The organism is Streptomyces sp. 8N706 (genome assembly GCF_052245415.1).
Lineage (GTDB): Bacteria > Actinomycetota > Actinomycetes > Streptomycetales > Streptomycetaceae > Streptomyces.
In genome coordinates this window covers 1-57,304 of the sequence record NZ_JBQQBW010000032.1, presented here as the reverse complement: position 1 = coordinate 57,304, position 57,304 = coordinate 1, and the positions used below count along the sequence as shown (strand labels likewise).

The 57,304-nt window shown below is 72.3% G+C and carries 47 protein-coding genes and 1 pseudogene; 24 read left to right on the top strand and 24 right to left on the bottom strand.

The genetic code is table 11. The annotated features are described in order from the left end of the window. Positions 1-374 precede the first annotated feature (374 nt). Genes ACTWQE_RS14775 through ACTWQE_RS14765 form a run of 3 tightly spaced genes read right to left on the bottom strand, consistent with a single transcriptional unit; the run spans position 375 to position 3,214 of the window. Complete coding sequence (locus tag ACTWQE_RS14775; RefSeq protein ID WP_443329380.1) at positions 375-1,538, bottom strand: bifunctional RNase H/acid phosphatase; 1,164 nt, start codon at positions 1,536-1,538, stop codon at positions 375-377. A 3-nt stretch (positions 1,539-1,541) separates the two neighbouring features. Beyond that, entirely contained in the window at positions 1,542-2,285 is a 744-nt protein-coding gene (locus ACTWQE_RS14770) for a zinc ribbon domain-containing protein (protein ID WP_443329395.1), read from the bottom strand. Then, on the bottom strand, positions 2,282-3,214 hold the full coding sequence (locus tag ACTWQE_RS14765) for a Nif3-like dinuclear metal center hexameric protein (protein ID WP_443329379.1): 933 nt from the start codon (positions 3,212-3,214) through the stop codon (positions 2,282-2,284). The genes ACTWQE_RS14770 and ACTWQE_RS14765 overlap by 4 nt, the downstream gene beginning before the upstream one ends. 213 nt (positions 3,215-3,427) lie before the next feature. Between ACTWQE_RS14765 and ACTWQE_RS14760 the strand changes: the two genes are divergently transcribed. Together ACTWQE_RS14760 and ACTWQE_RS14755 are read left to right on the top strand one after the other, a co-directional pair. Further along, entirely contained in the window at positions 3,428-5,722 is a 2,295-nt protein-coding gene (locus ACTWQE_RS14760) for a hypothetical protein (RefSeq protein WP_443329378.1), read from the top strand. Positions 5,723-5,892: 170 nt separating this feature from the next. Continuing rightward, a complete protein-coding gene (locus ACTWQE_RS14755; protein WP_443329377.1) occupies positions 5,893-6,054 on the top strand; it encodes a hypothetical protein in 162 nt (53 codons plus the stop codon). 361 nt (positions 6,055-6,415) lie between these two features. On the opposite strand, the gene ACTWQE_RS14750 is transcribed toward ACTWQE_RS14755, so the two are convergent. Then, positions 6,416-7,357 (bottom strand): SDR family NAD(P)-dependent oxidoreductase, encoded by a 942-nt coding sequence (locus ACTWQE_RS14750; protein WP_443329376.1) that lies wholly within the window; start codon positions 7,355-7,357, stop codon positions 6,416-6,418. A gap of 180 nt (positions 7,358-7,537) precedes the next feature. Between ACTWQE_RS14750 and ACTWQE_RS14745 the strand changes: the two genes are divergently transcribed. From ACTWQE_RS14745 to ACTWQE_RS14735, 3 genes are all read left to right on the top strand, one after another. After that, positions 7,538-8,182, top strand: coding sequence for a class I SAM-dependent methyltransferase (locus ACTWQE_RS14745; RefSeq protein ID WP_443329375.1), 645 nt, complete (start codon positions 7,538-7,540; stop codon positions 8,180-8,182). A 22-nt stretch (positions 8,183-8,204) separates the two neighbouring features. Next, positions 8,205-9,224 carry an N-acetylmuramoyl-L-alanine amidase gene (locus ACTWQE_RS14740; RefSeq protein WP_443329374.1) on the top strand — a complete coding sequence of 340 codons (1,020 nt, stop codon included), beginning with the start codon at positions 8,205-8,207 and terminating at the stop codon, positions 9,222-9,224. A gap of 181 nt (positions 9,225-9,405) precedes the next feature. Continuing rightward, the gene (locus ACTWQE_RS14735; RefSeq protein ID WP_443329394.1) at positions 9,406-10,236 is read left to right on the top strand and encodes a hypothetical protein; all 831 of its coding nucleotides are present in this window, start codon (positions 9,406-9,408) and stop codon (positions 10,234-10,236) included. A 245-nt stretch (positions 10,237-10,481) separates the two neighbouring features. Here ACTWQE_RS14735 and ACTWQE_RS14730 read toward each other — a convergent pair whose 3' ends face one another. Next, entirely contained in the window at positions 10,482-11,270 is a 789-nt protein-coding gene (locus ACTWQE_RS14730; protein ID WP_443329373.1) for a maleylpyruvate isomerase family mycothiol-dependent enzyme, read from the bottom strand. A gap of 55 nt (positions 11,271-11,325) precedes the next feature. On the opposite strand from ACTWQE_RS14730, the gene ACTWQE_RS14725 reads away from it, so the two are divergent. Next, positions 11,326-11,619 carry a hypothetical protein gene (locus tag ACTWQE_RS14725; RefSeq protein ID WP_443329372.1) on the top strand — a complete coding sequence of 98 codons (294 nt, stop codon included), beginning with the start codon at positions 11,326-11,328 and terminating at the stop codon, positions 11,617-11,619. A gap of 65 nt (positions 11,620-11,684) precedes the next feature. Here the strand turns inward: ACTWQE_RS14725 and ACTWQE_RS14720 are convergent, their stop codons facing one another. From ACTWQE_RS14720 to ACTWQE_RS14710, 3 genes are all read right to left on the bottom strand, one after another. Then, positions 11,685-12,764: a prenyltransferase gene (locus tag ACTWQE_RS14720; RefSeq protein ID WP_443329371.1), complete on the bottom strand. Its 1,080-nt coding sequence runs from the start codon at positions 12,762-12,764 to the stop codon at positions 11,685-11,687. Further along, entirely contained in the window at positions 12,761-13,519 is a 759-nt protein-coding gene (locus ACTWQE_RS14715; RefSeq protein ID WP_443329370.1) for a methyltransferase domain-containing protein, read from the bottom strand. Before ACTWQE_RS14715 ends, ACTWQE_RS14720 begins: the two co-directional genes overlap by 4 nt. A 91-nt stretch (positions 13,520-13,610) precedes the next feature. Next, positions 13,611-14,942, bottom strand: coding sequence for a glycosyltransferase family 4 protein (locus ACTWQE_RS14710; RefSeq protein WP_443329369.1), 1,332 nt, complete (start codon positions 14,940-14,942; stop codon positions 13,611-13,613). 275 nt (positions 14,943-15,217) lie between these two features. On the opposite strand from ACTWQE_RS14710, the gene ACTWQE_RS14705 reads away from it, so the two are divergent. Together ACTWQE_RS14705 and ACTWQE_RS14700 are read left to right on the top strand one after the other, a co-directional pair. Then, positions 15,218-15,823: a TetR family transcriptional regulator gene (locus ACTWQE_RS14705; protein ID WP_443329368.1), complete on the top strand. Its 606-nt coding sequence runs from the start codon at positions 15,218-15,220 to the stop codon at positions 15,821-15,823. Between the two features lie 187 nt (positions 15,824-16,010). Continuing rightward, positions 16,011-16,616 (top strand): LuxR C-terminal-related transcriptional regulator, encoded by a 606-nt coding sequence (locus ACTWQE_RS14700; RefSeq protein WP_443329367.1) that lies wholly within the window; start codon positions 16,011-16,013, stop codon positions 16,614-16,616. Between the two features lie 417 nt (positions 16,617-17,033). Here the strand turns inward: ACTWQE_RS14700 and ACTWQE_RS14695 are convergent, their stop codons facing one another. From ACTWQE_RS14695 to lanKC, 4 genes are all read right to left on the bottom strand, one after another. Beyond that, positions 17,034-18,794 carry an ATP-binding cassette domain-containing protein gene (locus ACTWQE_RS14695; protein WP_443329393.1) on the bottom strand — a complete coding sequence of 587 codons (1,761 nt, stop codon included), beginning with the start codon at positions 18,792-18,794 and terminating at the stop codon, positions 17,034-17,036. A 407-nt stretch (positions 18,795-19,201) separates the two neighbouring features. Then, the gene (locus ACTWQE_RS14690; RefSeq protein WP_443329366.1) at positions 19,202-21,178 is read right to left on the bottom strand and encodes an ABC transporter ATP-binding protein; all 1,977 of its coding nucleotides are present in this window, start codon (positions 21,176-21,178) and stop codon (positions 19,202-19,204) included. Positions 21,179-21,531: 353 nt separating this feature from the next. Beyond that, entirely contained in the window at positions 21,532-21,666 is a 135-nt protein-coding gene (locus tag ACTWQE_RS14685; RefSeq protein ID WP_443329365.1) for a SapB/AmfS family lanthipeptide, read from the bottom strand. A gap of 18 nt (positions 21,667-21,684) precedes the next feature. Beyond that, entirely contained in the window at positions 21,685-24,510 is a 2,826-nt protein-coding gene (lanKC, locus tag ACTWQE_RS14680) for a class III lanthionine synthetase LanKC (RefSeq protein WP_443329364.1), read from the bottom strand. Between the two features lie 476 nt (positions 24,511-24,986). Here lanKC and ACTWQE_RS14675 point away from each other — a divergent pair, with 476 nt between their 5' ends. The 6 genes and pseudogenes from ACTWQE_RS14675 to ACTWQE_RS14650 all read left to right on the top strand — a co-directional run bounded on the left by ACTWQE_RS14675 (position 24,987) and on the right by ACTWQE_RS14650 (position 32,396). After that, positions 24,987-25,544 carry a GNAT family N-acetyltransferase gene (locus ACTWQE_RS14675; RefSeq protein WP_443329363.1) on the top strand — a complete coding sequence of 186 codons (558 nt, stop codon included), beginning with the start codon at positions 24,987-24,989 and terminating at the stop codon, positions 25,542-25,544. A gap of 505 nt (positions 25,545-26,049) precedes the next feature. Beyond that, entirely contained in the window at positions 26,050-27,465 is a 1,416-nt protein-coding gene (locus ACTWQE_RS14670) for a prenyltransferase/squalene oxidase repeat-containing protein (protein ID WP_443329362.1), read from the top strand. Continuing rightward, the gene (locus ACTWQE_RS14665) at positions 27,462-28,205 is read left to right on the top strand and encodes an SCO2322 family protein (RefSeq protein ID WP_443329361.1); all 744 of its coding nucleotides are present in this window, start codon (positions 27,462-27,464) and stop codon (positions 28,203-28,205) included. Before ACTWQE_RS14670 ends, ACTWQE_RS14665 begins: the two co-directional genes overlap by 4 nt. Continuing rightward, positions 28,178-29,440 carry a CbiQ family ECF transporter T component gene (locus ACTWQE_RS14660; RefSeq protein WP_443329360.1) on the top strand — a complete coding sequence of 421 codons (1,263 nt, stop codon included), beginning with the start codon at positions 28,178-28,180 and terminating at the stop codon, positions 29,438-29,440. Before ACTWQE_RS14665 ends, ACTWQE_RS14660 begins: the two co-directional genes overlap by 28 nt. Further along, positions 29,437-31,038 (top strand): annotated as a pseudogene (locus ACTWQE_RS14655) (ABC transporter ATP-binding protein); the annotation flags it as partial. The gene ACTWQE_RS14660 and the pseudogene ACTWQE_RS14655, both read left to right, overlap by 4 nt. Before the next feature lie 401 nt (positions 31,039-31,439). Next, entirely contained in the window at positions 31,440-32,396 is a 957-nt protein-coding gene (locus ACTWQE_RS14650; protein ID WP_443329359.1) for an ECF transporter S component, read from the top strand. 299 nt (positions 32,397-32,695) lie between these two features. Here the strand turns inward: ACTWQE_RS14650 and ACTWQE_RS14645 are convergent, their stop codons facing one another. The 5 genes from ACTWQE_RS14645 to ACTWQE_RS14625 all read right to left on the bottom strand — a co-directional run bounded on the left by ACTWQE_RS14645 (position 32,696) and on the right by ACTWQE_RS14625 (position 37,560). Then, a complete protein-coding gene (locus tag ACTWQE_RS14645; protein WP_443329358.1) occupies positions 32,696-33,124 on the bottom strand; it encodes a VOC family protein in 429 nt (142 codons plus the stop codon). 387 nt (positions 33,125-33,511) lie between these two features. Continuing rightward, entirely contained in the window at positions 33,512-34,681 is a 1,170-nt protein-coding gene (locus ACTWQE_RS14640; RefSeq protein WP_443329357.1) for a steroid 3-ketoacyl-CoA thiolase, read from the bottom strand. A gap of 403 nt (positions 34,682-35,084) precedes the next feature. Beyond that, positions 35,085-36,383 (bottom strand): MFS transporter, encoded by a 1,299-nt coding sequence (locus ACTWQE_RS14635; protein WP_443329356.1) that lies wholly within the window; start codon positions 36,381-36,383, stop codon positions 35,085-35,087. 6 nt (positions 36,384-36,389) lie between these two features. Further along, positions 36,390-36,752, bottom strand: coding sequence for a DUF397 domain-containing protein (locus ACTWQE_RS14630; RefSeq protein ID WP_443329355.1), 363 nt, complete (start codon positions 36,750-36,752; stop codon positions 36,390-36,392). After that, the gene (locus tag ACTWQE_RS14625) at positions 36,733-37,560 is read right to left on the bottom strand and encodes a helix-turn-helix domain-containing protein (RefSeq protein WP_443329354.1); all 828 of its coding nucleotides are present in this window, start codon (positions 37,558-37,560) and stop codon (positions 36,733-36,735) included. The genes ACTWQE_RS14630 and ACTWQE_RS14625 overlap by 20 nt, the downstream gene beginning before the upstream one ends. 86 nt (positions 37,561-37,646) lie before the next feature. Between ACTWQE_RS14625 and ACTWQE_RS14620 the strand changes: the two genes are divergently transcribed. Next, a complete protein-coding gene (locus ACTWQE_RS14620) occupies positions 37,647-38,072 on the top strand; it encodes an ATP-binding protein (protein WP_443329353.1) in 426 nt (141 codons plus the stop codon). A 344-nt stretch (positions 38,073-38,416) separates the two neighbouring features. Here ACTWQE_RS14620 and ACTWQE_RS14615 read toward each other — a convergent pair whose 3' ends face one another. Next, entirely contained in the window at positions 38,417-40,444 is a 2,028-nt protein-coding gene (locus tag ACTWQE_RS14615; protein ID WP_443329352.1) for a bifunctional glycosyltransferase 87/phosphatase PAP2 family protein, read from the bottom strand. A 522-nt stretch (positions 40,445-40,966) separates the two neighbouring features. Between ACTWQE_RS14615 and ACTWQE_RS14610 the strand changes: the two genes are divergently transcribed. Further along, complete coding sequence (locus ACTWQE_RS14610) at positions 40,967-41,293, top strand: antibiotic biosynthesis monooxygenase family protein (RefSeq protein ID WP_443329351.1); 327 nt, start codon at positions 40,967-40,969, stop codon at positions 41,291-41,293. A gap of 236 nt (positions 41,294-41,529) precedes the next feature. On the opposite strand, the gene ACTWQE_RS14605 is transcribed toward ACTWQE_RS14610, so the two are convergent. Then, positions 41,530-42,642 (bottom strand): hypothetical protein, encoded by a 1,113-nt coding sequence (locus ACTWQE_RS14605; RefSeq protein WP_443329350.1) that lies wholly within the window; start codon positions 42,640-42,642, stop codon positions 41,530-41,532. 914 nt (positions 42,643-43,556) lie between these two features. On the opposite strand from ACTWQE_RS14605, the gene ACTWQE_RS14600 reads away from it, so the two are divergent. Continuing rightward, positions 43,557-44,060, top strand: a complete 504-nt coding sequence (locus tag ACTWQE_RS14600; protein ID WP_443329349.1) for a hypothetical protein — start codon at positions 43,557-43,559, stop codon at positions 44,058-44,060. Between the two features lie 45 nt (positions 44,061-44,105). On the opposite strand, the gene ACTWQE_RS14595 is transcribed toward ACTWQE_RS14600, so the two are convergent. From ACTWQE_RS14595 to ACTWQE_RS14585, 3 genes are all read right to left on the bottom strand, one after another. Then, the gene (locus ACTWQE_RS14595) at positions 44,106-44,252 is read right to left on the bottom strand and encodes a hypothetical protein (protein WP_443329348.1); all 147 of its coding nucleotides are present in this window, start codon (positions 44,250-44,252) and stop codon (positions 44,106-44,108) included. 174 nt (positions 44,253-44,426) lie between these two features. Further along, a complete protein-coding gene (locus tag ACTWQE_RS14590; RefSeq protein ID WP_443329347.1) occupies positions 44,427-45,230 on the bottom strand; it encodes a hypothetical protein in 804 nt (267 codons plus the stop codon). Next, positions 45,230-45,913 carry a hypothetical protein gene (locus ACTWQE_RS14585; RefSeq protein WP_443329346.1) on the bottom strand — a complete coding sequence of 228 codons (684 nt, stop codon included), beginning with the start codon at positions 45,911-45,913 and terminating at the stop codon, positions 45,230-45,232. Before ACTWQE_RS14585 ends, ACTWQE_RS14590 begins: the two co-directional genes overlap by 1 nt. Before the next feature lie 1,037 nt (positions 45,914-46,950). Here ACTWQE_RS14585 and ACTWQE_RS14580 point away from each other — a divergent pair. Both ACTWQE_RS14580 and ACTWQE_RS14575 read left to right on the top strand, forming a co-directional pair. Next, entirely contained in the window at positions 46,951-47,505 is a 555-nt protein-coding gene (locus ACTWQE_RS14580) for a peptidoglycan-binding domain-containing protein (RefSeq protein ID WP_443329345.1), read from the top strand. A 192-nt stretch (positions 47,506-47,697) separates the two neighbouring features. Further along, positions 47,698-48,357: an HAD-IA family hydrolase gene (locus ACTWQE_RS14575; RefSeq protein WP_443329344.1), complete on the top strand. Its 660-nt coding sequence runs from the start codon at positions 47,698-47,700 to the stop codon at positions 48,355-48,357. Between the two features lie 352 nt (positions 48,358-48,709). Here the strand turns inward: ACTWQE_RS14575 and ACTWQE_RS14570 are convergent, their stop codons facing one another. Beyond that, positions 48,710-49,294 carry a TMEM165/GDT1 family protein gene (locus ACTWQE_RS14570; RefSeq protein ID WP_443329343.1) on the bottom strand — a complete coding sequence of 195 codons (585 nt, stop codon included), beginning with the start codon at positions 49,292-49,294 and terminating at the stop codon, positions 48,710-48,712. A 256-nt stretch (positions 49,295-49,550) separates the two neighbouring features. Further along, complete coding sequence (locus ACTWQE_RS14565) at positions 49,551-50,378, bottom strand: ABC transporter permease (RefSeq protein WP_443329342.1); 828 nt, start codon at positions 50,376-50,378, stop codon at positions 49,551-49,553. Positions 50,379-50,850: 472 nt separating this feature from the next. Between ACTWQE_RS14565 and ACTWQE_RS14560 the strand changes: the two genes are divergently transcribed. From ACTWQE_RS14560 to ACTWQE_RS14540, 5 genes are all read left to right on the top strand, one after another. Further along, positions 50,851-51,522, top strand: coding sequence for an HNH endonuclease family protein (locus ACTWQE_RS14560; protein ID WP_443329341.1), 672 nt, complete (start codon positions 50,851-50,853; stop codon positions 51,520-51,522). A gap of 88 nt (positions 51,523-51,610) precedes the next feature. Continuing rightward, the gene (locus ACTWQE_RS14555; protein WP_443329340.1) at positions 51,611-53,437 is read left to right on the top strand and encodes an alkaline phosphatase D family protein; all 1,827 of its coding nucleotides are present in this window, start codon (positions 51,611-51,613) and stop codon (positions 53,435-53,437) included. Positions 53,438-53,667: 230 nt separating this feature from the next. Then, positions 53,668-55,833, top strand: coding sequence for an FAD/NAD(P)-binding protein (locus ACTWQE_RS14550; RefSeq protein WP_443329339.1), 2,166 nt, complete (start codon positions 53,668-53,670; stop codon positions 55,831-55,833). 47 nt (positions 55,834-55,880) lie between these two features. After that, the gene (locus tag ACTWQE_RS14545; protein WP_443329338.1) at positions 55,881-56,351 is read left to right on the top strand and encodes a DoxX family protein; all 471 of its coding nucleotides are present in this window, start codon (positions 55,881-55,883) and stop codon (positions 56,349-56,351) included. A gap of 456 nt (positions 56,352-56,807) precedes the next feature. Further along, positions 56,808-57,304: DedA family protein (locus ACTWQE_RS14540; RefSeq protein WP_443329337.1), on the top strand; the 497-nt coding region annotated here is incomplete at its 3' end.

The following is a 57,304-nucleotide window of genomic DNA, read 5'->3' as shown; positions in this document are numbered from 1 at the left end:
ACCGACCGTAAGCGCTTGCCCCCCGAGCGTCGGGTGCGGGGCCCCGTACGCGGCTGGGAACCGCCGCCGTCGCCGCCGTGGCGGGCGAACGGCTCGGCGGCGACGGTCCGCCCGGCGCAGCACGACCTCAAGCCGTACGCGGCTCAGCGCCGTGCGGCCGGGCAGTCCGCGGCCCGTACGCCTGGCCAGGACAAGGGCGGCCTGTGCTCCCAGGACGACCGTGGATTCCCCCGGGGCCGGTTCGGCGGCTGCCGGTTACCTGCTCGCAGCCGGGAAGCGGTTGGGCCTCCGAAGGGAGGCGAACGGAAAGCCGTGGGCCCCCGGTCTCAGAGTCTCAGAGCCGGGGGCCCGACCGCCGTCACGTGCCTGCCGGGTCAGCGCAGGTGGCTTGTGTCGTTGAGGAGTCTCAGCGACGCGTTGCCGTCCGCGTAGTAGGCCACCGCCGAGAGGGACGCGGCCGCCAGTTCCATGCGGAAGAGAGATTCCGGTGGGGCGCCGAGGGCCAGGCGGGCGAGGGTCTTGACCGGGGTGACATGGGTGACCAGCAGGACCGTGCGGCCCGCGTGGCGGGCGATCAGTTTGTCGCGGGACAGGGCGACCCGGCGGCTCACCTGCGCGAAGCTCTCGCCACCCGTGGGCGCCGCCTTCGCCGAGGCGAGCCAGGCGTCGAGGTCCTCCGGGAAGCGCTCCCGTACCTCCGCGAAGGTCAGGCCCTCCCATGCACCGAAGTCGGTCTCCCGCAGTCCTGCGTCGATACGGACGTCGAGCCCGAGGCGGGCCGCGACCGTCTCCGCCGTCTCGCGGCATCGCCGCAGCGGTGAGCTGACGACCGCCTCGATCGTGCCGCGCGCGGCGAGCACCGAGGCGACCTGTTCGGCCTGGCGGCGGCCCGCGGGCGAGAGCTCGGGGTCGGAGCCGCCGCTGCCGGAGAAGCGCTTCTCCGGTGTCAGCGCGGTCTCCCCGTGCCGGAGCAGCACGAAGGTGGTGGGGACGCCGAGGTCCGCCGGGGCGGCCCAACCGGGAGGGGTGACCGGGGGCTCGGCGAGCGGCTCCGGTTCCGTGGTGAAGGCAGGGCGCGGGCCGCTCTCCAGAGCCGCCGTCGACCGGGACGGCTCCCACTGTTCACCCCGCTTGCCCGCGTCCATCGCCTCGTTCGCGAGCCGGTCCGCGAGCTTGTTCCGCTCGCGCGGGATCCACTCGTACGACACCCGGCCGGGCGGAAAGATCGTCTTCGCCTCCGCGGCCAGCGGGCGCATGTCCGGGTGCTTGATCTTCCAGCGGCCCGCCATCTGCTCGACGACGAGCTTGGAGTCCATGCGGACCTGGACCCTGGCCTCCGGGTCGAGGGCGTGGGCGGCGCGCAGACCGGCGATCAGACCCCGGTACTCGGCGACGTTGTTCGTGGCCGTACCGATGTACTCCGCGGTCTCGGCGAGCGGCTCGCCCGTGGTCGGGTCGAGGACCACCGCGCCGTAGCCCGCCGGCCCCGGGTTGCCCCGGGAGCCGCCGTCCGCCTCGACGACAAAAAACCGGTCCACGGGCTACAGCCCGGAGTCGGACGTACGGACCAGGATGCGGCGGCAGTTCTCGCACCGCACGACCTCGTCCGGGGCCGCGGCCCGTACCTCGTTCAGCTCGGTGATGTTGAGCTCCAGACGGCAGCCCTCGCAGCGCCGCTGGTAGAGCCGGGCCGCACCCACGCCGCCCTGCTGCACGCGCAGCTTCTCGTAGAGCTTCAGCAGGTCGGCCGGGACGGAGGCGGCCATGACCTCGCGCTCCTTGGTGACGGCGGCGATCTCGCTGTCGAACTCCTGCAGCGCCGCGTCCCTCCGGGCCACCGCGTCCGCGACCCTGGCCCGGACGGACTCCACACGCTCGGTGAGCTCGCCGGCCCGCTCCTGCGCCGACTCACGGCGCTCCATCACCTCGAGGACGATGTCCTCGAGGTCGCCCTGACGCTTGGCGAGGGAGGCGATCTCGTGCTGGAGGTTCTCCAGGTCCTTCGGGGAGGTCACCGCGCCGGAGTCGAGGCGCTGCTGGTCGCGGGCGGCGCGCTGGCGCACCTGGTCCACGTCCTGCTCCGCCTTCGTCTGCTCGCGGGCGGTGTCGCTCTCCTCGGTCTGGGCGGCGACCAGCAGGTCTCGCAGCTGCGCGAGGTCGGCGTTCTGGGTCTCGATCTCCGCGTGCTCCGGCAGCGTCTTGCGCTTGTGCGCGAGCTGCGAGAGACGGACGTCGAGGGACTGGACGTCGAGCAGTCGGATCTGGTCTGCGGGCGCGGCGTTCAGCTTGGGGCTCCTGGGGTGTGGGTGGGGACATCCGGACGGGAGCCCGAGGCGCCCGCCGGAGGGGTGGTGTCGGTGGCGTTCCCCATGCCGGAGGCCAGGGAAGGGCGGGACGACGCGTGAGCGGTCCAGGGATCGGTGACCGTACGGGAGATATGCGTACGCAGGTTCCAGCCGTGCCGGTCGGAGATCTCGTCGAGCTGGGCGGCGGCCTGCTCGGTCCAGGGCCACTCGGTGGCCCAGTGCGCGGCGTCCAGCAGCGCAAGCGGGCTCTGCTCCTGTGCCTCGGACGCCGGGTGGTGGCGCAGGTCGGCCGTGAGGTAGGCGTCCGCGCCCGCACGCCGCACATCGTCGAAGAGGCTGTCGCCCGAGCCGCCGCAGACCACGACGGTCCGTACCGTACGGGCCGGGTCGCCCGCGATACGGATGCCCTGCGCCGTGGCCGGGAGCCGGGCCGCGACCCGCTCGCCGAAGGCCTCCAGCGTCATCGGCTCGTCGAGCTCGCAGATGCGGCCGAGGCCCCGGCGGCCCTCCACGTCCGTCGGGTCCGGTACCAGCGGGCCGGTGATCCGCAGATCGAGCGCTCCGGCGAGGGCGTCGGAGACGCCCGGGTCGGCACGGTCGGCGTTGGTGTGCACCACGTGCAGCGCGACGTCGTTCTTGATGAGGGTGTGCACCACACGGCCCTTGAAGGTGGAGGCCGCGACCGTCGTCGTACCGCGCAGATAGAGCGGGTGGTGAGTGACGACCAGATCGGCACCGAGTTTCACGGCCTCGTCGGCGACCTTCTGAACGGGGTCGACGGCGAAGAGGACACGGGTGACCTCGGCATCGGGATCTCCGCAGACCGTCCCGACGGCGTCCCACTGCTCGGCCCGCTCGGGGGGCCAGAGGGCGTCGAGCGCGGCGATGACTTCAGACAGTGCGGGCACGGGTCAGAGGTTACCTCTCACCCGTGCCCTGAGGCGCTTCCACTGTGACCAGCCATCCCTCCCGCACCACCCCGGAGCCGCCGCAGACAGCACAGCCGACACCTCCGCCTCAGCGGAATCGGACAGGAGACACCCTTATGTGTGAAGCGGTGGAACGGGCACTGTTCGGCCGGAACGGCCAAAACTAGGTTCAGGCGCCGGAGGTGACCCCTGATGACGGCCTGCGCCCCTGCCCTGGAGACCACCGCTGACGGCGGCCCTGTACGACCGGCCGGACCACTGGCCGTAGGACCGGCCGGACCACCGGCTGAAGGACCCGCTGGACCACCGGCAGAGCGGCCGGCTGGGCCACCGCCTGGAACACCGGCTGAACGAGCGTCCGGTCCACCGGCCGTACGGCCCGCGCCGCTGACGATCTCCGCGGACGGCTCGTACGCGGCGCGGCTGGCGGCGGCCCCGGAGACCGGAAGCTGGTTCCCCGAGCGCTGGACGCTCGACGGCCCGGAGCCGTACGCCGTACCGCTGCCGGGCAGCCAGCCCGAGGAGCCGGGCAGCGCGCTGCTGCCGCTCACCGACGGGCGGGTGCTGATCTGCCGCCGTGTCGCGGACCGGTACGCGCTCTCCCTGCTCTACCCCACCGGCCCCGGCACCGGCGAACTGCCGCTCGGCAGCGTCGAATGCGAGCACCTCACCCTGCTGCCACCCTCTCCCGACGGGTCGTCCGCGTACGCGCTCGCCCCCGGTGAGCGCTCGACCCTGCTCTGGCAGGTCCACGACGGGCTGCCCCGTCAGGTGGGCCGGGGGGCCCTGCGGCCCCGGCTCGTCGCCGAACTGGCGGGCCGCTGTACGGGCGGCGCGTGGCTGGACCGTACGGGGCGCATGCTCGCGCTCGACCAGGAGGCAGGCGGCCGGGTGAAGGCCGTGGCCGTGGACCTCGGCCGGGACGGCGAGACCAGTCCCCTGCTCCAGATCACCGAGGAGAGCAACGACCGTCTGCTGCTGGCCGATCCGGACAGCGGACTGCTCCTCGTACGGTCGGACGCGCCCGGTCACGACCGGCTCGGCTGGGGGGTGCTCGGCAGCACACGACCGGTGCGCTTCCCCGAGGCGCTGCGGCTGCCGGACGCGGCGGTGACGCCCTTCGCCGTACAGCCGGGGCAGGTGCTGACGCCCGAGCACTGTGCGGTGGCCCTGCGCATCGACGGGGCGGCGGGCAGCTGGGTGGGTCTGTGGCGGCCGTCCGCACGGGAGTTGCGGCAGCTCTCGCCGCCGGCGGGGTGGCTGGCCGGGGCGGGCCTGTGGACGCCCGGGGGCGAACTGCGCCTGCCGTACGCGACGGTGGACGTGCCGTGCGGGCTGGCCCGGCTGACCGCGTCGGCGCTCCTGCCGGAGGGCCCCCGTCCGGCCTCCCGGCCGGTGACCCGGCCCCCACGCATTGCGGCGCCCTCGCCGGTCCAGGAGCCCTCGCCGGTCCAGGAGCCCCGGCCGGTCCAGGAGCCCTCGCCGATCCAGGAGCCCTCGCCGGTCCAGGAGTTCCCCGCGGCAACGGAGCCCCTGCGGGTTCCCGCTCCCCGGCCGGTCCAGCAGCCCCTCTCGAGTACGGAGGCCCTGCGGGTCCCGGCCCCCAGGCCGGTCCGGGGGTCCCATGGGGGCACGGAGTCCTTGCGGGCTCCGCAGTCGCCGCCGGTTCCGCTGGTTCCGCCGCCCTTGCACGTTCCCGCCCCCCGCCCGGGCCAGGAGCCCCATGCGGGCAGGGAGCCCTTGCGGGCTCCGCAGTTTCGGCCGGTTCCACCGCCCCCGCCGACGACGCAATCTCCGTCGGTTACGCAGCCCCGGCCGGTTCCACAGCCCCTGGCGGTTCCGGAATCTCCACCGGTTGCGGGGTCCTCGCCCGACCTGGAGGTGCTCTCGGTCCCCGAGGCACGGTCCGTCCGACAGAATCCACCGACTCCGACTCCGACTCCGACTCCTGTGCCGCGGCCTGGCCGCAGGCCCCTTTTCGCGCCGGTCTCCCCCGCGGGCACGGGGCCCGCGCCGGTCCCGGAGGCCCTGTCGGCCCCACGGTCCGCACCGAAGCCCGTGTCCAGGCCGGGCCGGAGGGCCCTCTCGCTGCCCGTGTCGCTGCCGGGGCCGGAGTCCCTCTCGGTCCCGGTGTCACTGCCGCGCCATGGGTCACCGTCGGCCCCGCCGTCGGTGTCGGGCCCGCCGTCGGTGTCAAGCCCGGCCGTGGCACCGGGCCCGGAGGCACTGCCGGGCCATGTGTCACGGCCGGGCCGGGGGTCACCGGCGGATACGGAGTCCCCGGAGCCTCTGTCGGTCCCGGATGTGCGACCGGGCGCCGAGAGGGGTCACGACGGACCCGCCCCGGCGGCCACGGCCGACTTCCTGTGCGAGACCGGGCCTTGGCAGGAGCCGGAATCAGCCACGGCCCATCCGCCCAGACCCGTACCCCTTCAGCAGGCTCCGATGGCGAAACCCCGGTGGCTGCACGATCATCGGCCTGGTTAGAATTCTCCGGGGGCTACGTAGCTGAACGGGCCGGACACCGACGGTTACTCACCGGTCATGGGTAGGGCTGATTGACGCTCGTCGCCGGTCGGCTCGGCCGGTGCACCGCGCGCTGCTGCGGCAACCCCCTTGCGCACAGCACGGAGCGATTCGACGGGGTGACTTCCCACATGTCCGAAGCACGAAGCAACACCACCGAGGCGCGCCCGCAGGGGGCTGCCGGCGAGACGGCCTCCAGCCACGGCAAGCACCGGGGTCCGGCCGCGTCCGAGGACGCCCAGGGCCCCGCCCAGGGCCGCCACCGCCGTCCGGCGCAGGACCAGAGGTCCTGAGTCTGCCGTGCGGACCACGGGGCCCCGGCGGGACACCTCCCGCCGGGGCTCAGCCATCTCCGCAGCGTCGGGCGTTTTTACCCTCGCTTGAGGCCGAGGACCTCCGGCGCCGCGAAGGTCTCCTCCGGTGGGCGGTGCGAAGGCTGGACGGTGGTGCCGCGGACGGGGATCGGGCGGGTGCAGCTCGATCCGCTGGCCGCCGTGCAGGTCGGAAACGCAGCCCCTCCCCATGGGGAAGACCATTCACCAGGCGACTGACGCTTCGTCAAGAACCGCTCCGGAAACTCCTCTCCCGGCCATCGCCGGGAGGCCCCCCAGCCTGGGGCGACCGCCGCCGGTCCGGGCACCCGGCCGGCTCACCTCACGTCCGGAGATACGACGCACCATTGACGTCGAGAACCGTTCCCGAGCTCCACTGTGCTTCCGGTGACGCCAGCCACAGCACCGCCGCCGCGACCTCCTCGGGGCGGGCGACCCTGCCGAACGGGCTCTGCACCCGGATCTCCTCGCCCTCCGGGCCGGTCAGCCGGTGGGCGACCCGCTCGGTCTCGATGAAGCCGGGGGCCACCGACGCGACCGCGATCCCGTACGGGGCGAGAGCCACCGCCAGGGACTGGCCCAGGGCGTGCACCGCCGCCTTCGTCGCCGCGTACGCGGGGTGGTCGGGTTCGCCCCGGAAGGCGCCGCGCGAGCCGATGTTGACGATACGGCCGCCCGCGCTCTGGGCGATCATGCGGTGCGCCGCGAGGTGGCTGACGTTCGCGGTGCCGACCACATTGACGGCCGTGTGCCGCTGCCAGGCCGTCGACCACTCGGCGTAGAGCGTGGCGGCCGGCGGATGCGGCGTCATGACCGCGGCGTTGTTCACCAGCACGTCGATGCCGCCGAGGGCTCGCGCCGCGGCGTCCACGAACGCCTCCGTCTCCCCCGGGTCCGCGAGGTCACCGCTGACCAGGGCGTGACCCGTACCCGGGAGGCTCGCGAGGGTGGCCTCGGCCTCCTCGCGGCTGGTGCCGTAGTGGACGGCGACCTGGTCGCCGTTCGCGGCGAAGGCCAGGGCCACGGCCCGCCCCAGCCCGCGAGCCGCGCCGGTGACCAGTACGCGGCGCCCGCTGCCCGGGAAGTCGGGGAGGACAGGGGCCGGCTCCGGCTCGGGCACCACCAGGTCCGGCTCCGGAAGCGGCAGGGTGGAGCCGGGCTCGGGAACGGTCTCCGCAACGGCGGCCGGTACGGCTTGCGGTGCATGTTCCGGGACGGTCCCCGGGACAGAACCCGGCTCGGCACCCGGCTCGGACTGGGTCATGACGACTCTCCCCTTCTTCGTCCTGCGCTCGCTTCGGCCCCTTCCAGCCTAGGAGCCGCCTCCCCAACCCCTGCCCGTACACCCGTACGCCCGCAGACCCGTACGCCGACCCGCCCTCGTCCCCTCCGGAGGCGATCCGGCAGCATGGGCGGTCGGAGCCGTACGAGCAGGAGGACACCCATGAGCCCGGGCCCCAAGCCGGAGACACGTGCCGCGTTCGAGGCGGCCAAGGGCTTCATGCCGCTCGACGAGGGTCTCGCCCTGCATGCCGCGGCCACCGACGCCGCCGCCCTCGGCCTGCCCCTCCTGGAGGTCGGCACCTACTGCGGCCGTTCCACGATCCTCCTCGCCGACGCCGCGCGGGAGGCCGGGACCGTCGTCGTCACCGTCGACCACCACCGCGGCTCCGAGGAGCAGCAGCCGGGCTGGGAATACCACGACACCTCCGTCGTCGACCCGGAGGTCGGCAGGATGGACACACTCCCCACCTTCCGCCGCACCCTCCACCGCGCGGGCCTGGAGGACGACGTCATCGCGGTGGTCGGCCGGTCTCCGCGAGTCGCGGCCGTGTGGGGCAGGCCGCTCGGCCTGGTCTTCATCGACGGCGGGCACACCGACGAGCACGCTACGGCCGACTACGAGGGCTGGGCCCCGCATGTCGCCCCCGAGGGGCTTCTCGTCATCCACGATGTGTTCGCGGACCCGGCGGACGGCGGCCAGGCGCCGTACCGGGTCTACCGCCGCGCCCTCGCCTCCGGTGCGTTCACCGAGGTCTCCGTCACCCGCTCCCTCCACGTCCTCCGCCGTACGGGCGCGGGCATCTGAGCGGCCCCGATAGCATCGCGGAGTGTCCTATGGCAGCCCTCCCCCCGGCCCGCGCCGCGTGCGCCTGCGCACCCTGCTCCTCGTTACGGCCTCGCTCGTCCCGGCGTGCCTGGTGGGCTGGCCGGTGGTGCAGTCGGTGAGCGGTTCCGACGACGACGGCGCGAAGGGGGCCTCGGCGCGGCCGACGGCCTCGGACCGGTCCGCGAGCCCTCCCTCGGGGGGACAGCCGGGAGCAGCGTCCGGGACGCCTTCCTCCCCTGCCGCCTCGACGTCGGCCGGCGGCGACGGGCCGGGCGGCAAGGACGGCGGGAAGGACGAGCCCCGCGAGGGCGAGGACGGGGGCACGGGCGGCGGCCGAGCGCCCACCGGACCCCTCTCCGGGAAGGCGGTCGTCATCGACCCCGGCCACAATCCGCGCAATCGCGAGCACACCCGGGAAATCGCCCGCCTGGTGGATATCGGGACCAACCGCAAGGAGTGCGACACCACCGGCGCCGCCACCGACTCCGGTTACAGCGAGGCCCGCTTCACCCTCGACGTCTCCCGCCGGATCCGTACGCTCCTCGCCTCCCAGGGCGCGACGGTGAAGTTCACCCAGGACGACGACCGCGCGTACGGGCCGTGCGTGGACGAGCGGGCCAGGGTCGGGAACGAGGCGAAGGCGGACGCCGTGGTGTCCGTCCACGCCGACGGCTCGGCCGTCGGAAACCGCGGCTTCCATGTCATCCTCCCCGCGGCCGTGAAGGGCGGCGAGGCCGACACCTCGAAGATCGTCGGCCCGTCCCGGGAGCTCGGCGAGCGGATCGCCGGCAACTTCGTCCGCGAGACCGGCAGCGTCCCCTCCAACTACATCGGCGGCGGCACCGGCTTGGACGTCCGCTCCGACCTCGGCGGACTCAATCTGTCCACCGTCCCCAAGGTGTTCATCGAGTGCGGCAACATGCGGGACCCGAAGGACGCCGAGCGACTGACGAGCGCGAAGTGGCGCCAGAGCGCGGCGCGGGGCATCGCCGAGGGCGTCACGTCGTTCCTCGAGCCGTAGAGACTCCGTTCCGCCCGGAGTTCGGCGGGGTAAAGGCGGAAATAGCAGACCTCTGTGACCCGACGGACACCCCGCGCGACCACCCGCTACATTCATCCGTACGATGGGGGCCACCCCCGCGCCGCGCACCGCACGTACCGCCGGCGACAGCGACACCGACGAGACCGACGAAGGACTTCACGTGAACATCCGCTCCCTCACTCGAGGCGACGGCGTGGTGATCGGAGCAGCGGTGTTGCTGTTCATCGCCTCGTTCCTCGACTTCTACTCCGTTGACTGCAGCGGTGAGTTCTGCAACGACAGCGGGGTCCCCAGCGCGTGGGACTCCAAGCTCTTCCCCGTCCTTCCGTCGATCTTCCTCGCCGGCTTCATCGCCGCGGGCCTGATCGTCGGCGCCCGCTTCCAGCCCGCGGCGCGCAAACTGGCCGGGCTCGGGCTCGACCAGTGGGGCGTCGCGCTGGCCGTATTCGCCGCGTGGACGGCGCTGTGGACGCTCATCGGGGGCCTGGACGTCGACAAGGGGGTCGGCCAGATCCTCGGTGTGGTCGGGGCCCTCGCGCTCGCGGCGGGGGCCGTGCTGAGCACCCGTATCCCGGCCCTCCAGGTCCCGTTGCTGGGCGCCCCGCGCCCGCAGGCCCCCTCCCCCTACGGAGCCCAGCCGAACCAGGGCTACGGCTACCCCGGCCAGCAGGGCGCCCCGTCGCCGTACGGTGCGCAGCCCGGACAGCCCGGTGGCCAGCAGCCGTTCGGCGGCCAGCCGCAGCCCGGTCCCGCCGCGGGGCCGCACGGCGGCCAGCCGGGTCCGGCCGGCGGCGACTTCGCACCCTTCTGGTTCGCGGTGCCCGTTGCCCGCCCGCTGTACTCCGAGGACGGCTCGCCGTCGCCGATCGCCGAACTGGCGCCCGGCACCTGGTACCTCGCGGTCGACCAGCGCGGTCCGGCGCTCATCGCGCAGACCCAGGACGGCCGCCGCGGTGTGCTCCAGGACACGACCGGCATCCAGCGCGGCTGAACCGGCTCCCAGCGGTACGCCCCGGCCCCTCGCCCTCGTGGGCGGGGGGCCGTTGCCGTCTCCGCGGCAGGCCCGTACGGTCAGCAAAGTGACCAGGCGTCAGCCATACGCGGTCGCCGCACTCCTCGCCCCTCCCCGACGACGCTCAGGGTGCCGGCCGAGCTGAAGGGGTGAGCGGCGCACCTCGTTGAAGAGCCCGCAGCCGGAGCTGGACCCGGTGGCCGGACGAACGTCGACGGGAGCCCTCAGCCGAAGCTGACCCGCTCCAGCCAGAAGTCCAACACCTCCGGCTCGCCGAGGACCTCCACCCGGTCGCTGTCCGCCGGGAGCCGCCGGTAGAACACCCGCAGGACGTCGGCCATCGGCCCGCGTACCGCCACGGTGGCCTTCGCGTGGGCGCGCCGCCAGCTGAAGCCGTTCTCCCCGAGCGTGATCAGCCATTCGGCGTTCAGCGTCGCGGGGGTGTCCGTGGCGTGCAGATGGATGGACCGGCCCGAGCCGCGGAGATCCGCGAGCCGGGGCGAGAACGCGGCTGCCTCGGGAGTGGCCAGGATCTCCAGCCACTCATCGACCGTATCGGCCGCGATCACCGGGTCGACGGTGAACTCCTGACCCACCGTCATCTGCGCATCCGCCCGGTGGATCACCGTCTCATGGGTCATCCGCCGGGCCCAGAAGGCCGACGTCGGCTTCAGCGCCCAGGTCCATACGTCGGTGTCGGGTCCGGCCTCGCGCAGGGTGGCCGCGAGTCGTTCGGCGCCCGCCGCCAGCCATGCGTCGAGCCCCGCGGGGCCGGCGGCCTCCGGGGTGGTGTCCGCGAGCTGGTCGTGCGGGAGGTACGCCGTCGCCCTGTCCCGTACGAGGGCCTCGGCCCAGCGGTGGGCCCGGCCGACGTGGAGGGCGAGGTCACGCAGGGCCCAGTCGGGACAGGTGGGGACGGTCGCCGACAGATCGGCACCGGCCAGCGCGCTCCGCAAGAGGCCGGTCTGGGCGACGATTTCATTGCAGTACTGGTCGTGCGCGACAGGGGTCATGCTCCACAACCTACGGCACGGGTTTCCTGCCACGGGAAGCGGCAAGACGTTCGCCATGTCCAGACTTTATAGCTCAGGGAGCAACACCGCTGCCACGATCCTCGCCGCCGTCGCGGACATCGCCGCCGTCATCCTCGGCCTGTGGATCGTCATGTACTGGCTCGACGCCAACCGGGCGAACGACCTGGTGGACTTCGTCCAGGACGCCGCGCGCTGGCTGGCCGGCTGGTCCCACGACCTGTTCACCGTGGACCCGGACTGGCTGCGCGTCCTCCTCAACTACGGCCTGCCCGCCGTGGTGTACCTCTTCATCGGGCACGCCGTCGCGGGCCGTATGCGCCGCGTCTGAGGCCGGCGGCAGGAGTTCGGCGCCGAGGTCGGCGCCCCTGCGGAGCTGAGGAGTTTTTTCCGCCCTCAGCAGCAGTCCGGATCCAGACCGGACGGCAGCCGCTCGCCTCCGAAGACCGCGATGGTCGCCTCGTCCCCGCCGAGCGCGGCTACGGCCAGCAGCAGCGAGCCTGCGGTCCAGGCGGTGAGTTCCTCCGGCCACACCGCGTCGTCCTCGAAGACATAACCGGTCCAGTACATGCCGTTGTCGGCGCGCAGATGCTGGATCCACTGGAGGATCCGCACCGCGCTGTCGGACTCGCCCATGGCCCAGAGCGCGAGCGCCAGTTCGGCGCTCTCGCCGCCCGTCACCCACGGACGGTCGGAGACGCAGCGTACTCCGAGGCCGGGGACGACGAAGCGGTCCCAGTCCGCCTCGATGCGTTCCTTGGCCTGTGCTCCGGTGACGGCTCCGCCGAGGACCGGGTAGTACCAGTCCATGGAGTAGCGGCCCTTGTCGAGGAAGCGCTCGGGGTGGTGCCGGATCGCATGGCCGAGCCAGCCCGCCGCCAACTCCCAGTCGGGCTGCGGCTCGCCGCGCTGCTCCGCGATCGCCAGGGCGCAGCGGAGCGCCTGGTGGATGGAGGACGATCCGGTGAGCAGGGCGTCGCGCACCGCCGTACCGTCGTCCTCGCGCTTCCAGCCGATCTGTCCGCCGGGCTGTTGGAGACCGAGAACGTATTCCACGGCGGCGTGGACGGTGGGCCAGAGCCGGTCGAGGAAGGTGTCGTCGCCGGTGGAGAGGTAGTGGTGCCAGGCGCCGACGGCCACATAGGCGATGAAGTTGGTCTCGCGGCCGGGGTCGCCGGGTTCGTCGGCGGCGACGCCGGCGGGGCGGTCGGGGTAGGCCGCGTACCAGGAGCCGTCGGGGTTCTGGTGGTCGGCGAGCCAGCGGTAGGCGGCCTCGGCCCGCTCGTGTTCCCCGGCCGCGTCGAGCGCCATGGCGGCCTCGACATGGTCCCAGGGGTCGAGGTGGTGCCCCCGGAACCACGGGATGGCGCCGTCCGCGCGCTGTACGGCGAGGATGCCCGCGACCGTCTGCGCGGCCTCCGCGGCGGTCAGCACTCCCGGCAGGACGAGGTGTTCGGTGCGGCCCGGACTCGTCACGCCGTACCCTCCGACCGGTCCGGGGCGGTCAGGCCCGCGGGGGTGTGGGGCTTGGTCGCGTAGGCCACGAAACTCTTGCCGATCAGCGGGTTCAGCGCCCGCTCCGCGACCCGCGTGGCCAGCGGCCTCTTCATGATGTCCCAGACCAGCAGCTTGTGGTACGCCTTCACCGGCAGCGCCTGGTCGTTGTCCACACCGAAGGCGCACTTGAGCCACCAGTAGGGCGAGTGCAGCCCGTGGGCGTGGTGCGTGCCGTACGGGCGGAGCCCCGCCTCGCGCATCTTCCGCAGCAGTTCGTCGGCGCGGTAGATCCGGATGTGGCCGCCCTCGACCTCGTGGTACGCGTCGGAGAGCGCCCAGCAGACCTTCTCGGGCCCGTAGCGGGGCACCGTCACCGCGATCCGCCCGCCGGGCCTGAGGACGCGGACCATTTCGGCGAGTACGCCCTTGTCGTCCGGGATGTGTTCCATCACCTCGGAGATGATCACGACGTCGAAGCTGTCGTCGGGGAAGGGCAGGGCGAGCGCGTCGCCTTCCATGGCGGTGGCCGTGGCGCCCGCCGGGACCTCGCCGGCCTCCTTCATGGCGGCGAACCAGGTGGCGACTTCGCGGATCTCCTCACCGTTGCGGTCGAGGGCGACGACCTGCGCTCCGCGCCGGTAGCACTCGAAGGCATGGCGCCCGGCGCCGCAGCCCAGGTCGAGCACGCGGTCGCCTGCGGCGAGCGGGAAACGGGTGAAGTCGACGGTCAGCACTGGCGTCTGCTTTCGTCCGGGCGGGTGGGTCGTGGCGGTGTCGGGGCGCTGGAAGCTCGGGGCGCCGGCGGGGCTCGGGCGGTGGTGGGGCTCAGGCGGTGGGTACGGTACGGGCCTGCCGCACCATGGCTTCGCGGTAGTGCTCGGCCGTGCCCCGGGCCGCCTGCTCCCAGGTGAAGCGGCGCAGGACGCGTTCCCGCCCGGCTGTCCCGAGTCTGCGCCGCAGTTCGGCGTCGTCCAGGACACGGCCGAGGGCGGCCGCCAGCGCTCCCGCGTCCCCGGGAGGCACGGCCAGGCAGGTCTCGCCGTCGGGTCCGGCGACCTCGGGGATGGCCCCTCCGGTGGTGGCGACGAGCGGGGTGCCGGTGGCCATGGCCTCGGCGGCAGGCAGCGAGAAGCCTTCGTAGAGCGAGGGCACACAGGCGACCTGGGCACCGCGCACCAGGTCGGCCAGCTCCTCGTCGGTGATGCCCTTGACGAACTCCACGGCGCCCTCGAGGCCGTAGCGCTCGATGGCGGCGGCGACCGGGCCGTCCTCGGCGCGCTTGCCGACCACGACCAGATGGGCGCGGGGGTTCTCCGTACGGAGTTTGGCGAGCGCTTCGACGAGATGGACCAGGCCCTTGAGGGGGACGTCGGCGCTGGAGGTGGTGACGATCCGGCCGGGAATCTCGGCCACGGCCGGGTCGGGCGAGAAGAGCCGGGTGTCCGCGCCGATGTGCACCACGTGAATACGGTCCCCGGGCACCCCGAGGTGGTCGACGATCTCCTGCCGCGACGAGCCGGAGACGGTGAGGACGGACGGCAGCCGGCGGGCGACGCGCTTCTGCATCCGGGTGAACCCGTACCAGCGGCGGACCGAGACGCGGCGCCTCCAGCCGGCCGCGGCGTCGAGGTCCAACTGCCGGTCGACGGTTATCGGGTGGTGGATGGTGGTGATGAGCGGGAAGCCGATACGGCCGGTGCCGAGCAGACCGTAGCCCAGGGTCTGGTTGTCGTGGACGACGTCGAACTCGCCCCGTCGGCCGGCGAGGTGGCGGCGGGCGCGGAGACTGAAGGTCAGCGGCTCCGGGAAGCCGCCGGTCCACATGGCGGCCACTTCGAGGGCGTCGATCCAGTCGCGGTACTCACCGGGCCGGGGAGTGCGGAACGGGTCGGGCTGCCGGTAGAGGTCCAGGCTGGGCAGCTCGGTGAGGGTCACGCCGGCGTCGAGCACCGGGTACGGCTGGGCGCCGATGACCTCGACGCTGTGGCCGAGCCGGGCGAGCTCACGGGAGAGGTGGCGTACGTAGACGCCCTGGCCCCCGCAGAACGGGTTCCCCTTGTAGGTGAGCAGTGCGATGCGCAGCGGACGGTCGCCGTCGGTTGCGGGCTCCCCGCCAGGGGGGCGGCGCGCGGCTGCCTGTACGGCCTCAGCGGTCACTCTCGGCCCCCTCCTCACTGCAGTTCTGCCGGAGCGTAACCGCTCGCGCTAATCTAGAACAAGTTACAGACTTGATCGTTCAAGGAGCATCGAATCTACCGGCAGGTAGCGCACCCGGAAGGCCTGGAACAGGTGATTCCCGCCACGGCACGGCCCCTGCCATGTTGTGCGGATCTTGCCGAGCAGCCCCTGAACCGCAGGCCAGAGGCCCCGTCGGGAGCCCCGGCCCCTCCGCAGCTTTCGACGAAAAACACGGATGTCACGGAATGGGAAACATGACGACAGAACCCACGACGTCCTCCACGCCCCTGACTGAGCGTCAGGAAGCGCGGCGCCGTCGGATCCTGCTCGCGAGCGCACAGCTGGCCGGCCGCGGGGGGTTCGACGCCGTCCAGATGCGCGAGGTGGCCGAGCTCTCGAACGTGGCGCTCGGCACCCTCTACCGCTACTTCCCGTCCAAGGTGCATCTGCTCGTGGCGACCATGCAGGACCAGCTCCAACACCTGCACGAGACCCTGCGCAAGCGCCCGCCCACCGAGGAGGAGCCCGCGGCCCGGGTCGCGCAGACCCTGATGCGGGCCTTCCGTGCGATGCAGCGGGAACCGCATCTCGCGGACGCGATGGTACGGGCTCTGACCTTCGCCGACCGCTCGGTGAGCCCCGAGGTGGACACCGTCTCCCGGCTGACCACCGCGATCATCCTCGAGTCCATGGGACTGGACGGCCCGCCCACCCCCGAGCAGCTCTCCGCGGTGCGGGTCATCGAGCACACCTGGCACTCGACCTTGATCACCTGGCTCTCCGGGCGCGCGTCGATCGCCCAAGTGAAGATTGACATCGAGACGGTCTGCCACCTCATCGACCTCACCGCGCCCCGGTAGCGCAACAGCTCAGCCGGGGGCGCGCGATTCCTTGGGTCACACGCCGGGCGCACGATGTGCCGCCCCTGCGCCCCTGCGCCCCCCTCATGGCCGGTTCTCCCGTACAGGACGGGGCAACGGCTTGTATGAATTGACGGCGTGCGTGCGGAGGGTGCCGCATCTGCCGTAGGACCAGGAGGGGGCAAGAGTGATCCGGGTACTTCTGGTGCACGACACGAGCCTGCTGCGGTCGGCGCTGGTCGCCCTGTTGCGGAAGGAGGGTGACCTCGAGGTGGCGTCGGCGTCGTGGGCCACCGCGCCGCGGAAGGCGTATGCGGTGCAACCCCATGTGTGCGTCGTGGACGTCGACTCCGAGGGCCCGACGACGCTCGGCGCGGCGGCGGAGCTCGGCTGCCGGGTGACCGGGAAGGGCGCCGCCCTGCTCGTACTCGCCACCGTGGCGAGACCCGGGCTGCTGCGCCGGGCCTTCGAGGCACGCGCCCTGGGCTACGTCAACAAGGACGCGGGCCCGCAGCGATTACTCGACGGCATCCGGCAGGTCGCGGCGGGCGAGCGCTTCGTGGACGAATCGCTCGCCTTCGGCTTTCTCCAGGCCGCCGAAATGCCGTTGACACCCCGCGAGCTGAGCGTGCTCTCGCTGGCCGCCGAAGGCGCCACGATCGCCGAGATCGCACGCGGTCTGCACCTCTCCAACGGGACCGTACGCAACTACATGTCCGCGATCACCCGTAAGACCGGAGCACGCAACCGCGTGGACGCCATACGCATATCGCGCGGCGCGGGCTGGGTGTAGCGCGGGGACGGTGCCGTCCCTCTCAGAGCAGCCGACGCATCTGAGAGCCGCCGATGGGGCGCGCCGCACGGTAGGGGCGCCCCCGGAGACACGGGCCCCACGGACGGGGGCACGGGACGCGGACGCCATGGGGCCTGGGCGAGCCTGTGCAGTGCGCCTCGGCCGGGCCTGGGGCGGCCTGGAGAGCGGGCCCACGGGGACCGGAGCCGACAAACGGGCCCGGACGCACGCCCGGACGAGACGGGCGCGGGGAGACGGGCGCGGGGAGACGGGGGCGGGGACGACGGGCGCGGGGACGAGGGGATCGCGGGTCTGGCATGATCGCCCGGGCGGTCGTCGGCGCGGGGCGCCGTGTGCGTTCAGTTCAGGGGCGCCGTGTGCGTTCAGGGGTGCCGGGCGTTCAGGGGTTCCGCGCGTTCAGGGGCGCCGGGCCCGGTCCGGTGGAGAGTCGGCGGCGTGCCAGTGCCCGACCAGGTCCCGGTAGAGCGGTGACCGTTGGACCAGATCCCGGTGCGGCCCGCAGGCGGCGCGTACGCCGTCCAGCACCAGCACGCGGTCCGCCCGCCGCGCCGAGCTGATCCGGTGGGCGACCACGATCAGCGTGCCGGGCCGCTCGGCGAAGGCCCGTTCGGCGCGTGCCTCGGCCGCCGGGTCCAGATGGCACGTCGCCTCGTCGAGCAGTACCAGCGGGGCGGGCGAGAGATGGGCCCGGGCCAGTGCGACCAGCTGCCGCTCCCCCTGCGAGAGAGCGGCCGGTTCGACCGGTGCGTCGAACCCGCCGAGCCTGCGCACCAGCGGGCCGAGGCCGACCGCCTCCGACGATGCCTCCACCGCCTGCGGTGGAACCCCGGTCCCCTCCGGACACAGATAGAGCAGATTCTCGCGCAGGCTGCCCGTGAAGACGTAGGCCTGCTGCGGGATCAGCACCCGCAGCCGCCCGGCCTGCCGCTCCGCGCCGCCGTGGCGTACCGGCTCTCCCCGCACCCGCACCTCGCCCCGGTCCGGTGCGAGCAGACCCGCGACCAGAGCGGTGAGCGTCGACTTGCCGATGCCGCTGGGGCCCACCACGGCGAGATGCTCCCCCGGCTCGACCACCAGATCGAGGTCGCGGAGGACGGGCTGTGCACCCGGACCGTACGCGAAGGTGACCGAACGGAGTTCGACGAGCGGGGGCTCGGAGGCGGCGCACTCCGGCCGTACGGGCGCCCGGGGGTTCGTGGCCACTGTGCCCGCGTCGTCGGCGGTCAGGTGGTCGAGGATGACCAGCAGCCGTGTGCCTGCGGCTCCGAGCGCGGTCATCAGGGTGTTCAGGGCAGGCAGCAGCGCCTGGGTCAGATACGTGAGCGCGCCGAGCAGCGCGCCCGCCGTGAGCCCCTGCCCGAGCAGCCAGGGGGTCGCGGCCAGCAGCAGGAGGACCGGAAGCTGCCCCGCCACCCCCAGGGCCAGGTTGCGCGCCGCCGCCCAGCGCGCGAGGGACCGCGCGGCCGCCGTCTGTACGGCGATCAGCCGGCCGGCCTCCTCGGTCGTACGCTCCTGAGCCCCGCACGCCACGATGTCCCGCAGCCCGGTCGCGACCGCCCCGAACCGTCCGGCCAGGGCCTCGTCGGCGCGGAGGAAGTCCCTCTGGCGGGCGGCCATCGGGAGCAGCGTGGCGGCGAACAGCAGCAGACCGAGGAGCAGCGGTGGCAGGACGACGAGCAATAGCTGCGGAGCGAGCGACGCGAGGCCCAGCAGCGCCCCGGCGGCGGTGAACACGAAGGAGCGGGCCACCAGTACCAGTCCCGCGAAACTGTCCCGGGCGGTCTCCGTCTGCTGGGTGAGGCGGGAGACGGCGGCGCTGTCCGCCCGCGCCGCCGGTCCGGCGACCGCCGCCCTCAGGGCACCGGAGACCACCCGGCGCACCAGGCTGTCCCGCAGGGGCTCCACGAGCCCGGCCAGGCCGCGGAACACCCCGCTGGTGGCCGGTCCTCCGGCGACGATCGCCACGGCGGCGAGGGCGAGCCAGGCCAGCCCGGCTCCGGTCCGTCCGGCGAGAAAGCCGTCGTCCAGGGCCCTGGCGGCGCTGTAGCCGCCGAGGAAGGTGTGCGCCGACTCCAGCAACGACCAGCCGGCCAGCCCCAGAAGGACGCGGCGGCGGCGCGCGAGGAACCGCCGGGCCTGCGGCGCGACCCGGCGCAGTGTGCCCGCTCCGGGCGTCCCCGCCCGCGGGGCCTTCGCCGCAGGCCGGGACGGCCCGGCGAAGCCCTTCCCGGCCACGGGGCCTTCCCCGGCAAGAACCTTCTCCGTCACGGGACTTTCCTCGGCGTGGGCCTTCCCGGCAGTGCCCTGCCCGTCGGGGGTCTCCCCGGTCGCGCTGCTCCGCCCGGCCGGACTCGGCGCGGCTGCCGAGCCCCGCCCCACCACGGAGGCCCACGCCGCTGCGAGGGCCCGCCCCACCACGGAACCGCACGCAACCGCCCGGTTCCGCCCTCTCCGGGAGTGGTGCCCAGGCGCCGGGTCACGACCGGGTACGGCCCCCCGACCAGCCGCCGAGTCCCGCCCAGCCGTAAGGAATCGCCCATCCGGCGAACGCGGGTTCGTGCCACTCATCCGACGCCTCCCGCCCCGCCGCCGTCGTCGCCGAGGCGGTGCGGTGTGTTCCCTGCTCCGGCGCCCCCCGGGGCCACCTTGGCGATCCCCTCGGCTCCAGGGCTCCGACCGACCTGGGCACCGCTCCCGGAAAGGCCCCGCGGGCCCCCGCCGCCCTCGTTGCCGCTGTCCCCCGCCGATGCCGAGTCGTCGGCGAACACCGCCCGGTAGTCCGGGTGTTCCCACAGCACCTCGTGCGGGGCGACCGCCCGTATGCGGCCGTCCTCCAGCCAGGCCACCAGGTCCGCGCGGGCGGCGGACGAGGCCCGGTGGGCGATGAGCAGACGGCTGCCCGGCCGTACGTCACGCGTCAGCGCCCGCCCGACCTCCCGCTCGGTGACGCTGTCCAGGCTCGAGGTGGCGTCGTCGAGCACCAGCAGACGGCCCGCGTGGGCGAAGGCACGGGCCAGGCCGAGCCGTTGCAGCTCTCCCCCGGACAGCGGCGCGTCGGCGAGCGCGGTGCCGTAACCGCTCGGCAGCCGCCGGATGAAGGTGTCCGCGCCCGCCGCCCGCGCGGCGTCCTCGACCTCCTGGGGGGACGGTTCGTACGCCCCGAAGGCGATGGCCTCCCCCACCGTGCCGCCGAAGAGCGCAGGCCGCTCGAAGGCGTACCCCACCTCCCGCCGGAGCCCCGCCGGATCGGACTCGGTCAGTGCCACTCCGTCCAGCAGCACCTGCCCGCTCCCGGGGTCGGCCAGCCGCCCGGCGAGGGCTGCCAGTACGGACTTGCCCGCACCGGAGCGCCCGACCACGGCCATGGTCGTCCCCCCGGGGAGGACCAGATCGACGCCCCTCAGCACCGGCTCTCCACCGCGCGTCACGGTGACGCCGCGCAGTTCGAGCCGCCCGGGCCCGCCCTGGGGCAGCGGGCGTGTCCCGTGGTCCACCGCGGGCAGGGCCAGCAGCTCCACGATGCGCCGGGCCGCGGCCCGGCTGCGCACCAGGGAGTTGAGCTGCCCGACGACCGCGCCGAGGCCAGCGGCGAGGGCGGCATAGCGGGAGGCCGCGAGCAGTTCGCCGACACTCATGTCCCCGGCGGCCAGCCGTATCCCGCCGACGGCGAGGACGGCGGTCTGCAGCAGCGGCACGAGCACGCCCCCCTGGACGACGGCCCGCCCGTACACCTGCCACATCCTCCGCCCCTGGACGCCCAGTTCGGGCAGCGGGGCGAGTACGCGGGCACGTTCCCGCTCCTCGGTACCGGCCGCGGCGATCGTGCGCGCACCGCCCAGAGCCTCCATCAGACGGGCCGCAATATCGCCCTGGACGTGCTGATAGTGCGCGACACTCTCGGACGAGCTGCTGGTGAAGGCCCGCAACAGAACGATCAGGAGAGGAACTCCGGCGAGAAACACCGCCGCCGGCCACGGGTCGATGAGCGCCAGCCCCACCAGGCCGCCGAGCGGGGTGAACAGCGAGACCAGTCCGATGGCCGCCGTGGCGGGAGCGGTGGCCGCCTCGGTGGCGTTGACGGTCAGCCGGGTCACCAGATCGCCGGGGGTGAAACCCGCGGCCCGGTGCGGCCCGACGGCCGCCAGATGGGCCAGCCCGCGCCCGCGCAGCCAGGCGGCGCAGCGGGCGTTGGTGGTACCGGTGAGCAGGGCGGCCATCGCGTCCGACACCACATCGGCCGCGATGAGCGCGGCACACAGCGCCAGCGTGCGGCCGTATGCCCCGCCTCCGTCCAGGACGAGGTCGAGGGTGTGCCCGAGCACGGCGGGCAGGGCTACGGTCGCGGCAGCGGAGACCGTGCCGAACAGGAAGACGGCCGCCGTGCGGGCCGCGTTGAGCCGGGCCGCCCGGGCCAGCAGGCGGCGTGCCGCGGCGTCGGGCCGCAGCCCGGCTACCGCCCCCGCGGCGGCGTCGGAGGAGGCGGCGTTCGAGGCGGCAGCGGAGACCGTGTCGGGAGCGGAGGCATGCGGTGTCGGGGCCATACGCGGTGGGGTCCTCGCTCGGGGACGGTGGCGGAGGCGGAACTGCGGCCCATGGGGACGTGCCGCGCCTCCTCCCGGAACGTGCAGAACGTGTCCCAGCGACCTGGACGTTGAGCCGATCACGGGATGGGGTGCGACTGTCCGGGGGAGCGGTCGGCGTCGCTGGGCCCTGGCTCCCGGCTGCTCGCGGTGGTTCCGGGGGAAGGGGCGGTGTGGCGCCGAACGGCCGCCCGCGGGCGTCGGCGCTCGGGCATCCGCCCGTACCGCGGCGAGGCCCCGGGCGGCGGACCGCCCGGGGCCGCTGCGACCGACCCTCCGCTACGCCGGACACTGCACCCGGCGTAGCGCCGAGATCAGTTACAGGTCGTGACGCTCAGGCTGCTGTCACCGCAGAGGAGCAGGCTCGCGCGGCTGCCGCCGCCCGTGGCGACGTCGCCCGTCAGCTCGTCCTTCGGGGTTTCCAGCGACTGCAGGTCGAGGAGAGACATGTCTCTTGTTCCTTTCCTTCATGGGGACGGTGTGCTTGCCACGGCTCCCGGGAGGGGAGCCGGCTCTGGGGCCGCGTGAGCGGCGGGGCGGAGCGGTGGGAGGAAGGGCAGGTGCACCGGCTCACGGTGCAGTGCGCTGCCCAGCGCGAGCAGGCATCCGGCGGTGCCGGTGCTGAGGTCCATGGACAGCCGCATCATCTGCTCACCGGGGAAGGCGAGATGGCCCCGGTAGGGAACGGCGCCCCACGCCAACGACTCGATCTGACGGCGCAGATCGGCGGCGTGCGTGCCGGGACCCGCGGCCGTCGTACGGCTGAGATGGAGGACCATTCCCGCCGCACCCCGGAACAGGCCCGGCTGGGCGTAGAACTTCGCCTGAGCGGCTCGTACGATCCCGCCGCGCGCGTGCTCGAACTCCTCGTCGTAGCGGTGAGCGAGATAGTCGTCCAGCACCATGCCGATGCCGACGCTGCCCGCACCGAGGTACGGCATGGTGCGCCAGCCCTCGTCCACCTGCAGGGCCCCGCCGGCGCCTCGTACGCAGCGGGCCAGGTCACGCCGTAGTGCCTGGCCGGCGAGGTCGAGCAGCGCGGGGTCCCTGGTGCGCTCGTACAGCCGCAGCTGGAGCAGCGCCCCGCCGGTGGCGCCGTGGAGAAGCCCGGCTCGGGCAGACCTGCCGCCGCCGCTTTCCCCGTGAGCACCTGGGGAGCCCGGGCCGGGGGTCCGCTCGGCGACGAGGCGGGAGCAGCGCAGCGCCGTGTCGTGCAGCGCGCTGTCGCCCGTGGATGCGCCGAGGGCGTCGAGGGCGAGGCCCAGGCCTGCCAGCCCGCTGTGCAGGTCGGGTCCGAGCCCCTCCCAGTCCTGGGAGAGGGCGATGCCGACCAGGTCGAGCGCGCGTTCGGTGTGCCCGAGCCGGTCCAGCAGCCAGGCGATGCCGGACAGGCCGTCGTAGAAGCCGAGGGGGGTGCCGGAGGCCGGGTCCTTCACCGTTCGCAGCAGCCATTCCTCGGCCTCGGGACAGCGCGCGCCACCGGTCTCGGCGAGGGCGTGGAGCGCCCCGGCCGCGCCGTAGCCGAAGCAGGCTCCGCCGCCGGGGGCGGCGAACTGCGCCACGTCCCCGGGGAAGAAACGGTCCTCTCGTTCCGGCGTCGCCGAGGCGAGCACGGCCCGGACCATGGAGTCCCGGCTGCGTGGCCAGTCGGCGAGGTCCACGGGCAGATAGCCGATGGCATCCTGCCCTGCCCGCCGTCCCCGCCGGGCCGTCGGTCCGCGGGTGATCTCCGCGACCGCCTCGTCGAGGAAGGCACGTTCCACCGGGAACTGCTCCGCCGCGATCTCCGCCAGATGCGCGGCCTTGTCCGGGTCGATGGCGAAGAGGCTGGTCAATGGCAGGAAGAGGGCGATACGCAGACAGGCGAGCGCATAGTGGTCGACCTCGAAGCCCCTGCGGTCGGCGGGAGCGACGAAGCCGGGGTTGGCGATGACCTGGCGCCGCCCCTCGTCGACATGCGCTGCCGCCTCGAAGTCCAGCAGGACAACGGAGGATTCGTCCTCCGCGACCATGATGTTGAACAGATGCAGATCGTTGAAGACCACGCCGCGCCCGTGGACCGCTTCGACGGCCTCCTCGACCAGCCGGTGCATACGCAGGGCCCAGTCGGTGTACCGGGCGAGACGGTCCTCGCCGGGATCCTCCTCGATCAACGGGTGGCGCCGTGCGAAGAAGCTGTTGAGCGGGCGCCCTTCGATGTACTCCAGCACCAGGAACCGGTGGTCGCCGAGCGTGAACCAGTCCCGCACCTCGGGGGTACAGGGCAGCCCCGACAGCCGTTCCAGCGCGGTCTTCTCCCGCTCCAGTCGCGTCACGGCATCGGCGCCGTCCGCCGCCAGGCCGGCGTACGGCCGGGCCTCCTTCAGGACGACCCGCTCGCCGGTGCGTCGATCGCGTCCGGCGTAGACGCCTCCGCCGTTCGAGAAGTGCAGGGCGCGGTCGACGGTGTACGGGAGGCCGGTGGTCGTGGTGGCGGAGCGGGCGGCGAGATGCGGTTCGAGGAAGTGCGGCAGGGTGATCCAGTCCGGGACGTGGAAGGCCGGATCCCGGCGGTCGGGGACGAGAAGCCCTTCGGCGTTCTCGATCGCGGGGCACAACTCGCCGTCCGGGCCGTAGCAGTGGCGTTCGGTGAAGCTGCCGTAGCGCACGTACACCGGCCCGGCGCCCCAGCGCAGGTCGCTGAGGATGTACGGGCCCGGCTCGTCCGCCAGCAGCGCGTCGAGGTCCTCGGCGAGGGTGCGGAACTGCTCGTCGTCGCTGGGGTAGACGGTGATGAACTTGCCGCTGCTGCCCCGGTCGGCGTACTTCGCGTTACGGATGTGCAGCAGATAGCGGCTCGGCATGAACTTGAAGGCGACGCCCCGCGGCACACAGTGGTCCCAGACCTTGGCGAGCACCTTCTCGGCGTTGTCCAGGCACGCCGAGACATGGATCTTCCATCCCTGGCCGGGGAGTCGGGCCCCGAGGGAGCGGAAGGCCAGCCAGTCCCCGGAGCGATGGCGCTGCCAGCCCTCGGGCACCTCGCGCCGCGCCGCCTCGTAGAGGACCCCCTTGCCCGTACTTCCGGTGGCCGGTCCCGTCCCGCCGGGCGCCCCGGTCGCACCCTCAGGTCCCGTACTGCCGGGCGCCCGGTCCACACCGTCCGGACCCGTGCCCCCGTCCGGATCCGTGCCCCCGTCCGGACCGGTGCCCCCGTCCGGCCCCGTCTTCGCGTCCGCCGAGGCCGACAGCCGGTGCGGGGCGTCGTAGAACTGCCGGTCGGCGTCGCAGTAGACGGCGTACCCCTTGTTCATCCCACTCCCTCGGCCGGTGACGGCACGAGATTTCCACGTTGCCCTGGAGCGGGACAGTCACGTCTGTCATGAAGCGACTGTGAGAAATACACGCTCAGTTACCGAGCGGTAGCTCTGTGCGCCGCGTCCCCGAACGCGTGGGTCGCTCCTGCCGCCGCCCGCCTTGCGACGGGGCACGGGGAGGGGCGAGGGGGCCGAGTCGCCGGACCCGGGGGCGGGAGTGGCTCGGGACCCAGGTGGCGGGGCGGTCGATCCTCGGTCCACCGAGGACACGGTCACGATCATGGTGATCCACGTCGGCCGCCTCGGCTGACGGGGCGGCATATCCAGTGCCGGACCGACGTCGCTCGCCGCCCGGCGCGGTCACGCGCATCGCACAGCGGCCGTTGGACCATTGACTTGTTGGATTGTTGAACCTTCCCTGCGGCAACGCGGGTTCGCCTGCCCGAGACGGGCCCAGTTGCGATGATCTCTCGATGGACTCAGCAACGGACCAGGCCGCGGTCACCCTGCGTGCCGCTACCGACGAGCTGCGACCCGCCGTCGAGCGATTGGCTCAGTTGTATCGGCATGACATGTCGGAGTTTCTCGGTTTCCTGCCGGGTGACGACGGGTCGTTCACGTATCGGACACTCCCGCTGTTCTTCGGCGAGCCAGGTCGTCGCGCGTATCTCCTTCATCACGGTGCGACGCTCGCCGGATTCTCACTGATCCGTGAACTCCCCGGCGGAGCCCACTCCATCGCGGCCTTCTTCATTGTGCGCGCCCTCCGGAGGCAGGACGTCGGCCGACGGGCAGCCCTCGCGTTGCTGCGCTCGCAGCCCGGGCCGTGGGGCATCGCCTTCCAGGAAGCGAACAAGGGCGCGGCCCGATTCTGGCGACAGGTCGCCACCGCCGCTGTCGGGACTGCCTGGGTGGAGGAGCAGCGACCGGTACCTCCGCCCGCACCTGCCGGGTTGCCGCCGGACACCTGGATCCTCCTGGACACCAGGATCACGGAATTGTCGGGCGAACCGACAGCCACGGGGACGTGACCCCTTGCCGGGAGCGCGTGTCAACGCCTGTCGGCAGGGCAACTGTTGGTACGTGACAGGGTGCGCGCGATGGGCAGCCACGAGACCGCGGCCCGCCTCCGGAACGAGGCTCTCGGAGTCCGTAGAGGGGGCAAAGGGGGCACTCGCCGAAGTCCGGGAAGAGGAGGGGCCGCTGTCCTTTCGCCCGCCCGTGAGCCCCTTCTTGCGGTCGGCCGGTAGAGTATGCAGGTCGATACCACATCCGACAGGGGAAAGCCGGTGCAATTCCGGCGCTGACCCGCAACCGTGAGGCGCCGGAGGGCGTCGAGCCGGAACGCCCTGGCGGATGTGACCGGCTCCTGTCTCCGGACGGGCCATCCCACGGCCACGCCCGGCGACCGGCACCGTCGAGGCATACGGAGCCGGAGCCCGGTGCCCCCGCCCGTGTGTGTACGTCCCCGTGCACACGGCCGAGCGCGGTGCGCAGCGGATCCGGCTGCATCCGCTACCGAAAGGCACCCGCCCGATGTTGCATCATCCCGGGGAGTTCTCCCCGCGCTCCCGGCCGGGGAGACTGTCCCGGCCGGGGAGACTGCGCCGCGGCGCCGCCGCGCTCGGCGCGTCCGCCGTGCTCTGCGTGACCGCCGCCCCGGCAGCGTCCGCCGCGTCCGCCCCGTCCGGCGCCGCCCCCTTCTCCGGCTTATCCGGCTCCTCCGCCGCGACCGCCGTCGCGTACGGGGTCCCGGCCGCCGGTTCACCATCGCCCAAGGCCCCGCCCGCACCGGAGCTCCCGGACGGGCTGTACGGCACCAAGGACCCGACGTACGACGGTGTGTGGCGGCAGTCCGTCGCCCTGCTCGCGCAGGACACGGCCGGGGTGACCCCGGCGAAGAAGGCCGTGGACTGGCTGGCCGGACAGCAGTGCGCCTCGGGCGGCTTCACGGCGTACCGTGCGGACACCGCCGGGAAGTGCGACGCGAAGACCCCGTTGGACAGCAACGCCACCGCGGCCGCGGTGCAGGCGCTGGCTGCCCTCGGCGGGCACGACAAGGACGTGACCGAGGCCGTGGACTGGCTGCGGTCCGTACAGAACCGGGACGGCGGCTGGAGCTACAACCCCGGCGGCCCGAGCGACGCCAACTCCACCTCGGTGGTGATCGGCGCGCTCACCGCAGCGGGCGGGAAGCCGGAGGAGGTCAAGCCCGGCAAGGGCCCCTCGGCGTACGACGCGCTGCTCACCTTCCAGTTGGGCTGCGACGAGAAGGACGGCGAGCGCGGCGCGTTCGCCTACAAGCCGGACAAGAAGGGCAAGCTGGCCCCCAACGCCGACGCGACCGCCGCCGGTGCGCTCGCCGGACTCGGCAAGGGCCTGGTCGTCGATCCGCCGGGAGGGGACGACTCCACGGACGTCGAACCGCTGGAGTGCGGATCCGCGGACTCCAAGGACGCGCGCGAGCCGGACGAGGCCGCGGGTGGCGCGGCCGCGCACCTCTCCCGCCTCCTGAAGAAGGACGGGCAGCACCTCGCGGCCCTCGCGCCCGGCTCCGACAAGCCCGTGCCGGACTACGCCAACACGGCTGATGCGGTGATAGCGCTGGCGGCGGGCGGGCACCGGGACGAGGCCGAGGCACCGCTGACGTGGCTGGAGCGGAACTCCGCCGCGTGGGCGAGGGACAACCCGGCCGGACTGGGCACGCTGGTCCTCGCCGCACACGCGGCGGGCGCCGACCCGCACGACTTCGGAGGCAAAGACCTGGTACGGCAGCTGAACGCCACCGGGCCGAAGCCGGCAGCCGAGCACGCGACACACAAGCCGTCCTCCGCGGCCGAGAAGAAGGACTCCTCCGGGGGCGGTATGACGGTCTGGTGGGCGGTCGGCGTGTTTCTGGTCGCGGGCATCGGCATCGGCTTTCTGCTGAGCAGCCGCAAGAAGCAGGCATGAGCCGTGCCGTGTCCCGGGCCGCGTCGAAGGCCGTGGCCGTCGCGGCCGGGGCGGCTGCGATGGTGGTGACCCTGGGGGCCGGGCCCGCGCACGGACAGGGGTACCGCTACTGGTCGTTCTGGGACCGGGACGGCGGCAGATGGATCTACTCCACCCAGGGACCGGCCATGGTGCGGCCCTCGGACGGCGCTGTGCAGGGCTTCCGCTTCGCCATCAGCGAGGACTCCGCCGACGCCGCGCAACCCCGGGGCGCGGCAGGCTTCGACGCCATCTGCTCGCGTACGCCCGCCGCCGAGCCCGGGTCCAAACGGGTCGCACTCGTCCTGGACTTCGGCACCCCGGCGGACGCACCCAGCGGCGAGACCCCGCCGGGGCGGCGTACGGAGTGTGTGAGCGTCCCCGAGGACGCGACCTCGGCGGAGGCGCTGGCGGCGGTGGCGAAGCCGTTGCGCTATGGCTCCGACGCGCTGCTGTGCGCCATCGCGGGCTACCCGGAGACGGGCTGCGGCGAACAGGTCTCCGGCGACGCCTCCTCGAAGGGCAACAACTCGTCCGAGGGCAACGACTCGTCCAAGGGCGGCACCTCGTCGAAGGCCGGGGCGTCCGCACAGCCGAATCCGGGGCCCGGTGCGGCGGACTCCGGCGACGGCGGCCCGGCGACAGGCCTGTTCGCGGGCCTCGCGGCCGTCCTGGCACTCGGAGCCGCAGCGGTATGGCAGTCCCGCCGCCGACGCGGATGAGCACGGAGTACGACCGCGCCCCAGCCGGCCGGCGCCTTCGCGGTGCGTTGCTGCGCCCGCCCGCGGCGGCGCTGCGCGTACCGGAGGCTCGGCGCAGCAACGCGCTGCACGCCGGAGCCTGGTGGCTGTGGGCGCTCGGTCTCGCCACCGCCGCCTCGCGGACCACCAATCCGCTGCTGCTCGGGCTGCTGGTCGCCGTCGCGGGCTATGTCGTCGCCGTACGCCGCACCGACGCGCCCTGGGCCCGCAGTTACCGGGCCTTCCTCATGCTCGGTCTCGCCGTCATCGCGATCCGGCTGGTCTTCTCGGTCTTCCTCGGCTCGCCCATACCGGGCAGCACCACCCTCCTCACCCTCCCTGAAGTCCCTCTCCCCCACTGGGCTCAGGGCGTCCGGATCGGCGGCCGGGTCACCCTGGAGGGACTGGTCTTCGCGCTGTACGACGGGCTGAGGCTCGCCGCCCTGCTGGCCTGCCTCGGGGCGGCGAACGCCCTCGCCAACCCCGCCCGGCTGCTCAAGTCCCTGCCGGGCGCGCTGTACGAGGTCGGCGTCGCCGTCGTCGTCGCCATGACCTTCGCACCGAACCTGGTCGCGGACGTCGTACGGCTCCGTTCCGCCCGGCGGCTGCGCGGCCGTCCGGACAAGGGCGTCAAAGCCCTGCTGCAGATCGGGCTGCCGGTCCTGGAAGGCGCGTTGGAACGGTCCGTGGCCCTGGCCGCCACCATGGACGCGCGCGGCTACGGCCGTACGGCCCAGGTCCCGGCCCCGGTCCGGCACACCACGACCGCGCTCACCCTCGGCGGTCTGCTCGGCGTCTGCACCGGCACTTACGGGCTGCTGGCCGCGCAGGGCGCGGGCTTCGGCCTCCCGGTGCTGCTGGCCGGTGTGGTCGCGGCCCTCGCCGGGCTCTGGCTCGGCGGCCGCCGGTCCGTACGCAGCCGCTACCGCCCGGATGTATGGGGGCTGCGGGCCTGGTTGGTGTCCGGCTCGGGCGTCGTGGTGGCCACGCTCGTGATCCTGTACGCCTCGCAGGACCCTGCGGCCCTGAACCCGTCCGTCGTCCCCCTCCTCGCCCCGGTGCTTCCTGCGGCGCCCGCGGCGGCCGTTCTGGTCGGTCTGCTTCCGGCGTTCGTCGCTCCGGCACCACCTCGCCCCGGCCCCTCGCATGTCCGTGGGACCCAGGCCGCACCGGCCCCTGCGGCGTCCCGCCCCACCCCTCCGGAGGAGAACACGTGATCCGGTTCGAGCAGGTGTCGGTCGCCTACGACGGTGCGCGCGACTTCGCGCTGCGCCAGGTGGACTTCACCGTCCCCGAGGGCGAACTCTGCCTTCTCATCGGCCCCTCGGGTGTCGGCAAGTCGACACTCCTGGGGGCCGTGAACGGACTCGTACCGCACTTCACAGGAGGCACGCTCTCGGGCAGGGTCACCGTCGCGGGCCGCGACACCCGTACCCACCAGCCGCGTGAACTCGCCGATGTCGTCGGCAGCGTGGGCCAGGACCCGCTCGCCCACTTCGTCACCGACACGGTCGAGGACGAACTCGCCTACGGCATGGAGTCCCTCGGCCTCGCCCCGGCCGTCATGCGCCGGCGCGTCGAGGAGACCCTCGATCTGCTCGGGCTGGCCGATCTCCGGGACCGGCCCATCGCGAGCCTGTCCGGCGGACAGCAGCAGCGTGTCGCCATCGGCTCCGTCCTCACCCCCCATCCGCGAGTCCTCGTCCTGGACGAGCCGACGTCCGCCCTGGACCCCGGCGCGGCCGAGGAAGTCCTCGCCGTACTCCAACGGTTGGTGCACGACCTCGGCACAACCGTCCTGATGGCCGAACACCGGCTCGAGCGTGTCGTCCAGTACGCCGACCAGGTCGTCCTCCTCCCTTCCCCTGGTGAACCCGCGGTCGCCGGCGATCCGGCCGAGGTCATGGCCGTGTCACCGGTCCACCCGCCGGTCGTCTCGCTCGGCCGCCTCGCGGGCTGGTCCCCGCTCCCGCTGTCCGTACGGGACGCCCGGCGGAAGGCGGCCCCGCTGCGGGAGCGGCTGGCCCCGCTCACCCCGTACACCCTCCCCGAACCTGCCCGTGCCGAGCCCGTCGCCGAGACAGTGGGGCTGTCGGTCCGGCGCGGTCGGACCGAGGCGCTGCGCCGGGTTCCGCTGTCCGTACGACCGGGCGAGACCGTGGCGTTGATGGGCCGCAATGGCGCGGGCAAGTCGACACTGCTGCGCACACTCATCGGGATGCACGAGCCGGAGAACGGTTCCGCGCGGGTGGGCGGCGCGGTCCCGCACCGTACGAGCCCGCGTGAGCTGATCCGCAAGGTCGGGCTCGTACCACAGGATCCGCGCGATCTGCTCTACGCGGACACGGTCACGGCGGAGTGCACGGCAGCCGACGGGGACGCCAAGGCCGCGCCGGGCACCTGCCGCGCACTGGTCGCCCGACTGCTGCCCGACGTACCGGAGGCCACCCACCCGCGCGATCTGTCGGAGGGCCAGCGGCTGGCGCTCGCGCTGGCGGTCGTCCTGGCGGCACGGCCGCAGCTGGTCCTGCTGGACGAGCCGACCCGCGGTCTCGACTACGCCGCGAAGCAGCGGCTGGTGGAGATTCTGCGTGACCTTGCGTCCGACGGCCATGCGGTCGTTCTGGCGACGCACGATGTGGAACTGGCGGCCGAACTCGCCCACCGGGTGGTGATCCTGGCCGACGGCGAGCTGGTCGCGGACGGCCCGACGGCGGATGTGGTGGTCTCCTCCCCTGCCTTCGCCCCCCAGTTGTCGAAGATCCTCACGCCCCAACGCTGGTTGACGGTGTCTCAGGTCCGCTCCGCTCTGGCTGCGGAGCTCCCGGGCACCCCGGACGGACCGGGCCCCTCCAGTCGGCCGGGACCCGCGGACGAGCCGGGTCCGGACGGGCCGCGTCCCGCGGACGCGATGGGAACGGACGCGCCGAGTCCCACGGACGAGCCGGGTCCCGCATACGCGCCGGGTGCGGAAGCACCGGGTCCCGCGGGCACACCGGGAACAGACGGGCCGGGGCTCGCGGCAGCGCCGGGAACGGTCGCGCCAAGTCCCACGGACGAGCCGAGTCCCGCATACGCGCCGGGTGCGGAAGCGCCGAGTCCTGCAGGCGAGCCAGGCGCCGTCGTCGACGGGCCGGGCGCGGACCGGCCGGGCCCCGCCGACCGGCCGGAACGCACGGACCGGCCGAGCGCCGCCGACCGGCCGGGAGGCGCCCGATGAACCGACCCCGCAAGCCCCGAGGCGAGCCGACGCTGCGCCCTGGGCCACCGGATCCCGGACGTCCAGGCCCCGGGACGCCGAGCCGCAGGTCACCGAGCCCCGGGACACCGAGCCCCGGGACGCCGGGCCCCGGGCGCCCGAGGGCGCGGGCCATTCGGCTCGGAGCGCGCTCGGTGGCCGCGCTCGTGCTCGTCTCCGCGATCGGAGTCGCCGCCTTCGGCTGGCCCCTCCTCGCCGATCCCCACTCGGGCCTCGCTCACTCCAGGGACGCCCCCTGGCTGTTCGCCGGACTGCTGCCCCTCCTCGTGGCCGTCGTCGTGGCGACGATCGCCGACACCGGTCTGGGGCCCAAGGCCGTGGCCATGCTCGGCGTACTCTCCGCCGCGGGGGCGGCGCTCCGGCCCCTCGGCGCCGGAACGGCGGGCCTGGAGCCGATGTTCTTTCTGATGGTGCTGTCCGGTCGGGTGCTCGTACCGGGCTTCGGGTTCGTGCTCGGCGCGGTGACGATGTTCGCGTCGGCGCTGCTGACCGGTGGCGTGGGCCCGTGGATGCCGTTCCAGATGCTGGCGATGGGCTGGGTGGCGATGGGGGCGGGGTTGCTCCCCGGGCCGGAACGGCTCCGGGGCCGCGCTGAGCTGGTAGTCCTCGCCGCGTACGGCGCGGTCGCATCCGTGCTGTACGGAACCGTCATGAACCTCCAGGGCTGGCCCTACATCGGCGGCCTGGCCACCGGGGTCTCCTTCGACCCCGGCGCCCCGGTGCACGACAACCTCGTCCGCTTTCTCGCCTACTGTCTGGCGACATCGCTCGGTTGGGACCTGCCCCGCGCCGTGCTGACGGTCGTTCTGATCCTCACCATTGGCGGCACGGTCCTCAAAGCGCTGCGCCGGGCAACCCGCAGGGCGGCATTCGAGATTCCGGTGCGGTTCGCCAGGTCTCCTGGGGGCGGCTAGGGCGTTCTGAAAAGTCCCTCCCCCAGCCTCCGGCCGGGGGTACCCCACCGCCTCGCGATCGCACGCACCTGGGGGCACTCCCCCAGCCTTCGGCCGGGGCCCCCCACCCAGCGGTAGCTGGGGGAGCCGCGGACCCCGCCCTTCGGGCGGACGGCGCTACTTTTGAAACACGCCCTCGGGCGGGTCCGGGTGTTCTTGTTCGGCGGACTGCTCGTCGTCGCTCGCCGTACCGTAGGCAACAAGCCGTGCCCTTCGAGCCCCGCTTGGCGGGGCCCGACGGACCGCTGCAAGGCGGCCTGCTAGGGGCGGACGTAGGGCCGAGTCATGATCTCCATGTTGTGGCCGTCCGGGTCGTCGAAGTACGCGCCGCGACCGCCGAAAAGACGGTTGATCTGGCGGGGTTCGGTGTGGCTGGGGTCGGCGTAGTAGGTGACCCCGACAGCCTCCAGACGGGCGATCATGGCGTCGAACTGCGCATCGGGCACGAGGAACGCGTAGTGCTGCGACTGGATCGGCTCGTCGCTCTTCTCGTAGTAGTCGAGCGTCACGCCGTTGCCGAGGTCGACGGGCAGGAACGGCCCGAACGGAGCCCCGACCTTCAGCCCCAGGATCGCGGCGATGAATTCGGCAGACAGGTGCCGGTCCCGGGCGTAGATGGCGGTGTGGTTCAGCTGGACGGCGGCCGCCGGCAGCTCGGTTTCGTGCGAGTACTGCTGGTCATAGGGCATCAGTGGTGTGTCTCCGGGTCTTGGGATCCGCTGGGATGGGGCGCCGCATGCGGGCGCCGGGAGCAAAGACACGGAGAAGGGGGCGGGCCTCTTGCCCGCCTCGCGCTCACGCCGAGGCCGGGAACCTCACTCGTGCATGGCCCATGGCCGACCCGGCAGTCACCCGACCGACTTTAGTGAACCATCACGGGCTGGGCCAACGCCGTTCCTCGGCTGTGCTCCGGCCGCAGGTTGAGCCGCCGTTGGAATCCACCGCTTCCCGGTCACGAGCGGAGCCGGATGAGGAGGGCGGCGGCGGTTACGGTGCCGAGGTGGACGTACCCGAACGTGTCATAGCGGGTTACCGCGGCTCTGAACTGTTTCATCCTTCCGATGGCCCGCTCCAGCTCAGAGCCGCTGCAGGATGGTCGCCGTCGCCAGCGCCCCGCCCGCGCACATCGTGACCAGGGCGAACTCGCCGTCCCGCCGCTCCAGTTCATGCAAGGCCGTGGTGATCAGCCGGGCGCCCGTCGCCCCGACAGGATGCCCGAGCGCGATGGCGCCCCCGTTCACATTGACCTTCTCCAGGTCCTGTTCGAAGACCTGCGCCCAGGACAGCACCACGGATGCGAAAGCCTCGTTGATCTCCACCAGGTCGATGTCCCGGAGCGACATCCCCGCCTTGCCGAGAACTGCACGAGTGGCGTCGATCGGCCCGTCGAGGTGGAAGTGCGGGTCGCAGCCGACCAGCGCCTGGGCGACGATCCGGGCCCGTGCCTTCAGCTTCAGCGCCCGCGCCATACGCTTCGACGCCCACATCACGGCGCACGCACCGTCCGATATCTGCGAGGAGTTGCCCGCCGTGTGGACCGCCGTCGGCATGATGGGCTTCAGCCCGCCCAGGGCCTCCATGCTGGTGTCGCGCAGCCCCTCGTCGCGGTCGACGAGCCGCCACATGCCCTCACCACCCGCCTGCTCCTCCTCCGTCGTCGGGACCTGCACGGCGTAGGTCTCACGTTTGAAGCGCTCTTCGGCCCACGACTGCGCCGCCCGTTCCTGGGACAGCAGCCCGAGCGAGTCAACACGCTCGCGCGTCAGACCGCGGTGGCGTGCGATCCGCTCCGCCGCCTCGAACTGATTGGGCAGATCCACGTTCCACTCATCGGGGAAGGGCTTGCCCGGCCCGTGCTTGGAACCGCTGCCCAGCGGCACCCTGGACATCGCCTCCACGCCACAGCCGATGCCGATGTCGATGACACCGGCCGCGATCATGTTGGCCACCATGTGGTTGGCCTGTTGCGAGGAGCCGCACTGGCAGTCGACCGTGGTCGCCGCGGTCTCGTACGGCAGTCCGCAGGCGAGCCAGGCGTTGCGCGCCGGATTCATGGACTGCTCGCCGACGCGGGTGACCGTGCCGCCGACGATCTGCTCCACACAGTCCGGCTGGATACCGGTGCGGGCGAGGAGTTCGCGGTACGTCTCCCCCAGCAGGTACGCGGGATGGAGATTGGCGAGCGCTCCTCCGCGCTTGCCGATGGGAGTGCGTACGGCTTCGACGATGACGGGTTCCGCGGCCATGGCTCGTCCTCTCCTGGCGTCCGTAGGCGTCCCGGCGCCTCGAGTGGCCGGTCGCGCGGCAGCCGTAACGGCAGAACTAGTACGCGTTCTAGTTCTTCCAGAAGTCTCCTGACTATTACCCCCGGTACGCAAGGGTCGTGCAAGGCCGTCATCCACAACGGACAGCGCGTCGGGTCTTGCCACTTGTACGACCCGTTATCACCTTGCGCAAACCAGTCCTGATGGGTCGTCAGTCCGGAGTCGCCCGCGTCCTGCCAGCGCTGCCCGCCTGATCTTTTACGCGATCCGCCGACACCGTCCCCGGCATCGCGCTCGTGGGAGGCCCGCGGCGGCTGCGCTCGGCCTGGATCAACGGCGTGAAGGAACTCCGCGTCACCTACGCCTGACCGGGAGCCGCGCCCGCCTACAGGACCTGCGGATCCGCGCCTTCCACTGCGTCATCGCACGTCGACGCCCGGGCGGGCCGGGTGGGCGTGCGTTCCGGATGGCGGCGGGCGATGGGGGTGAACAGCGCGATGGTGACGACGGTCAGGAACGTCAGCGCCACCCCGATCAGGGGTCCCCGCGCGCCCATCCGGCCCACCAGCGCCGTGAGCAGCGCGGCCCCGAGGGGCGCAATGCTGCCGTGGATGGTCCAGAACGCGGAGGTCACGCGGCCCAGGAGATGGTCGGGCGTCACCTGCTGCCGCAGAGACATGGAGGATACGCCTGCCAGCGCCAGTCCGGCGGAGTAGAGAAAGATCATGGCGGCGGCCACTGCCAGGCTGTCCGAGAGCCCCAGCGTCAGTACCGCCCCGGCAGCCACGGTGAACCCGCCCAGCCAGCAGGCGCCGAACCCGAAGGAGCGACGGAGAAAGGACATCGCCGCCGCGGCCAGAAAAATCCCGAGTCCGGCCAGGGCCATGACGTATCCGACCGTACGGTCGTCCTGCCCCAGGCCGTGGCGCAGGTGGTAGATGAAGACGTCGGTCATCCCGAGGGCGAGGAACGTGGTGACCGTCAGCAGGATGGTCAGCGCCCGCAGCACCGGCGTACGCCAGAGGAACGCCGAACCGGTACGGAATCCGGTCCGTACGTCGTGCCATCCCGTGGCCCGAACCCGGACGGCGGGGGGTTCGGCGGGCCGGAGCCGGATCAGGGCCAGGCCCACCAGCGATACGCCGAAGCTGCCCGCGTTGATGGCAATGGCGGCCGTCGGTCCTAGCAGGCCCGCCACGACTCCGGCCAGCGCGGGACCGGCGATGTTCGCGACGGCGGCCGTTGCCTCCAACCGGCCGTTGGCCTCCACGATCTTGCTCTTGTCGACGAGGTTGGCCACCGCCGTGACATAGCTGATCTTGAAGAGCATCTCGAAGATCGAGGCCAGCCCCATCACCACATACAGCAGCCAGATCTGCGGGCTGACGGCCCAGACGACCGGGATGGCGCCGTACAGGACGAGGCGGGCCGCGTCGCACAGCATCAGCATGCGCCGCCGGTCGAACCGGTCGACCAATGCCCCGCCCACCAGCCCCGTCAGAATCGAGCCCGCACCGGCAATCGCGGTGAGCAGCCCCATCTGTGCGGCGGAGCCGGTGGCGTGCAGCACGAGCAGCGGCACGGCCACGAGAGAGAACGCGTTGCCGAGCTCCGAGAAGGTCTGAACAGCCCAGAAGATGGAGAAGTTCCGGTCGGACCGGAGCGAGTCGGCTCTCCTGGGCAAATGCACCTACTCCGCTACGGGGAACTCGCCATTCGCCGCGGCGGACACGAAAGCGGTGAACGCATCGCGGGTGAAGGTGAGGGCGGGACCGGACGGGTCCTTGGAGTCGCGGATGGCGACGGTGCAGGGTACGGCGGCGACCTCGACGCACTCGCCGCCGGTGTCGCTGCTGTGGCTGGACTTGTACCACTGCGCACCACCGAGCGGAGCGCACTCGACGCACTGCCCGCCGTCATCGCCGCTGTAACTCGACTTACGCCACTGCGCACCGCCGAGCGGAGCGCACTCCACGCAGTCGCCTCCGGTGTCGCCGCTGTAGCTGGACTTACGCCACTGCGCGCCGGTCAGTTCAGGGGCGTTCTTCCCCATAGCGTTCCTCCATCACCCGGGCGATCAACCCCGCCGATGCCTCCACGGACAGTGCGGCGGCCTGCAAGTGATCGTAACGGAGCGAACGAGCCTTGGCCTCTACTGGATTGGCCGTCATCTGGCCTGTCCCGTAGTCCTCTGTGTAGACGATGTCGGGGTCGTCATCGAAGCGGAGAATGTTGAATGAGCCCAGCAGTCCGGCGTGGGCCCCGGCCTCGAAGGGCAACACCTGGATCCGCACCCACTCCCGCTCCCGTGAGTCCAACAAGTGGGCCAGTTGATTCCGCATCACCTTCCGACCACCGATGCCCTGGCACAACACCGCCTCGCTCAGCACCACCCACACCAGTGGCGGGTTTTCCCTCTCCAGAATGCGCTGTCGTTCGATACGAGCCGCCACCCGCTCGTCCAGCCGGTCCTCGTGCATCGCACCCAGCACCGCACGCGCGTACTCCGTGGTCTGCAGCAGACCGTGAACCAGCTGCGCCTGGAAGGTGTAGATGTGGGTCGCCCGCGCCTCCATCTCCGCGTATGGCTGGAACCACGAGGGCAGTTGGCTGCGCAGGACCAGTTTCAGCAGCCGCAGCAGCGCGCCCTCCGTGCCCAGCGCCGCGTCCACGCGCTGGGTGAACTCGCGGGTCGGCAGCTTGCGGGCGGTCTCGATCTGGCCAATCAGGGAGCCCGTGCAGTAGATGATCTCGCCGAGCTGCTGCTGGTTGAGGCCCGCGGCCTCCCGGAAGCGGCGCAACTCGGCGCCGTAATAGTCGAGTGGGGACGCGCTCGGGTCCAGGTCACGGATGTTCGCCATGGGGTACCCCCTTGCTCAACCCGCCATCGTGGCGTGTTGTGTTCGTTCCGTAGCCGAGCGTAGCCACTGGCACTGACGATGATGGCGTGAATTCCCCAATTGACCTCGTGCCACCGCTCGTTCGTCCAGCTCGTCAGTACCGGATGAACTTCACGGTCGGTGAGCACTCAGCGCGCCACGTACGCCGCATCGTCCGGATGTATCTCCGGCTGTGGGAGATGACCGGGCTGGCCGACGCCGCCGAGCTGGCCGTCACCGAACTGCTCGCCAACGTCGTACGGCATGTGCCCGACCGTCGCTGCTCCGTGCTCGTCCTCCGTACGCCCGAGGGGCTGCGGGTGGAGGTCGGGGACGGCGCGCCCGGCATGCCGGGCGTCCGTTCCGCCGACCCGCTCGACGAGGCCGGGCGCGGACTCGCGCTGCTGGCCGCCGTCGTGGACGCCTGGGGCGTCGTGGCGCTGCCGGAGGGCGGCAAAACGGTCTGGTTCGAGTGCGCTGCCGCACCGTCATGACCCCATGATCCGGTGGGATGGCTGATCGCGGCAGGATGCGGCCTCGGTTCCGCTCGTGGCGCCCAAGTAGGTCCTGTCCGACTTCGCGATCTTGCCGTTGGACCCGGGGCAGGACCCGGGGCTGCCCCCCTGTCCGGATCAGCGGTGAATCCTTCGAGTGGCGGCGGGGCGCGCTTCGCCGGATCCTGAAGAGTGCGGCGATCCGGCGGGGCGGCGGAGGTCGGCCCCACCGGCTGATCTCCGCCGCCCCGCACTGCCGGAACGCCTTGACGCGCCTTTCCCCGGCGTGCACTCCCAGGCGCCGTCCCCCGCCGTCGGTGAGGCGACGGCACGGTGCGGCAGGTTCACCCCGTGGGCACCCGTGGTGTTCCGCGTGCGGTGCTCGGCTCCGGCGAATCGGCCGTCGTCTCCCGCTCCTTCGATTCCTTCGTTCGGCCCATCAGCACGTACTGAAGGCCGAATCCGCAGGCGAGCACCACGGCTCCGCCGACGGCGTCGAGCAGGTAGTGGTTGGCGGTACCCACGATCACGGCGGTCGTCAGGACCGGATAGAGCAGGCCCAGCAGCTTCAGCCACAGGCGCGGCGCCAGCAGCAGCATGATCAGGCCGCACCAGAGGGACCAGCCGATGTGCAGGGAGGGCATGGCGGCGTACTGGTTCGACAGCTCGGTGAGCGGGCCGAACTCGGGCTTGGCGAGATTTTGCGGGCCGTTGGCGGTGTCGATGTAGCCGAGGTGCGGCATCAGGCGGGGCGGAGCCAGCGGGTAGAGCCAGAAGCCGACGAGGGCGAGGAGAGTGGTGATGGCCAGGGCGGTCCGCGCCCAGCGGTAGGCGACGGGCCGTCGTACGTACATCCAGCCCAGCAGCGAGAGCGGCACCAGGAAGTGGAAGGTCGTGTAGTAGTAGTTCATGCCGCCCTCGATCCACGAGTCCGCGACGAGGTGGTTGAACCAGCGCTCGAGGTCCATGTGGAGGGCGGTCTCGAGGCCGAGGATCTGGTGGCCGTGCTCCTCCGCGACGCTGCGCGTATCGGGTGCGGAGCCGCGGATGTAGGAGTAGCAGAAGTAGCCGGCCCGGATCAGCAGGAGTTCGAGCAGCAGATTCGGACGGCTGAGCGGTCGGCGCAGAAAGGCCAGCAGGGGGATCCAGCGGTGGGGGCCGGGCTCGGGTTCGGCGTACTCCGTCGGGACCGGGCGGCGCCACTGAGGCGAGCTGCGGGACAGGAACGGTACGGCGCAGGCGGCCGCCAGGGCGACCAGCAGCGGAGCGTTCTGGCCGATGAGATGAATGCCCTTGGTGGTGGGCACGACGGCGGCGCTGCTGAGCGTCGTCACCATCACGACGAGGACCGGCCACACCATCCGGTCGGCCTGGCGGCGGCCCACCCGTCCGACGACGGCCAGCAGGATCCACACCTGCTGGTGGAGCCAGGCGTTGGGCGCGATGGCCACGGTGACGCAGCCGGTCATCGCGACGGCGAGCAGCAGCTGGCCGTCCTTCGCGTAGCGGGCGGCACGGCGCAGCCCGAGGACGGCGACGACTGCCGCGAGGACGCCGTAGAGCGCCACCTCGGGGGCGCCGTGGAGGCCGAGCCGCAGCAGCAGGCCGTGCAACGACTGGTTGTGGAGGCTGTCGGCGGGCTCACCGAGCCCCGCACCCGCGATGTGGTGCACCCAGTACGTGGTGGAGTCGTGCGGCAGTACGGCCCAGGCGAAGGCCGAACACCCGGCGAAGGTACCGGCCGCCGTCGCAGCGGCCCTCCGCCGTCCCGTCAGCCAGAGCAGTGGGGCGAACAACAGTACGGTCGGCTGGAGCGCGGCGGCCACCCCGACGAGCACGCCCGACCGGCGTGCGGAGACGCGCGGCAGGAAGCCGAGCATCACGAGCAGGACCGGCAGGATGCTGGTCTGGCCGAGGGTGAAGGTGTTCCGGACCGGCAGTGAGAGCACGAGCAGACTGATCGCGACGGGCGCGGCGAACAGCGCGGTGCGCCGGGAGACCGGGCGCGGCAGACCACGGGCGGCGAGGAGTCCGAGACTCACGACGAGCAGCAGCGTGCCGAAGGTCCAGAAGACGCCGAGGCCCTGTTCGGCCGCCCGGGTGAGCGGCTTGAGGATGATCCCGGAGAACGGCGTCCCGGCGAACGCGCCCTTCTCGTACAGGGAGCCGCCGGGCACCCGCAGGACGCCGTGGGGACCTATCCAGGTCTCCAGTTCGGTGAGGCGTTGGCCCGGTGGCAGGCGGAGTACGGCGGCCGCCTGGCGCGCGGCGAGCAGGCCGGTGAGGAGCCACAGGGCACACAGGGTCAGGACACCGCGCGACCTCGGCGGCAGCTGAGGCGCCGCCAGTTCGCGTCTCTGTACATTCGCCACGCCTCGCCGGTCCCCCTCCTCCTCAACCGACGGCCCGACACGGGCCGGCCGGATCGCGAAAGATCCCCGCTACAGATGCAGGACACTCCTTCGTCAGCTGACAGCCACTCTGTATTGGCTCGAACATTAGACGTGAGTCGCAAAGAATCGCACCTTTACGGCATATCGGAATGATTTTACGCAACCTGGACCCCGGGGGACGGCTCGCGGAGTCGTGGAGCCGGGGGGCGGCGCGAGCGGCAGGCCGCCCTTCCGCTCTCGGCCGCGCTCCCGCCTCGGCGCTCGGGCCCGACGCCGCACCCGGTCGCGTCCCTGCCCCGGCCTCCGCACTCGGTCGCGTTCCCCGCCTCCGCCTCCGCGCTCGGTCGCGTCCCTGCCCCGGCCTCCGCGCTCGGTCGCGTCCCCGCCCCGGCCTCCGCGCTCGGTCGCGTCCCCGCCCCCGCCTTCGCGCTCGCCGGCGGCTCGGCTTCCGCTTTCGCCGTCGGTCGCTCCTCCGTGGGGGCGCTGCGGCAGGATGGGCACATGAGCATCGTGAAGATCAATGTCCTGACCGTGCCCGAGGAGCAGCGCGAGGTGCTGGAGAAGCGCTTCGGCGCGCGGGCCGGGGCGGTGGAGAGCGCCGACGGCTTCGAGTGGTTCGAACTGCTGCGCCCGGTGGAGGGCACCGACACGTATCTGGTGTACACGCGGTGGCGTGACGAAGCCGCGTTCGAGGCGTGGATGGAGGGTCCGAAGAAGCCTGCCCACCAGGGTGGCGGCGAGGGCGCCGCGCAGCAGAAGCCCGTGTCGTCCAGTGCCGCGGTGTGGTCGTTCGAGGTCGTACAGCAGGCCGCGCCGAAGCACGACTGACGCCGGCGGAAGGGGCGACGGCCGGGGCGGCGCGGCACGACGTCGTACGCCCCTCCGGACGCCACCCCGGCCGCCGCCGGGCCGCGGAGGAGTACGGAGCCGTGGCCTGCCGGCGGGGCCGGGAGACCGGCCAGGCCGGGGAGAGGACGGGTGGCGGCGTCGGGCCCGCGTACAGCGCCGCCCCGGAGCAGGGGCCGCTCCGGTATTTCTCCACGGTGGTGCGCGCCCATGAGCCGTCAGCGCCGGGCACGCTTGGACAGGCGCATCGACCGACGTCGTGACCGGCGCGTTCGGCCATCGGACGGCGGCTGCGGCTCGGTGGACGGCGGCTGCGGCTCTCCGGATGTCGGCTCGGGCCCGGCGGACGGCGGCTGCGGCCCGGCGGGAGGCCCGGGCCCTCCCGGGCCACCGGGTTTGGGAATGGTGGACCTCAGCGGCTCGGGCTTGGCGGGTGGTTCGTCGAAACCACGCGATGGCCCCCGCACGTTCTCCAGAACCTTGTCGCCCTGTTTGTCGATCAGCCGCGTCAGGCCTTCCTGGCCGATCCCGAACGCGACGGCCCAGGCGACGATTTGGGCGCTGGAGTCCAGGGCGGACAGTCCCGGTACGAACTCTCCATGGATGAGGATCAGTCCCAGCAGTGCGGACAGGGCACCGATGGGAAGCCGCAGAAGGAGCAACCCCACGGGCACCATATAGGGGGTGGCCGTTCCCTGGATCTTCCTCACCGATGCGGCGCCCGTCAGAGTGGCAGCCGTCATACCGAGTGACGCCACGAGAAGAACATCCGCACCCTGCGCCTCGTCATCGCCGTTTCGGGGCATTCCCACCGGACAGACATGTTCGCGGTGTTGAGGATCGGCCTCCGTGGGGGAAGGCGGGTCGAAACAGAGTTTGTCCGCCAACGCGTCGGGGTCATGATATCCCGAGAGAATGAAGAGCACCGTAATGACACTGGTGGCGACAAACGTGGCCAGGAGTACGTTACGGAAACTGCGGACTCTGGCTATCTCGGATTCCTCGACATGGTTCGCGGCATGGAGAACGCTGAGGGCCAGGTCCTTGAAATTCGGGGCAAGGACGTTGTTGTTCTGGCGCAGATGTGCCTCGAGAATCCGCAGCCGCGGGTCCTTGCCGCCCAGATGCTGGATACCACGGGCGAGGATCACGGGCCCCCGCCAGGCCAGTTCCTCGGCCGGGACCAGTTGGAGGAGGAGGAGTTCGGCTTCGTGGACGTTGGCCTGCGCGCGGTCCACGGAGCCCCCGGCCCACCAGTGCAAGAAGGTGCTCCCGGGCCGCCAGGGCCAGATTTTCTTGTACTCCACCGCATTGCGTGCGGCGTCCAGCATTCGGTGGGCTTTGGCCGCCAAATGCTTGTCGTGTTCCGGTATCCCCCTGGCCTCGACCCTGTCGAGCTGTGCCTGGAGCTCTGCGATATGTGCCGATGTCCGCTGCCGCCAGGAGCCCGTTCTGCCACCCGCCGCCACGTCACGATCTTCGCCTGCCGGGCGTACGGGCGCGGCAGGCTCGGGCTTTGGGTCGACGGACGCGGCGGAACCGCCTCCCGTCTTTCGAAGCCTCATAGGACAAGTGGACGCTGGGCGACCGCGGCGCGCAACTCAAGCCGTCCGCAACGCAAGCCGCCCACAATCCGGGGCCTTCACCACTGGGCGGTCCGCAACTCAGGGGCGTTCGCAACCGCGCCGTCCACAATGCGGGGCGTTCGCCACGCTACCGGTCGCAACTCTGCCCGGTCGCACGGTCCTCGCCCCGAATCGGTGGAGTCACCACCACCGTCCCCCCGGATGCACCGGAGAGTCGATCCGGGCAATGGGAAATACAGAGGCCATGGTGTCGCTTTCTGGCCCGCCACGCCGCCCATGGCGCTGTTCCGGTGTCTTTCCGAACCACGCGACCGTCCACGCATTCCCGCGCAGCATGTGGCCCCGAAGGAACTGATGCCGTTCCTTGGGGGCCGCATGCTGCTGCGGGGTTTCTGTAGTGCTTGTCAGCCTCGATTCGTCAGCGGGATTCGGTCGCCGGCCTGTTCGGCAGTTCGCCCGTCATGTCAGCCGATCAGGACGGGCCGGGACGGTTGTTCACCCCGAACCGGGGGCTCTGCGGACACTCCCACCGCTGGTCCCGCCGTCGTCCACTCACACGTCCCGTGATGCGGAGCGTCCACGGAAATGGGACTCTCGAAGCTCAGCCTCGGGGAACGGGTCACCGACTCGAGATTGATTGCCCAGCAGGAGGACCGCCCATGATCAGAGTTATGCGGCCGCTTCTTCACGGCGCTGTTGCGGGACTCGCCGGTACGACCGCGCTCAATATCGCAGGTTATGCCGACATCGCGCTTCGAGGCCGGCCCATCAGCGATACACCTGAGATCACCGTGCGTAGCCTTGCTGCGAAGCTCCGTATTCGAATCCCCGGGGACGATCAGATCCTGGAGAACCGGATCGCCGGCCTCGGCTCCTTGACCGGATACGCCGTGGGGCTGGGCATAGGGGCGGCGCTGTCATTGGCACAGGCTGCTGGTTGGCCTCCGACGAAGGCTTCCCGCTATGTCGTTGCGTCTCTCTTTGCCCTCACTATCACCAATGCGCCGATTATTCTTTTGGGAATCACGGATCCACGGACCTGGGCAACCTCGGACTGGGTATCAGACATCGTCCCGCATGTTCTCTATGCGGTAGTCACAGTCCGCGTCATTGACAAGCTGGAAGCAGCGGGCCCCAGCTTTGATGGCCAGATCCCGCAGTGACGCCCTCGGACAGTCCTTCACCCAACCTCGATTCATCAGGGGTGATCACTGTTGCACGAGGCGATGCAGGGAGGTCTCCCACGCTGTTTCCGGCAGCTTGGCGATCGCCTGCTCGTCCGCCTCGCCGATCTTCCAGCCGACCGTGTAACGGACCGGGCGGCGTGCGGTGTTGAGGCTTCGAGCCCGACCCATCCCTTACCGGTGGCCGCGACAGACAGCCCACGACCCCATCCAGCAGTCTCTCTCACCAGAAAGGTGCCCCTGGTTTCTGCTCCGATGCGACCTCAACCGTCACATCCTGGCAGGCCAGGCGACACCTTTCGCTGCCGGGGCATCAGCTCGACCAATCCGGCTGAATAGCCGGGGTCAGACCTTCAGCAGCCGCTGCACCAGGTCGCGGTAGTCACGGAGCGCGGTCCGCAGTTCCTCTGTCCCGCTGTCGTCCGCCGTGGCCAGACCGTCCCACTCCGTACGGAGGAGGCGCCGGCGCTCGGCAAGGGACTCGGTGAGGCGAGCGGTGGTCTCCTCGAAGAGGGCGTCGACCTCCTCGACGGACCGCCGGGGCCCGTCGACGAAGCCGGTGACCGCGTGTTGCAGGCGCAATGCGAGTTTGTCGCTCTGGGCGCGCGGCATGACCGGCCGTACGCCCGCCGATCCCGCACCCGCGCCGCGCGGGCCCGTCGTCGCGCCGGTGTCCGTGCCGGAGGGCTGGGCACCGACGCGATTCGCGTCGTCGGCACCGAGAATCGGCTTCTGCGGGGCGGCGTCCGCGCCCGTGCCGAGGTCATCGGAGCCGACGCCGCCGCCACCGACCCGGCCGCCGCCGGCGCTCCCGCCGGCCCGGCCGCCATCGGCACTGCCGCTGAGGCTGCCGGGCCGGCTGCCGTCGAGACCGGCGCCGCCGGCACCACGGCCGTCAGGGCCCGCGGCGAACCGGTCACCGTACTGCCCGGAAGCGCGCGATGCCCGCTGCTCCCGTGGGCCGGGCCCGGCCCGCCCGTCGGCTGTGCCCGCGCCGGGCGGCGGTCCGACGAGGCCGGTGTCGTCGGCGGCCGTTCCGTCGGCCCGCGCGCCCAGGGGACGCGCGGCCGGGGACTCGGAGGCGAGCCGCCGTTCGCGCGCGTCGGCCTCCGCGGCCAGCTGGATCTCTCGTTCGTCGGGACGTTCCATCACACACCGCCCTTGGTGGTCCCGTGGCCGTGGCCGCCCATCGTGGCCCACGGCAGGTGCAGTCGGCCCGCGAGCGGCTTGCGGCTCGCGCCGCGGCCGCCGGCCGTACGCCGGGCGTCCGGGCGGTCGCGGCCGCCATCGTCGCGCGGATGGGCCTTGACCAGCTCTTCGAAGAGCGCGCGGGCCCCGATCAGGGCCTCCCGCAGTTGCTCGGTGTGGGCCTCCCCCTCGCGTGCGCGCCGCGCCACGAGGTGGAGTTGGCGGTAGCCGCCGACGTGGTGGGCGTGGTGCACGGACAGGGCGTCCGTCTGCTCGTCGTACGCGTCGGCCGGATAGCCGCGGTCACGGACCAGTCGGCCGAGCAGCTGGTCGGCCTCGGCCACCGCCGTGGCGGGCGAGTCGACGAACTGTTCCTGCACACCGGCCCATTGGGCCACGTACTGCTCCCGCGACTCTCCGGACAGCGGGTGGAGCCGAAGGTCGCCGTGGCGTCGCAGCCGCTCGCTGAGCTCCTTGTGCGCCGCCTTGGTGTCACCGTCGTGCCGGGCGACGGCCCGGTCGTATTCGGGACCGAACCGGCGCCGCAGGCCGTTACCGCTGCTCTGCAGCACCGGCCGGGCGAGCACAAGCGCCACGATGACGGCTGCGGCCACGGCCAGGATGATGATTGCGCCAGTGGACATGTTGTGCCTTTCGCAGAGGTCCTCTCGTGCGAGGCTGTCTTCACGGCGTGTTACCCACGGTCCCTGGCGCAAACGCGGTGTCTCCGCGAAGACCGCCGGGCGCCGAGAACGTCCCGACGACCCGTCAGCCGAGCTCCGAGGCCTCGGAGCGGGCGGAGGCCGACCGTCGCCGTGCCCTCCCCGGGCGGTCCGCATGTCCCAACGGGCGTGCGGGACAGGGGGGGAAAGAGGGACGGAGAGTGATCGGCGGTACGGGCCGTCAGTAGTGGTCGGGAGAGCACCGATCGCGATGAGCACGGTGCTCTTCGGCTGGTCCTCGCCGAGGAGGGCACCCGCGGTGCCCGGGCCGGTCCCGGCACCGGGCGGTGCGCTCGCGTCCTGAACCATGGACGTCTCCTCGCGGTGGGGCTCTGCCGCGGCACGGGTACGTATCGATCCTGAGCGGTTCGACCCACTACGTCCTGCCGACACCATGCGCGAAGCGTCGACCGACTGTGCGGTACGCCCGCGAGGTCTGCATAATCGCTGCCTCTGAGGGAGGGACTGCTGTGACGGCTCGGCAATGCGCGCACTGCGGTGGCGCGACGGAGGACGACGGCTGCAGACGTGTCTGCACGTGTGTGAGAACGCTTCCGCGCCCGTTCGACCCACCGGCGTCGGGGCCGGTACCCGAGGACTTGGGACTGTTCGCGTACGCCCCGTCCCCACCGGCCCGGGAGCCGGAAGCTGCGCCGGGAGGGTGGGGCCGCTCCGACGGGCGTGACGACAGCCGGTCCGAGGGCCGGTACGACGGTCAGTCCGAGGGCCGGTACGACGGCCGGACCGAGGGCCGCCACGGCGGCCGGACCGAGGGCCGCCACGACAGCCGGTCCGAGGGCCGGTACGACGGTCAGTCCGAGGGCCGTCACGACGGCCGGTCCGAGGGCCGGTACGGCGGCCGGGCCCACGGCGGCGGTGGTCGATCCGACGGCCGTGGCGGTAGCCGATCCGACAGCCGCGGTGGTGGTGATGGTCCGTCCGACGGGTTCCCTCGCCCCATGAGCAGGCGCACGGTGGTCCTCGGTTCGGCCGTGGCCGCCGTGGCGCTGTCGGTGGGCACCGTACTGCTGGGCGCGGGGCTGCTGTCGGGCGGTCACGACCAGGACCAGACGCTGCCCCTGCCGGACGATCGCCTGAAGCCGACAGCGGTACTGCCCACGGGGGACGGCCCTCTGTTCACGGGCGGGCCCGCCCCCTCCCCTCGTACGTCGAGCCGGGGAGAGCGCGGCGCCTCGGCCTCCTCCGCCGACGCGTCGTCCACGCCGAGGTCCGTGGCCGCCCGTCCGGCGGACCCGCCGACGTCCGATGCTCCGCGGACGCCGGCTCCCGCACCGGTACTGAGCAGGGGCGATGACGGCGCCGAGGTCCTGGAGCTGCAGCTGCGCCTCAAGCAGGAACAGACGTACGCCCCGAAGGCGGACGGCGTCTACGACACCGACGTGCAGAGCGCCGTCGCCCGCTACCAGCGGATCCACAACGTGTCGGGCGACCCCACAGGCGCATACGGCCAGAACACCCGTGGCGTGCTCGAGTCCCGTACGACGGAGCCGTAGCCCGTACGGACCGTGGCTTCGGACGGACCGTCGGACGGACCGCCGGTTCTCTCCCCCACGACGGGGTGGCACCGAAGCGGGATCGTTTGTATCGTGGATGAACAAAGTGGCTCCGCCCGCACTCCCTGACCGGTGGGCGGGGCCGCTTGCCTTCTCTTCCCTCGCTCTTTTCCGAGTGCCCAGGAGGCAGCCGTGACGGCCACCACCCTGACCGCCCGCGCTCTGCTGCTCGACATGGACGGCACCCTCGTCAACTCGGACGCCGTCGTGGAGCGCTGCTGGCGGCGTTGGGCGGAGGAGCAGAGGCTCGACGCGGAGTACGTCCTCGGCCATGTCCACGGACGGCAGGGGCACGCGACCATGGCCCTGCTGCTGCCCGGCCGGCCGGCCGAGCTGAACCACGCCGACAACCGCCGGATGCTGGAGCAGGAGACTGCCGACACCGAGGGCGTGGTGCCGATACCGGGTGCTCCGGAGTTCATGGCGGCGCTCGCCGGTCTGCCGCACGCGCTCGTCACCTCCGCCGACGAGGCACTCGCCCAGGCCCGTATGGGCGCCGCCGCGCTGCCGGTGCCGGAAGTCCGCGTCACGGCCGAGCGGGTGGGGGCCAGTAAGCCGGACCCGGAGGGCTTCCTGAAGGGAGCTGCCGAGCTGGGATTCGAGCCGGAGGACTGCATCGTCTTCGAGGATTCCGAGGTCGGCATCGCGGCAGGCCGGGCGGCCGGGATGCGCGTTGTCGGCGTCGGCCCGCGGGCGGCGGCCCAGGCTCCGACCGCGCTGGTGCGGACCCTGGAACAGGTGCGCGTCGAGGCTGCCGCGGACGGCAGCCTCGTGCTCACGATCAGCGCCTGACGGGTCTGCTCTCTGGGACCGACCAGGGTTGCCCCTGGGGCCGACCGGGCCTGACAACTGGGACTGACCGGACCTGGCACCTGGCACTGACCGGGCCTGTCCCCTGAGACCGACCGGACCCGCCCTGGGACCGACCCGGCCTGCCCCTGAGACCGACCGGACCTGGCACCTGGCAATGACCCGGCCTGCCCCCTGAGACCGACCGGACCCGCCCTGGGACCGACCCGGCCTGCCCCCGGAGACCGACCGGACCTGGCACCTGGCACTGACCGGGCCTGCCCTGGGACCGACCGGACCTGACGCCTGGCACTCGCCAAAGCCTGTCCCATACTGACCGGGCCGGTCCCGCCGCTCAGGCCGTCAGCGCCTCGTAGAGGCTGAAACCGGCCAGCGCCAGCATCACCATGGCCGCGACCTTGGTGATCAGCCTCAGCGGGACGTACTTCATCAGGGTGCGGCCGCCCAGGATCCCGATTCCGGCCACCGTCCACAGTGCCAGCACCGCACCCAGACCCACCGATACGGGGGAGTCGTAGCGCGCGGCCAGGTTGGCGGTCATGATCTGCGTGAGGTCGCCGAACTCCGCGACGAGGATCAGCGTGAATCCGGCGCCCGAGACCTTCCAGAAGCTCTGGTCGGTGGGTTCGCGCAGCTCCTCCTCGTCCGCCTCCTGCTTCTTGAAGAGCAGCACCAGCGCCCCCGCCAGGAAGAGCAGCCCGACCACCGCCTGGACGAGCCGGTGCGGCAGCAGCGTCAGCACGCTGCCCGCGGCGATGGCGAGGGTGACGTGCACGGCGAAGGCGGCGGCGACGCCCGCGAAGACGTACGAGGCCCGGTAGCGGGTGCCGAGCATCAGTCCGGCGAGGGCGGTCTTGTCGGGCAGCTCGGCGAGGAAGACGACGCCGAACGCCACTGCGGCGATGCTGAAGCTGATCACTGAAACTGGTTTCCTCGATCGGTCGGGGCCGCCGTACCGAGAGACCTGCATGGATCAGGGATCGCTCCGGCACGGCAGCGTCTGCACAGGACACTGCGGCCGAAGGTCTCGCTGGGCGCGGTACGCGATCACGTACCGGCCTCCGGGCGCCGGCTCGGCCGTCCCCCGCGCAAAGCGCCCGCCGAGACGGCGGGGCGGGTGAGACGGTCGGGCAGTATGTCGACGGTCCGGCAGAGAGCTACTCCCCTTCTGCTCCTCACAGCGTACGGGACGCTCCCGGCGCGTCGCCCCGGTGCAGCCGCCCGCGAGCGACCAGTTCCAGCACCAGCGCGACCGCCACCACCTGTACCGCCAGCAGCGCGACCAGGACGAACAACTGCACCGCCCCTGCCATCACCGGTGACGCCCCGCCCAGCAGCATCCCGACGAAGGCTCCCGGAAGGGTGACCAGCCCTACCGTCCGGGTCTGGTCGAGGCCGGGGAGAAGGGCGTCGGACGCGGCGGGCCGGGCGATCTCCAGGCGTGCGTCGCGGTCCAGCAGCCCGAGGGCCATGCCCGCCTCGACCTCCCCGCGGCGGGACTGCAGCTCGTCGAGCGAGCGGCGCCCGGCGAGCACGGTCGCCGTGAGGGCGCCGCCGATGAGGATCCCGGTGACCGGGATCAGAGCGATGCCCCTGAGCGGTACGAGCCCGGTCAGGAGCAGCACGGCCACGACGGGGACCACACCTGCGGCGATGGGCACCGCGGCCCACCACCAGGTGTGGTTGCCGGTGATACGACGGCCCGCCGTGCGTACGGCGACGGCGAACATCAGGCCGATGAAGGCCAGCAGGAGAGGGACCGCCCGGACCACCCAGCCGATGACGCAGGAAACGGCGGCGAGTTGGACGGCGGCACGCAGCCCGGCGGTGGCGACGGGGCGGGTGCAGCCGTGCCCCTCACGGTCGGAGAGCCGGGCGAGCGCGGCGATCCCGGCCGCCGCCACGAGCAGTGCGCCCAGGATGACCCCCAGCGTGGGGTTCACCGGCAGCAGGGGCTCGGCGGCACTCGCGTCGGCTGCGATCGGCGGGACGGCGGCATCCACGCCGCAACCCTACGGTCGGCCCCGCCGTCACGCCGCCCTATACACCCGGACTTCCACGGAACGCCCGGCGTCGCCCAGGCCCGCGCGGGCGCCCGTAGCCCCCGGCCGGGCGACCAGCGCCCCGCCGCAACCCCGCCGCGCCCTCGCCGCGCCCCCCTGAACCGTCCGACCGACCCGCGCGTACGCCGCCGCCTCCGCGCATGCCGCGAGCCGCACGCGGCTCCAGGACGCCGGTCGCGTACCGGATCGCACAGGAGCGCGCTCCCGGCCCGCCCGGATCGACCAATCCCCCCGTACCACCGGCGCGTTGACGGTACGTCAAGCCATAGGGCAAGCCTTCCACCGAGCCCTTGATATGGCGTGGACATGTCGCCACCCTGTTACCTGGCGCCCACCCCACAGCAACCTGGCGCCGGGACGATGGCCGGGCTTCAGCGGCCACCACCCCCCACATCACCCTGAGGGAGTTCACATGTCCCCTTCGCGCAACACCATCACCCTCCGACGTAGGATCTACGCGCGTCGAATAGGCATGTTCGCCGGGCTGTCCGCGCTCACCGGCACCATTCTGCTGGGCGGACCGACGGCCGAGGCCGCCCCGCCCACCCCGCCGAGCGCGACCACCGCCCGCACCTACCTGGGCCAGCTGACCGTCAAGGCGGAGGGCTCGTCGGACGGCTACAGCCGTGACAAGTTCCCCCACTGGATCACTCAGAGCGGCGCCTGCAACACCCGCGAGGTCGTGCTCAAGCGCGACGGCACCAACGTCCAGCAGGACTCCAGCTGCGCCGCGGTCAGCGGCAGCTGGTTCTCCCCCTACGACGGCGCCACCTGGAGCAACGCCTCCGATGTCGACATCGACCACATCGTCCCGCTGTCCGAGGCCTGGAAGTCCGGCGCCAACAGCTGGACCACGAGCCGGCGGCAGGACTTCGCCAACGACCTCACCCACTCCCAGCTCATCGCCGTCACCGACAACGTCAACCAGGCGAAGGGCGACCAGGACCCGGCCGAGTGGCTGCCCTCGGTCACGAGCTACCACTGCATGTACGCCCGTATGTGGGTGTCCGTGAAGCACACCTACGGTCTCTCGGTGGACTCGGCCGAGAAGTCCGCGCTCAGCGGCATCCTCAACGGCTGCTGAGGAAACACGCGAGGAACCTCACGAGGAAACTACCCGTAACCCTCCGTCGTTCCGTACCGTACGGGGCGACGGAGGAGGGCAGGTACGGATGGCGGGACTGCTCCTGGGACCGCTGGTGCGGTACGTGGACGAGGACAGCGCGACCGTATGGGTCGAGACCAGTCGGCCCTGTGACGCCGAGGTCGTCTGCGAGGGCGGCACGGCCGGCGGTGCGGCACGCACCTGGCAGGTCGCCGGGCACCACTACGCGCTGATCACCGTCCTCGGGCTGAGCCCGGGCACCAGCACCCCGTACCGCGTACGGCTCGACGGCCAGGAGGTCTGGCCGCCGCCGGACAGCGACCATCCGCCCAGCGCGCTCCGCACGCTCCCGACCGGGGAGGACGCCGCGCTGCGGATCTCCTTCGGCTCCTGCCGCTGGGCCGCGCCCCCGTCCGGCAGCAAGCCCCGCGCAGGCCGCAGGGTCACCACCCGTGACCCGGTGGGCCCCGACGCGCTGGACCTCCTCGCCGCCCGGATCGCCACCGACCCGGACGCCGAGCGGCCCGATGTGCTTCTGCTGCTGGGGGACCAGGTGTACGCCGATGAGACCTCGGCGGCGATGCGCGAGTGGATCGCGACCCGCCGTGATCTGAGCGAACCTCCGGGCAGCCAGGTCGCGGACTTCGAGGAGTACACCCGGCTCTACTACGAGTCCTGGCTCGACCCCGAGGTCCGCTGGCTGCTCTCCACCGTCCCCAGCTGCATGATCTTCGACGATCACGATGTGATCGACGACTGGAACACGAGCGCGGCGTGGCGGGAGGAGATGCGCGCCACGCCGTGGTGGGAGGAGCGGGTGCTCGCCGGGCTCATGTCGTACTGGGTGTACCAGCACCTGGGGAATCTCTCCCCCGCCGAGCTCACGGACGACCCGCTCTTCAAGCAGGTGCGGACGGCCCAGGACGGAACCGATCTCGTACGGGAGTTCGCCGCCCGCGCCGATGCCGATCCCTCGTACACCCGCTGGAGCTACCGCCGGGACTTCGGCCGGACGCGGTTGCTGATGGTCGACACACGGGCCGCCCGGGTGCTGGAGGAGCCGCGGCGGACGATGGTCGACGAGCGCGAGTGGGCCTGGGTGCGCGATCAGGTGACGACCGGTGGGCCGCGGGCGTACGACCACCTGCTCATCGGCAGCTCGTTGCCCTGGCTGCTGCCGCCCGCCATCCATGACGCGGAGCGGTGGAACGCGGCGCTGTGCGCGGGGGCACGCGGACCGCGCTGGGCACGGATCGCCGAGGGCCTGCGGCAGCGCGGTGACCTGGAGCACTGGGCGGCTTTCCCCTCCTCCTTCGACGCGCTCACCACGCTGATCGAGGAGGCGGGCAGCGGCGAGGGCGCCCCGGCGACGGTGTGCGTGCTCTCGGGCGATGTGCATCATGCGTACGTCGCCGAGCCGCGGCTACCGGACGGCGAAGAGTCTGCAGGCGCCGCGTCCGAGGGCGGTCGCACCCAGGTCCCGGACGCGCCGTCGTCGGACGACCGGCCTTCCGGCAGCCACCCCGTACGCCCCCGGCCCGAGGCCCGGATCCTGCAACTGACCTGTTCACCGGTGCACAACAGCGTTCCGGCGTCGATGAAACTCGGCTTCCGGTTCGGTTGGAGCCGGGCGGGGCAGTGGCTGGGGCGCGCGATGGCCCGGCACGCGCGCGTGGGCGAGCCGACGCTCCGCTGGGACAGGACGGGCGGGCCGTGGTTCGGCAACCAGCTGATGACGCTGACCCTGCGCGGGCGCGGGGCGGGGCTCCGGCTCCATCAGGCCCGCCAGAGCTCCGACGGCCGGGCCTGGCTGGCGCCCGTCGTCGACCAGGACATCAGCGGGTCCGGCGCCCGCCCGGCCGGTGCGGAGCCGCCGGCTCCCCGGGAGACGTGACCGGTGGCCATGGACAGCTGATCAGCCGCACCCACCCTTCTCGACCACCTCGACCACCTCGATGACCTGGCCAACCGACGAGTGATCAGCAGGCGATCATCAACGATCGTCGGTGCTCGGGAGTGATCCCTCCCACAGCGGAGGCACATCTTCCGATCCAGGCTTCGAAGTCCGGCGGGGCGGACGGCATGATGTTCGTCTGAGACCCAGCTGCCCCGGGAGTAACCGCCTTGGCCGGAGAGCACCACGCCATAGCCGTCGTCGGCGCCGGCCCCCGCGGCACGAGCGTGCTGGAACGGGTCTGCGCCTCGGTTCCGGAGCTGCTGCCCGGCGAGCAGCTGACCGTACACATGATCGACCCCGCCCCGCCCGGTACGGGCCGCGTCTGGCGCACCGAGCAGCCGGGCGAACTGCTGATGAACACCGTGGCCTCGCAGGTGACCCTGTTCACCGACGACAGCGTGGAGTGCGACGGCCCGATCGTGCCGGGCCCCAGCCTGTACGAGTGGGCCTCCACGCTCGGCGCCGCCGAGTGCCGCGATCCCCTGCTGCTCGCGGAGGCCCGCCGCCTGGGACCCGACGACTACCCGAGCCGCGCCTTCTACGGCCACTACCTGACGTGGGTGTTCCGCCGGATCGTCGGCGGGGCGCCACGGTCGGTGAACGTGGAGGTCCATACGGCCCGCGCCGTACGGCTGGAGGAGCGCGCCGGGGGCGAACAGCTTCTGACCCTGGAGGACGGCCGGGAGCTTCCGGGGCTGGCGGCGGTCGTCCTCGCCCAGGGCCATCTGCCGGTCGTCCTGGGAGAGCCCGAGGAGCGCTTCGCCTCGTACGCGGCGGAGCACGGGCTGCGGTACTACCCGCCCGCGAACCCGGCCGACCTCGATCTGTCCCTGATCGCCCCCGGTGAACCGGTTCTGCTGCGCGGCCTCGGCCTCAATTTCTTCGACCATGTCGCTCTGCTGACGGCGGGCCGTGGCGGGGTCTTCACCACCGCGGAGGACGGCTCGCTGCGCTACCGGCCGTCGGGCCTGGAGCCCCGGCTGTACGCGGGTTCGCGCCGCGGCATCCCGTACCACGCCCGAGGCGACAACGCGAAGGGCCCGTGCGGCCGCCACGAGCCGCTGCTGCTGACGTCCGCCGCCATAGCGGACTTCCGCGCCCGCGCGGACAGGGGTGACTACCCGGACTTCCTGGCGGAGGTCTGGCCCCTGGTCGCCAAAGAGGTCGAGACGGTGTACTACGAGGCGTTGGTGAGCGGACCTGCCGGTGCTGCCGTCGCGACCCGGCGGCCCCGGTTCCGAGAGCGTTTTCTCGGCACGCCGCACGGCAGTGCGGAAGAGGCCGCCGTCCTGGACGAGTTCGGGATCCCCGCGGAGGCGCGCTGGTCGTGGCGGGACATCGCGCGACCGCACGGCGGCCGGGGCTTCGCCGGCCCGGGGGACTTCCGGCGGTGGCTGGTCGCGCATCTGCGGCGGGACGCCGAGCACGCACGGCTCGGGAACGTGGACGGCCCCGTCAAGGCCGCCCTCGATGTGCTGCGGGACCTCCGCAACGAGCTGCGACAGATCGTCGATCACGCCGGGCTGTCCGGACCCTCGCGCCGCGACCACCTCGACCGCTGGTACACGCCCCTGAACGCCTTTCTCTCGATCGGCCCGCCGCGCCGCCGGATCGAGGAGATGGCCGCGCTGATCGAGGCGGGCGTCCTCGAGGTCCTCGGGCCCCGCCTGGAGGTACGGCTGGGCGTGTCCGGCGGGCAGCGGTTCGGCGGTGAGCAGGCCGGTCGGCAGCAGACCGGCGGAGGACAGCTCGGCGGGGAGCAGACCGGCGCACAGCGGTTCGGCGTGGAGCGGACCGGTGGGGACCAGGCCGCCCGGGAGCAGTCCGACGGAGAGCGGCCGGACGGGGAGCGAAGGAACGGGGAGCGGACCGGCAGCAAGCACGGGTTCACCGCGCACTCGCCGGAGGTCCCCGGCTCCGCCGTGACGGTGACCACGGTGATCGAGGCGCGACTGCCCGAGCCCGATCTGCGCCGTACCAGCGATCCGCTGCTGGCCCGGCTGCTGAAGACCGGCGCGTGCCGGCCCCACGTGGCCGACGGCTACGAGACGGGCGGACTGGACGTGACCCGGCGCCCCTACCGACTGGTCGACCGCGAGGGACGGCCGCATCCACGCCGGTTCGCGGTCGGGGTGCCGACCGAGGGCGTGCACTGGGTCACGGCGGCGGGCGCACGGCCGGGGGTGAACTCGGTGACGCTCTCGGACGCTGACGCCGTGGCACGAGCGGTTCTGCGCATAACGGCGTCACGGAAAAGCACCTTCCGGGCAACAGGGCAGGGACCGGATCGTGGCCGAATATTGAACTTGCAAGTATCGATTAGGCATACCTAACCTAGGCTCCCGGGCTCTCCTGCCCCTCACCGAAGGAGTCACCCCCCATGCCTTCCGGCACTTCTCTGTCGGCGCGCGTCCATGACGCGCAGCCGTACGCCCTCGGCCTCTTCCGCTTCGTCGTGGGTCTGTTGTTCGCCTGCCACGGAGCCGCATCGCTCTTCGGTGTCCTCGGCGGCGCGATGGGCGGCGGCACCGTCCCCACCGGCGCCTGGCCCGGCTGGTACGCCGCGGTGATCCAGCTCGTGGGCGGTGGCCTGGCGGCCCTCGGCCTCGGCACGCGGATCGCCGCCCTGATCGCCTCCGGCTCGATGGCGTACGCGTACTTCACCGTCCACCAGGGCGAAGGGCTGTGGCCGCTGCAGAACGGTGGCGAGCCCTCCGCGATCTACTCCTGGGCCTTCCTGCTCCTCGTCTTCACCGGGCCCGGCGCCTGGGCGCTGGACCGGCTCTTCGGTGCCGGGCGCCGGCCCGCCGCGGCGGTCCCGCCGAACGAGCGCGCACACAGCACCGCCTGACGGCACGACGACTCCGCAGTCGGGCAGGCCCCGTCCGGTGGTTCCGGGCGGGGCCGAGCGATACGACAGGGGCGGACCGATGGCCTGGTCCGCTCGACGGCGGCCCGGTCCAGTCTGTTCCCCGCGGAGCGGAGGCCCTCCCACCCGACCGGGCCGGGCCCGGTCGGGGGCTGTCGTCCGGCCGGGAGACATCGGGAGACATGTGGACAGCCGGCCCAGCGGAGCCTGTCGACCACCTGACATCCGCTCAACTCACGCCGCTGCGGCCGGGCGACAGCCACCAGGACACCGGGGCGGGCCCCGGCCGCACCCGGCATCCGAGTGAGAGTGATTCGAACAACATCGTCCACCCCGGCCGATCTGTCCCCTTCCGGCAGGCGTACGCTGTATGGCTATAAAGGCCGCCCCTGCCGCTCCCGTGCGACGTCGCGGCGGGGGACCGGACAGGGAGAGACGTTGCTGGACAACCTGGGGTCACTGACCTCTGCCCCATGGATCTACGTGATCGTGGGAATCTCGGTGCTTCTGGATGTCTTCCTTCCCGTACTCCCGAGCGGAGTGCTGGTGATCGCCGCCGCGACGGCCGCCGCCGGGACCCGTACCGCCGCGGGCGCCGTCACCGCGACGAGCGGCGCGAACGCCGATGTTCCCGACATTTCGGCGCTGGTGCTGTGCGCCGCGACCGCCTCCTGCCTCGGGGACCTGGTCGCGTACCGCCTCGCCTGGCGCGGCGGCGACCGGCTCGACCGTGCGATCGCCCGCTCCCGACGGCTGACGGCCGCCCAGAAACGTTTGGGCACTGCTCTCATGCACGGCGGCGGTCTGTTCGTCCTCGTCGCGCGTTTCGCTCCTGCCGGACGGTCGGTGGTCAGCCTCGGGGCCGGCGCCATGCACCGCAAGGCGGCCGAGTTCCTGCCGTGGTCGGCACTGGCCGGACTGGCCTGGGCCGGAGA

Coding starts and splice junctions, on each gene's coding strand:
- ACTWQE_RS14760 (WP_443329378.1), top strand. CDS start 3,428: ATGACGGCCTGCGCCCCTGCCCTGGAGACCACCGCTGACGGCGGCCCT.
- ACTWQE_RS14755 (WP_443329377.1), top strand. CDS start 5,893: ATGTCCGAAGCACGAAGCAACACCACCGAGGCGCGCCCGCAGGGGGCT.
- ACTWQE_RS14750 (WP_443329376.1), bottom strand. CDS start 7,357: ATGACCCAGTCCGAGCCGGGTGCCGAGCCGGGTTCTGTCCCGGGGACC.
- ACTWQE_RS14745 (WP_443329375.1), top strand. CDS start 7,538: ATGAGCCCGGGCCCCAAGCCGGAGACACGTGCCGCGTTCGAGGCGGCC.
- ACTWQE_RS14730 (WP_443329373.1), bottom strand. CDS start 11,270: ATGACCCCTGTCGCGCACGACCAGTACTGCAATGAAATCGTCGCCCAG.
- ACTWQE_RS14725 (WP_443329372.1), top strand. CDS start 11,326: ATGTCCAGACTTTATAGCTCAGGGAGCAACACCGCTGCCACGATCCTC.
- ACTWQE_RS14705 (WP_443329368.1), top strand. CDS start 15,218: ATGACGACAGAACCCACGACGTCCTCCACGCCCCTGACTGAGCGTCAG.
- ACTWQE_RS14690 (WP_443329366.1), bottom strand. CDS start 21,178: ATGGCCCCGACACCGCATGCCTCCGCTCCCGACACGGTCTCCGCTGCC.
- ACTWQE_RS14685 (WP_443329365.1), bottom strand. CDS start 21,666: ATGTCTCTCCTCGACCTGCAGTCGCTGGAAACCCCGAAGGACGAGCTG.
- lanKC (WP_443329364.1), bottom strand. CDS start 24,510: ATGAACAAGGGGTACGCCGTCTACTGCGACGCCGACCGGCAGTTCTAC.
- ACTWQE_RS14675 (WP_443329363.1), top strand. CDS start 24,987: ATGGACTCAGCAACGGACCAGGCCGCGGTCACCCTGCGTGCCGCTACC.
- ACTWQE_RS14670 (WP_443329362.1), top strand. CDS start 26,050: ATGTTGCATCATCCCGGGGAGTTCTCCCCGCGCTCCCGGCCGGGGAGA.
- ACTWQE_RS14665 (WP_443329361.1), top strand. CDS start 27,462: ATGAGCCGTGCCGTGTCCCGGGCCGCGTCGAAGGCCGTGGCCGTCGCG.
- ACTWQE_RS14660 (WP_443329360.1), top strand. CDS start 28,178: ATGGCAGTCCCGCCGCCGACGCGGATGAGCACGGAGTACGACCGCGCC.
- ACTWQE_RS14650 (WP_443329359.1), top strand. CDS start 31,440: ATGAACCGACCCCGCAAGCCCCGAGGCGAGCCGACGCTGCGCCCTGGG.
- ACTWQE_RS14645 (WP_443329358.1), bottom strand. CDS start 33,124: ATGCCCTATGACCAGCAGTACTCGCACGAAACCGAGCTGCCGGCGGCC.
- ACTWQE_RS14640 (WP_443329357.1), bottom strand. CDS start 34,681: ATGGCCGCGGAACCCGTCATCGTCGAAGCCGTACGCACTCCCATCGGC.
- ACTWQE_RS14630 (WP_443329355.1), bottom strand. CDS start 36,752: ATGGGGAAGAACGCCCCTGAACTGACCGGCGCGCAGTGGCGTAAGTCC.
- ACTWQE_RS14625 (WP_443329354.1), bottom strand. CDS start 37,560: ATGGCGAACATCCGTGACCTGGACCCGAGCGCGTCCCCACTCGACTAT.
- ACTWQE_RS14610 (WP_443329351.1), top strand. CDS start 40,967: ATGAGCATCGTGAAGATCAATGTCCTGACCGTGCCCGAGGAGCAGCGC.
- ACTWQE_RS14605 (WP_443329350.1), bottom strand. CDS start 42,642: ATGCTGGACGCCGCACGCAATGCGGTGGAGTACAAGAAAATCTGGCCC.
- ACTWQE_RS14600 (WP_443329349.1), top strand. CDS start 43,557: ATGATCAGAGTTATGCGGCCGCTTCTTCACGGCGCTGTTGCGGGACTC.
- ACTWQE_RS14595 (WP_443329348.1), bottom strand. CDS start 44,252: ATGGGTCGGGCTCGAAGCCTCAACACCGCACGCCGCCCGGTCCGTTAC.
- ACTWQE_RS14590 (WP_443329347.1), bottom strand. CDS start 45,230: ATGGAACGTCCCGACGAACGAGAGATCCAGCTGGCCGCGGAGGCCGAC.
- ACTWQE_RS14585 (WP_443329346.1), bottom strand. CDS start 45,913: ATGTCCACTGGCGCAATCATCATCCTGGCCGTGGCCGCAGCCGTCATC.
- ACTWQE_RS14580 (WP_443329345.1), top strand. CDS start 46,951: ATGAGCAGGCGCACGGTGGTCCTCGGTTCGGCCGTGGCCGCCGTGGCG.
- ACTWQE_RS14560 (WP_443329341.1), top strand. CDS start 50,851: ATGTCCCCTTCGCGCAACACCATCACCCTCCGACGTAGGATCTACGCG.
- ACTWQE_RS14555 (WP_443329340.1), top strand. CDS start 51,611: ATGGCGGGACTGCTCCTGGGACCGCTGGTGCGGTACGTGGACGAGGAC.
- ACTWQE_RS14545 (WP_443329338.1), top strand. CDS start 55,881: ATGCCTTCCGGCACTTCTCTGTCGGCGCGCGTCCATGACGCGCAGCCG.